Raw genomic sequence first — 56,495 nt, forward strand, 5'->3', positions numbered from 1 at the left:
CCGTCACGGCCACGAGCTGGCCGCGTGGAAGGTCCACATCCACGTTGCGAAGGTTGTGCAGGTGCGCGTCTTTCACGGAAATGGTCATGCCCGCCAGCCTACGCTGCCCTCCGGACATGTACCGTGAGCTGTGTTTTTAAAGGTGCGGCCAGCACTCGCGCACGCGCTCGAACCACCACTCGCGGCGCTCGCCCGGCGCGGCGAGTGTGCTCAGGCGATCCGGGTCGGGGGTGAGGGCTTCGGCGCGCAGGTGACCGTCGACAAGCTCGCGTGGTGCTGTCACATCCTCCAGGAACAGCGACCCGGTGGCCAGGCCCGCAGCGGCCGGGGTGACGTCGATGTCTTCGTCGTCATAGATTTGCGGCAAGGCGGCCACTGCGGCAAGTCCCATGGAGATTCCCACCGAGGTATCCAGGGCAGAGGCCACCGTGATGTCCATGTGGCGCTCGCGCAGGTGGGAGGCTACCTCGAGTACTTTGCGCACCCCGCCCAGCGGCGCGGGCTTAACCACGGCGACATCAGCCGCTTGCAATTCCGCCACCCGATAAGGGTCGCTGGCCTTGCGGATAGATTCATCCGCCGCCACCCGCACGAAAATCCCGGCGCGCATGAGCTGGGTGCGCACCTCCTTGAGTTCCTCAACGGTCTTGCACGGCTGCTCCATGTAATCCAGCGGCATGAGCTCCTTGGCCGCGGTGACGGCTTCCTCAACGCTCCAGCCGCAGTTGGCGTCGACGCGCAAAACCGGCACGCGACCCTGTGCCTCGATGTAGGCGCGGACAGCGTGAACGCGCGCGATATCGTCCTCTAGGGTCTGCCCCTTCTCCGCCACCTTGATTTTGAAGGTGCGGCAGCCGGGATAGCGCTCCATGACCTCCGGCACCTGCTCGGCAGGAACCGCAGGGACGGTGCCGTTGACTTCTACCCACTCGCGCACGGGTTCCGGAAAGCCTTCGTAGGCCGCTTCCAGCCCGGCGGCGAGCCAGCGGGCGGATTCCTCCGCCCCGTACTCCAGGAAGGGGGCGAACTCACCCCAGCCCGCGGGGCCATCGATAAGCAATGCTTCCCGGGTCGTAATGCCACGGAACTTCACGGCGAGTGGAAGGGAGACCACGTGGGCGCGGTCAAGGACGTCATCAATGTGCATGACGTTCATCGTACGTGTGGGGGGTTGAGCGCGACACCTGTCATAGCCGGTGTTACCTTTAAACAGTAAGTGGATATAACCAGAAGAAGGATCTTTACATGCTCTACCTTCTCATCGCGCTACTGGCCATCGCCGCAGTTGTCTACCTCATCTATAAGAAAGTCCACGCCGCGGCCTCCATCTTTGCCGTTGGCGTAATCCTGCTCATGCTCGCCGCTCTCACTGGGCGCGCGGACTTCCGAACCACAGAAATTGAAGCGACCGGCAATGCCTTCTACGACCAGCTGCTCGTCGTGGACGCGCTGTTCAAGTCGCGCTTCTCCGGCATCGGTATGGCGATTATGGTGCTCTTCGGCTTTGTGTCCTATATGCGCCACATCGGCGCGGATGCCAAGACGGTCGTGGTGCTCTCCTCACCGCTCAAGCGCTTCAAAGGCTCCTACTGGCTGGTCCCAGTGGGCTTCATCCTGGGCACGCTGCTCTCACTGGTGATCCCCTCGGCCGCAGCGCTTTCCCTATTGCTCGTGGCCACACTCCTGCCAGCGCTCATCGCTGCGGGCCTGACACCGCTGACTGTGGGCGCCATCGTCGTGACTTCCTCCACCATCGTGCCCACCCCGCTAGAGGCCGGCCTCATCCAGGGCGCTGATCTGACCAACATGACGCCAACGGAATTCGTCTACGGTGCCGTCGCCCACGCCACGGTTCCCACGCTGCTCATCACCGCCTTCGTCCACATGTGGTGGCAGCGCCACTGCGATAAGGTGGATGCCTGCAAGGCCGAAAGCTCCGGTGAGGTCAGCGCCGATTCGATGCACGATGACGCTACCGAGGAAGCCATCGCCCGCGCAGCCTCCCTGCCGGGTTACTACGCCGTGCTCCCGCTCATGCCGTTGCTGCTCATCATTATCTCCGCCATTCTTAACCGTTTGGGTGTCATCCCCTTTGAGGGCGGCATCCTCCCGGTGACCGTGGTCTCCCTGTTCATCGCGATGATCATCGAGTCCATCCGCAAGCGCACCGTCACCGGTGCTGTGGATTCCATCTCCAGCTTCTTCAAAGGCATGGGCGAAGGTGCTGCGGGCGTCGTGGCCCTGCTGGTGGCTGCTGCTGTCCTGGTGGAGGGTATTACGCAGATGGGTGTCATCGACATGCTCATCGACGCCGCCGAGGGCTCCTCCGGCGCCGCCGTCCTCATCGTCCTCGTTTTCGTCGCTGCCACCGCCGCGATGGCCGCACTCACCGGTTCCGGTACCGCGCCCTACTTCGCCTTCTCTGAGGTGGTGCCCAACCTGGCCTCGCAGACCTCCATCCACGCCCCGCAGATGCTCACCGCCATCTGGGGTACCTCCAACCTGATGCGCCAGGTCTCCCCGGTCAACGCCGCGGTGCTCATTGTCTCCGGCGCTATCAAGGTCAACCCCATCCAACTGGTCAAGCGCACCTCTGTACCCATGATCGTGGCGACGGTGCTCAACACGCTGTTTGCGTTCATGTTTATTGGGTAGCGGTTTCCGCGCGGGCTCAACGTTAATCACGGAGCCCGCGGTACGTTTTGGTAAATAAGGTCCCCCAAATCCGAAAATCTGCGGGCATATTTACGAAAACGTACCGACCAAGCGTGCACGACGTATATATCGATCAAATAAGGCCCCAGATCATCGAAGTTTTAGGCCACTATTTGTTAGAACCGTCACGGCTCTAAGGCGGAGCCTACTGACTGCCGTACAATTGCTTAGACAATGAATCCCATCAAGGGTGAAGGAGCAACCATGCTACTGGCTGAAGCCTTGGCCGAGCGTGCCCAGGCGCAGGAGCGCCTCAACTCGCTGAGTGACCGCCTCGCGGCGACGGTCCGCATTCAGGAAGGCGATGAACCGGATGAAAATCCGACCTATCTCCTCCGCGAACTCGAGGGCGTGACCAAGCGCATCGATGAGCTCGTCATCGCCATCAACGCCACGAACACGGCCACCGCGTTCGACGATGAGATCACGCTCATGGAAGCGCTGGCGCTGCGTGATGGTCTGCTACGCAAGCGCCGCATCTACCAGGGACTGGCAGAGCGTGCGGGTGCGCGCCACGACCGTTACTCCCGCTCAGAGATCAAGTTCGTGGCCACGGTGCCCGTGCCGAAGTTGCGCGAGCGCGCCGACGATCTGGCCCGCCAGTACCGCGAGCTGGATACCCGCATCCAGCAGCTGAACTGGAATACGGAACTGATAACTAAATAAGGTCTGCCGCTAGTTGTGCCGCATTCTTGCGGCACGTCATGTCGTTCGACATGTAGTCATGTCGCGCGCCACGCGCGCGACGGTAGCCCACACCCTTCGCAGCGAGCGCAACCCTTACTGGGCAGGGAAAAGTCCAGTGCTTCTCAGGCGCCTTCGTAGCGCAAGAAGGCAGGGAGGTTCGATTCCGTCCCACTGTATGGTGTACCGCGCTGGTACGGAGTACACGTGCACATTGACGGGGATAATCCCGCAGTATTGTTTATTGTTTATCACCGCCGCGCTGGGCGGAGAGTGTGGGTGAGGGTTGGGAATGGGGACTATACTTCCGGCGCACTGCTTTCCAATTAAGCTGGTGTGCCATGAGCGAGCAGAAGAACTACAGCACCGATAACCCTTTCAAGCCGGAGCTCTGGCAGCCCGTCAAGGGCTTTGAGGATCTCACGGATATCACCTATCACCGACTTAACAGTGACGGTCCAAAGCCACAGCGTAAGGATGGCATCGTCCGCATCGCCTTCGACCGCCCTGAGGTGCGCAATGCGTTTCGCCCGCACACGGTAGATGAGCTTTACCGCGCGCTGGACCACGCGCGCCGCACCCCGGATGTAGGAACAGTACTTCTCACCGGCAACGGGCCTTCCCAGAAGGACGGCGGCTGGGCGTTTTGCTCCGGCGGTGACCAGCGCATCCGCGGCCGCTCCGGGTATCGCTATGCCACGGAGCATGCGCATGATGACGCGACTGCCGACGAATCCACTGTCGACACCGCCCGCGAGAAGGTTGAGGGCGGCCGCCTGCATATCTTGGAGGTCCAGCGCCTCATCCGCACCATGCCCAAGGTGGTCATCGCCGTGGTCAACGGTTGGGCCGCCGGCGGCGGGCACTCCCTGCACGTGGTGTGCGATATGACCATCGCCTCCCGCCAGGAAGCACGCTTCAAGCAGACCGACGCCGACGTCGGTTCCTTCGACGCCGGCTATGGCTCGGCCTACTTGGCCAAGATGGTGGGCCAAAAGTACGCCCGCGAGATCTTCTTCTTGGGCCGCACCTATGACGCGCAGCGCATGTACGAGATGGGCGCGGTCAACGAGGTAGTTGACCACGCCGATCTGGAGGACGCCGCCATCAAGATGGGGCGCGAAATCAATATGAAGTCCCCCACCGCCCAGCGCATGCTCAAGTTCGCCTTCAACCTCACCGATGATGGCCTCATGGGTCAGCAGGTCTTCGCCGGCGAGGCCACCCGCCTGGCCTATATGACCGACGAGGCCGTCGAGGGCAAGGAGTCCTTCCTGGAAAAGCGCGAGCCCAACTGGGATGACTTCCCGTACTACTACTAGGCCTCCATCGAGGGCTAGTGCCTTCTCTTCCACCCGAAAGATAAAAAGAGAGTAATATCCGGGACAGTTAACGCCAGTAACTATAGCTCCCACGGAGGCAACCTTGACCACGGAGAAAATCAATCAGATAACCCGCCCAATCGGACTTGTCCTCTGCCTAATCCTTTTGGTTTCCCTGCGACACTTTACCGAATGGTCATGGCTGCTACGGGCGGGCGTCGCCGTTGGCGCAACCATCGCCGCCATGCTGGTGCTGATTTTTATCCTAGGTTGCTTCTCCACGGAAGAAGACACCCCCGAGACACACGAGGCCACTTCTTAAGGCTTAAGCCAGTAGGGAGGGCAGGTAGGGACCTACCAGCTATCCTAATTACCACCAATCACCTTCACCCAGGGAGAGCCTGAAGTGCTGTATTTCGCCATTGCCCTCGCGGCCATCGCGCTCATTGCCGTCATTGCATCGCGAGTGTGGATGTTGCGGCGCATCCAGCAGGCTCAGAGGGACGGTGAGCGCCCCTTCGATCAGGAGGATGAGCTCATCAACCCTTACGAACACCGCGGGCGGTAACCTAACTAACCGTGACTTTCCTCTCTCCTCTGCCCGTCGATCCGCGTGACCCTGCCGCCATCCTCCCTGATCTGGAAGCGGCCATCGCAGGACAAGCCACCTTCCTGCCCATTCCGGCGGAGGACCGCACCCGCGCGCAGCTGCTGCGCAACCACATGCGCGCAGGAGAACCTATTGACTCCTCCATCGCACTCGTCGTGGCCACCTCTGGGTCCACGGGCACACCGAAGGGCGCGCAACTCACGGCCGCCAACTTGGTGTCTAGTGCCGATGCCACGCACCGGACTTTAGGCGGCACCGGTCAGTGGCTACTAGCCATGCCCGCCTCCCATATCGCGGGCATCCAGGTATTGGTGCGCTCCCTCGTCGCGGGCGTGGAGCCGCTCTGCCTTGACCTGTCGGAAGGTTTTTCCATCCCCAGTTTCGCCCGCGCCGCGCACGAGCTGGCCGCCACTGGGGATCGCTCATACACGGGCCTGACCCCGATGCAGCTAGCCAAGGCCATGGATTCGCTAGAAGGAATCGAGGCCCTGCGCACCTTTGATGCCATCCTCGTCGGAGGTGCTGCCACCCACCCGCAACTATTGGACTCTGCGAAAAAGCTGCGCATCAATATCGTCACCACCTACGGTTCCTCAGAAACTTCCGGTGGATGCGTCTACAACGGCCGTCCCCTCGATCGCGCTCTTGTTCGCATCGGCGACGAGGGGCGCATTTACCTTGGCGGGCCCATGATTGCGCAGGGCTATCGAAACGTGGACTCAGATGCCTTCATGGTCGATGAGTCCGGTACCTCGTGGTTTGCTACCTCCGACGCCGGCGCGCTTCACGACGGCCACCTCACCGTCACCGGGCGCCTCGACAACATCCTGAACACCGGCGGGCTCAAGCTCCACCCAGAGCAGCTCGAGCAGCACATCCTTCGCGTGCCGGGAGTGGACGGCGTGTGCGTGGTCGGCATCCCCCACCCACGCTTGGGACAGATGATCGTCGCTGCCTATACCGGATGGGCGGATGTCGGCGATATCCTTGTGGCTCTCGACGATAGTGGCCTTCCCCGGTGGCAAATCCCCAAGGACTTCAAGCGCCTGGCCCAGCTCCCCACCACCGGTCCCGGCAAGGTTGACCGCCTCGCCGTCGCCCGCATGTGGGACAGCTAAGCCTCCGCTTCGCCAAAGCTGCGTACGGCAATGCCGCGCGCAGCGGATTCCCCGAGGGGGAAGTGTGAACCTTCATCGACGGCAACCTCGAGCACACCCGCAACCGAAGGGGCAACGACGGTCAATTCTACTCCCGGCCGCACTCCATATTTATCCAGGTAGCGCAAAAATTCGCCATCAGCGTCAGTGACCTGCTCCACGGTGACGGGGGTCTGCGCGGGGACGTCGATAAGCGTAATGCGCGAGACCGGCTCGGCAGTGCCATCCGGGGCAGGTATGGGATCACCATGCGGATCGCGGGCGGGGTTGCCCAGGAAAGAATCAAGACGTTCAACGAGCCTGTCGGACGTCGCGTGCTCTAGCATTTCTGCCTCATCGTGCACCTCATCCCAGGTATAGCCCAGAGTGCGCACGAGGAAGGTTTCCAGGAGCCGATGCCGGCGCACCATTGCCACAGCCAGCCGCCGGCCTTCCTCAACAAGCCGAACACCGAAGTAGCGTTCGTGTTCCACCAGCCCCTTCGCGGCCAGGCGCTTGACCGCCTCCGACGTGGTGGGCAGCTTCTGCCCCGCCGCTTTAGCTAGGTCCCCCAGCGGCATCGCGGTATTAGCGCCCTCTTTCTCCTCATAGGTCCAGAGGATCTTGAGGTAATCCTGGGTGCGTTCGGGCAGCTCACTGATGTGCATACCCCCATCGTAGTTCAGCCTATTGCTTCCAAAGGTTTCAGGACTTATGCTCTTTCAAGTTCAATCTATTGAACATCGACATTCACTTTTAATAAGAGAGGTTTCCCGTGAAGAAACTTATTGCGCTTCCCCTCGCTTCCCTCGTGGCTGCCACCGCGCTGACTGCCTGCACCAGCAGCGACTCCGCCGAAGCCCAGGACGACAATCTGACGATCTTCGCCACGACTGGTTACTTGGCTGATGCGGCCGCCAATATCGCCCCGGACGCCGACATCACCACCATGGTCGGTCCCGGCGGCGATCCGCACACCTACCAGCCCACCACGCGCGATATTGAAAAGATGCAGGACGCCGACCTCGTCCTCTGGAATGGCCTTCACCTCGAGGCGCAAATGGTGGACCAGCTCTCCTCCCTCGGTGAGAAGCAGCTAGCTGTCGGCGAACAGCTCGATACTGCTGACCTTCTGCCGTGGCCCGAGCAAGGTGACAAGGGCGAAAAACTCTACGACCCGCACATCTGGAATAGCCCCGAGCTGTGGAGCCAGGTCGTCGATCACATCGGCACCAAACTCGGCGAAATCGACTCTGACAATGCCGAAGACTATGCCGCGGCCGCCGATGAATATGAAGACAAGATTGCAGCCGCGCATGACAAAGCGGCTAAGGAACTCGAAAACGCCTCCCCGCGCGTCCTCATCACCGGCCATGACGCCTTCAACTACTTCGGCAAGACCTTCGACTTTGAAGTCCAAGCCACCGACTTCGTGACCACCGAAGCCACCAAGTCCGCCACTGAGATCTCCGAGCTCGCGGATACGATCGCGGAGAAGAAGGTCCCCGTTATCTTCCAAGATAACCAGGCGAACCCACAGGCCATCACTTCTCTCAAGGAAGCCGTAGAAACCCGCAACTGGACAGTCACCATCTCGGATGAAGAGCTCTTTGCCGATACCCTCGGCCCGGAAGCCCCAACCGATACCTACCTCGGAGCCTTCGAACATAACGCTAGCGCCGTGGCGAAAGCACTAAGCTAATGCTCAGCGTAGGAAACCTCACCGCCGGCTATCCCCGCACGCCGGTGCTTCACGACGCCTCCTTCACCCTCACCCCCGCGACTATCACCGGGCTGGTGGGTGCGAACGGGTCGGGAAAGTCTACTCTGGTCCGCACGCTGGTAGGGCTCCTTCCGCCTCTAGCCTGCGGGTCGATGACCTTCGATGGCGTCGATCTGGCACATTTTCGGCAGCGTCTCGGATATATGCCACAACATGCGGATATCGACTGGAATTACCCTGCCACCGCCTTCGACATCGCCCTGATGGGCCGCACCGCCGGGCTGCGCTGGTGGCAGTGGCCCAGCCGCGCTGACAAAGACGCCGCTCACGCCGCGCTTTCCCGCACCGGAATGCAGGCACACGCGCAGCTGCCGATTTCCGCCCTGTCTGGTGGTCAGCGCCAGCGCGTGTTGTTGGCGCGCACGCTCGTTAGCGAGCCGGAATTCATCATCCTCGACGAGCCCTTCGCTGGTGTCGATGCCGCGAGTCAGCGCGCCATCATGGATGTACTCAAGGAACTGCGCGAGAACGGCGTGACCATCCTGCTGGTGCATCACAACCTGGCGGAGGTCGCCGACTTTTGCGATGAGGTCCTCATGGTCGGCCACGGCCGGCTCATTGCTGCTGGCCCCACTGAGCAGGTACTTACCGAGTCCGCCATTGCCGACATGTTTTCCCTGCCATCATGAACCCACTCGAGCTTCTTCAGAACTACACCTATACCCAGGCACTCCTGGGCACCGTGCTCATCGGTGGCTGCGCTGGCGCGCTAGGCCCACTGGTATATGTTCGCCGCACCAGCCTGCTGGCCGATGCCATCTCGCATTCTTCCCTGCCTGGACTGCTCACCGCCTTCCTCGTGGCCACCGCCATTGGCTGGGACGGGCGAAATGTCTGGCTTCTTTCTTGCGGCGCCCTGCTCACCGGAACCCTCGCGGTGGGGTGCATTCACCTCATCCCGCGGTTAACTCCCCTGGGGCAAACCACTGCGATGGCGGCCACGCTAACCACATTTTTCTCGGTGGGAATGCTGCTCATGCAGTATATTTCCCGCCGACCATTGCCTGGCAAGGCCGGAATCCAGGATTATTTGCTGGGAAATGCCTCCACGCTCACTCGCGCGGATGTACGGTCCACACTCATCATCGGTGGCTGCGTGCTGCTTTTTCTTTTCCTCATTCACACCCGGCAGGCCGCAGTCACTTTTGATTCAAGTTTTGCCCAGGTAGCCGGCATCCGCACCTCGTTCCTCAACGCGGCTAGTTTCTTCGCCCTCACCGCCATCACGGTGCTCGGCGTCAAAGTCGTCGGCGTAGTGCTCATGGTCGCCGTGGTCATCAGCCCTGCCGCCGCTGCCCGCCCCTGGACCACGCGCTTGCTACCTTTCATCGCGCTCTCCGGGTTCTTCGGCGCGGCCACCGCTGCTCTCGGCTGCTATGTCTCCATTGCGCACGGCCCGCTGCCCACCGGTCCGGTCATCGTCCTGGCTCAGGCGGCGCTCGTCACTATCAGCCTCACCAGTAGAAAGCTAGCCTCATGACCCTCGCCGCGACCGCTTGTCTCCTTGCCGTTCTGACGGCCTTGGCCTGTGCTATCCCCGGCACCTTTGTTGTCCTCAAAGGCCAGGCCATGCTTATCGACGGCATCGGCCATGCCGTCCTTCCCGGAATTGCCGTCGGCTACCTCTTTACCGCAGATCTAGATTCACCCATCTTGCTCGTTACCGCGGCCGCTGGCGCCTTGGTGGTGGCGTTGGGAACTGACGCACTACAGCGCAGCCCGCTGGTGACTGCTGATTCCGCCCTCGGATTGGTCTTTCCCGCCCTGTTTGCCGCCGGAGTCATCCTGATTTCTACGCACATGAGCCACGTGCACCTTGATGTCCACGCCGTTCTCGTCGGTGATCTCAACCTCGCGGCCTTCTCCAATCCCAACTATTGCTACATCATGGCCGCAGTGCTGGGTATCAATGCTCTCTTCCTCGCCCTTACACTGCCGCGTTTATCCGCCACGACTTTTGACGCCGATTTTTGTGCCGCACGCGGGGTGCCCACGCGCGTTCTTCACATCATATTTATGACCGTGGTTGCCTGCACCGCCACCGCCGCCTTTCACGCTGCCGGTGCCATGCTGGTCATCGCTCTCATGGTATTCCCGACGATGACCGCGCGGCTGCTTACTCAGCGCGTGCCCACGCTGGTGTTGACCGCCTGTGGCGTTGCCGCTATCAGCGCGGTCGTGGGATTTTGGGTTGCCTATGTCCTTGACGCGGCTACCTCTGCCGCAATGACAGTCACCAATGCCGTTATTTTCGTTGCAGTGCTCATCATCTACCGCTTTCGCCAACGCACCAGCTCATTGCCGCAGCACACCACACCAGTGGCACAATAGTGAGCATGTCTGCCTATTCCGCCACTCCTGCCGATTGGCTCCAGGGTGCTCGCCCGCACACCTGGGCCAATGCTTTTGCTCCTGTTATCGCTGGTACCGGTGCCGCCGCCGCGGCCCACGGTCTGCACTGGGGACGCGCATTGCTGGCACTCATCGTGGCCTGGGCTCTTATCATCGGCGTGAACTACGCCAACGACTACTCCGATGGCATCCGCGGCACCGATGATGACCGCACCGGCCCCCAGCGGCTTACCGGCGGCGGGCTGGCCAAACCGCAACACGTCAAGTTCGCCGCCTTCGCCTCCTTCGGCGTGGCGGCTATCGCGGGCATCTCACTCTCCCTAGCTGCCAACGCCGCCTCGTTCATCCTCGTCGGCGCCGTGTGTATCGCCGGTGCCTGGTTCTACACCGGTGGCAAGAACCCCTACGGCTACCGCGGGTTCGGGGAAATCGCCGTTTTCGTGTTCTTCGGACTCGTCGCGGTCCTAGGTACCGAGTACACACAGGCCGGCCGCATCACGTGGACAGGCCTTGCCTTAGCCGTGGGTATCGGCGGTATGAGTGCGGCGGTAAACCTGGCCAATAACATCCGGGACATCCCCTCCGATAAGGCCACCGGCAAGATCACTTTGGCGGTGCGCCTGGGTGATAAAAAGTCCCGCACGCTATTCATGACCCTCTTGCTGCTGCCGGTACTACTCACCATCGGCCTAGCCTTCGATTCCTGGGCCGCGCTCGCTTCGCTGCTCTACTTCCCTCTCGCGCTGGGTGCTATCCGCACCGTCAACCGCGGCGCACGCGGCCCGAAACTCATCCCAGTACTTGGCATGGCCGGCCGCGCGATGCTGGTGTGGGCGGTTATCAACGCTGTAGCGCTGGCTCTGGTTTAACCACCGATTTAGCGGCCAGCCAGCTCCTCTTGGACCCACTTCTTGTGGGCCTTGCGCTGCGCGGAGTACTCCGCCAGCGTCTGAGTGGCTTCCATGCGCCACGTGGAGAAGATCAGCATGGACAGCGGCAGCGCCACAAACAGCGCCAGCAGGGCAGAGACCAGCAGCGGAAAGGTTCCAAGTACCGCCATGGCCAGCAGCTGAATCACCGCGGTGAGCACGATGAACAGCACCACGCGGGCAGCCCCGTACTTCCACAGCGCTTGGCGGGAGCGGCGCTTCAGCGCCGGGTCCGGCTGGGGTGGCTCGGGGTTCTGGGAAGTGTTCGCGGTGTTTTCTGTCTGACTCATAATTCTCACTTTTGCTTTGCGGGCATTCCGTAGAATACAACGCATGGGTCGATTGATACTACTACTCTTGTTTGTCCTCGCGGCAGTCCTCGTATGGAAGGCCTTTGGTCCGTCGAGTTGGAATAAGAAGGTGCAGCAGACACAGCAGCCGCAGCGCCCCGCAATCAAGGGCCCAGACGATGACGAAGAGTTCCTGTGGAACCTAGAGAAGCAGCGCTTCAAAGAGCGCCGCGCCAGGGAGCGGGAGGCAGAGCGCCAAGAAGAAGAGCGCCGCCGTCGCTCACAGGGTTCACAAGGTTCCCAGAAACCCAAGGCCCCCGAGGACAAAGACAATAAAGCCGACGAAGCCTAAGCCTTCGGCTCGAAGGTCATCTCAAGGCCGAGGGCCTCAGCCACCGCAATCACCTTTTCCCAGCGCACGCCAGAGCCGCCGTGCTCGATGGTGTGCAGCGTGGAGCGCGAAATCCCGGCCTTCTCAGCCAGCTCCTGCTGCAAGATACCGAGTTCTCGGCGGCGCTGCGCAAAGCCCTCACCGAGAGCGATGAGCTGCGGGTTATCGCCCGCCGGCTTGCCCTGTTTGTGCCGCGGCTTAGGGGTATCCGCCATTTAGTTCAGCCCCGCATAGGAGTGCAGGCCGGAGACAACCATGTTGATGAAGAACAGGTTGAAGATCATGAGCAGCATCGCCGCGATGTTGATATACGGCGCGGCCTTGCGGAAGGCCGGCGTCGCGCGGGCGTGCAGGTAGGCGGCGTAGAGGATCCAGGTGGCGAAGGATACGGTCTCCTTCGGGTCCCAGCCCCAGTAGCGTCCCCATGTGGACTCGGCCCAAATAGCGCCCAGTACAATACCCAGGCCCAGAGTCGGCAGCGTCACCACGCCCAAGCGGTAGGCCAAGCGGTCCAACTTCTTAGCAGAAGGAAGCGGGCGGGCAAGCGCACCAAAGAAACCGGACTCACTGCCCTTCGGCTGGAACTCACGCAGCACGCTGAGCAAAGAAGCGATACCGGAGACCACGCCGATGGACGCACCCAACGAGACCACAGTGACGTGGATGGGCAGCCAGTGAGACTGGAGTGCCGGAACCACCGGAGCGGATTCCGCATAGAGCTTGGTGGAGCCGTAGAACATCAGCGCCAGAATCGGCGTGAGCAGCCACGGCCACAGAGTGCGCCATTCCTTGCGCTGCATGGCGATGGTCGCCACCACCATGGCGCCGGCGGTCACCATGAGCACGTACTCGTAGAGGTTGCCAAACGGGAAACGCCCCGTGGCCAGGCCGCGCAGCACAATGGCCGCCAAATGTAAGGCGATACCCAACCACAGGAGCATCTGCGTCATGCCGCCGAGCTTGTCGGCGTTCTCCCGCTTCTTCGACAGATCCGCGTCTAGGTCAGCATCGGGGCCAGTGCTGGCTGTCGGGGGGACGTCGCCAAGCGCGGCACTGTCTGCCGAGGCCCCCACGCTAGCGAGTTCGCGCTGCTGCGCCACAGCAGTCGTGCGGGAGCGCATCGCCTCGATGATGCTGTGCATCCGGCCGTAGTAGACCAGGGACAACACCAAGGCGAGAGCATAAACGACGAACGCGGTTTGCACCGCGATGTCGGAAAAGTTGGACAGATTTTGATCAACCTGCATGAGTGGGAAACCTTGCCTTCACAATCGTGCCTACACCGTGCTTCACGCACGAGGCTGCATGAGCGGAGAGATTTATGGTGCTCATCAGAGTACCCCCCTTCAGCGGGAGTATCCAACTTTTGACGGATAGCTTTCTCACCTTTAGTCGGCGGAGTAGAGTTCGTCCTCCTCCACCTCATCGGGATCCGGCAGTTCCAGGAGCTCGCGGTGCAGCTTGTGGAATTCCTCAGACCAGCCCGCGCGGTCGGTGCGGGCAAGACCGCCCATCTCAATATCGGTGCCACCATTGGCCCCCGGCCGGATGCGCACCCACACGCGGCGGCGCTTGATCACCAGCGAGCCAACCAGGGATACCAGCATGACCAGCGCGGACACGAGAACCCAGCTCTGGAAGGGGTCATAGGAAACCTGGTAGTTCGCAAACTCGGAGGCACCGTCGAAGGTGATCTTCGTGCCGTCGTCCAGCGTGACCGATTCACCCTGGTTCAGGTTGACGCGGTCGATCTTCTGCAGCTGGCCCGTGTGGACCAGGTTGGAATCGAGGGAGAAGAGGGACTGCGGGGTACCCGTGTCCAGGCCGGCATCGCCGCGGTAGATATCGATAGCCACGGCCGGATCCAGCATCGCCGGGTAGGAAGACTGCAACAGCTTGCCGCTCTCGCCGGACCACTCGGCGGTCGGGGCAAACAGGCCCTGGATGGCGATCTGGTTCTGGCGGCGCTCAAACAGGTCCGGGTACATGCCCGCCGGCGGGTCGAAGCGCATCACTCCCGACGAGAGGAAGAACGTGGTGTCAGTGGGCTGAAATTGGATGGTCTGCGTGCGCTTCTCACCGTTAGGCCACTCCACCGTCATGGTCGGCGCAAAACCGTGGCCCTGCAGGTAAACGCGGTTTTTGTCAATGCGCAGCGGGTGATTGACCTGCAGCTGGTAGTCCTCCCAGGTCTCCGGGTCCGTGAAGATGTCGTCGCCGGCGGCATAGGACACGTTCGAGGTGAACATCTCCGCCTGGCCATTGGGCAGGTAGTCCGCGGTGAAGTCGTGGGCCAAGAAGCAGAAGGGGTGCAGGCCGGTGCCGTCGAATAGCGGGCCGGCGCGGAAGGAGTCATAGACGGAGGTGGAGGTGTTGCAGAACTCCGTGGATTGCGCCTGCTCTTGGGTCTGCCCCTGGGAGTTCTTCTCCGTGACCACGATGACCTGTCCCTCGTAGTGCACCAGGCGCCCGGCTGCCATGGTGAGCAAGATTGCCACCAACGCGATGTGGAAGATGAGGTTGCACAGCTCGCGGGCATAGCCGCGCTCCGCGGAGAAGGATTGCGCACCCGCGCGGTCCTTCTCGGGCGAGACCTCGGAGACCCGCCACTTCTTCAGCATGGTTGTGGTGGCCGCTGCGATCTCCTCCGGGGACTTTTCCGAATGCCCGGTGGCGTTGAGCGGCATCTTTTCCAGATACTTCGGCGCGCGCGTCGGCGGTGTGCGGTAGGCCTTGTAGTGATCCCAGGAGCGCGGGATGATGCAGCCCACCAGAGAAATCATGAGCAGGACGTAGATGGCCTGGAACCAGACGGAGGAGAAGACGTCGAAAAGCTGCAGCTTGTCGTAGATCTCCGCCACCTTGCCGTTGGTCTCAATGAAGTCGTTGACGTTAGATTCATTGAGCGAGCGCTGCGGCAGGAGCGATCCGGGAATGGCGGCGATGGCCAGCAAGAAGAGCAGCGCCAGCGCGGTGCGCATGCTGGTCAGCCAGTGCCAGGCCTTGCGGATATATCTCACGAAAAATCTCCTTTACAGCAGCGTCGCGCCATAGGACACGGTCCACTGGCGGATGGCGTTGATGAAATCTCCCCACAGCCCGGTCAGCAGCGCCAGGCCGACGAGGATCATGGCGATGCCCCCGAGAATCTGGATGGTCCGGGAGTGCTCCCGCATCCAGGTCACGGTGCGCATGGCCTTAGCGGAGCCCAGTGCCACGAGCAAGAAGGGCAGGCCCAGGCCCAGGCAGTAGCCAATAATGAGGATGGTGCCGCGCAGCGCGGTGGTTCCCTCGGTGCCGGCGGAGACAGACAGGATGGCAGCCAGCGTGGGGCCCAAGCACGGGGTCCAGCCCAGGGCGAAAACCCCGCCGAGCAGCGGCGCGCCCAGCCACGTGGTCCAGCGCCGCGGCGCCATGCGCGTGTCCTTCTGTAGTACCGGCACCACGCCCATGAACACCACACCCATGAGGATGGTGATGACACCGCCGGCGCGCATGAGGGTATCCGCGTTGAGCGTCAGCGCCGAAATGGCGCCGAAGACTGACACGGTGGCTAGGACGAAAACGACGGTAAAGCCCAGCACGAAGAGTGCTGCGGCACCGACGACGGCCCAACGCCGGCGCTTGCCGACGCCCACCCCCAACTCCTCGTCATAGCTCACCTCACCGCCGACCACGGAGGCGAGGTAAGAGATATAGCCAGGAACCAGTGGAACCACACAGGGTGAGGCGAAGGAGACCAATCCGGCCACGGCCGCGGCGAGCACTCCGATCAGGAGCGGGCCGGACACGGCGGCATCGGCAAAGCTTTGCCCCATACCGGCAGCGGCAAGGATCACTGTTCTTTCTCCAGCTCGTCGACGACCTCGAGGACATCCTTCTCCGTGATCTCCGTCAGGAAGACCGCGGCAGGGCGGTGCTGCTTATCCAGCACGATGGTGGTGGGCACCACCGAGGTAGGCACGCCACCGAGGGCCGCAGCCGTCTTGAAGGGCGGGTCGTAGATGGAAGGGTACTCCAGGCCATTATCGGCCATGAAGTCCCGGGAGATCTCCGGGTTGAAGTCCTTGACGTTGATGCCAAGCACGGTGCCTACCTTGCGCTTCTGCAACTCCGCGTGGATGGCCTGGAGGTCATCCGATTCAGAGCGGCACGGCGCGCACCACTGGCCCCAGGAGTTGAGGACAACGATCTGGTCTTTGAAATCCGAAAGCTTGATCGTCGTGGACTCATCCCGCAGGTCCTCACCGGAGAAATCCTTGAGCGGCTTGCGGTCCTCCTCCGCATAGCGGATGGTGGTCTGCCCGCCGGGCGAGATGAACTCGAAGGTGCCGCCGGAAGCCACGGCGTTCTGCGCGTTTTCCTCGCTTTGCGCACAGCCTGCCAAGGCAAACACAGCAAGGACACCGGCCGCGGCGGCGCGGATAGTTCTGCGTCCCATTAGATGTCCTGCGCCGGTTCGGAGTAGAAGATATCGATGATCTCGCGGTCGCGGTAGACCAGCGAGGTCACCGAGGCCAGGTCGCATTCGCGGTCCCACGGCGCGTGGGCCAGGCGCTTGCCCAGCACGGTGCGCTGCACCATGACGATGGGCAGCTGGTGGGAGACCACAATGGCCTCGTGTCCCTCAGCCTTGGAACGGGCACGCTCGGCGGCATCCATCATGCGCGCGGCGATCTCCTCGAAAGGCTCGCCCCACGAGGGCTCAAGCGGGTTGACCATGAGCGGCCAGCGCTGCGGGTTCCACAGCTGCGAGTTCCAGCCCTTGGTGCGCAGGCCCTCGAAGCGGTTACCGGACTCGATGACGCCCTTGTCGACGTCCACCTCCAAGCCCGTCACCTTCGCAATCGGCATCGCGGTTTCTTGCGCGCGCTGCAGCGGCGAGGCCGCCAGGTAGGTCACGTCATGGCCTTCGAAGGCTTTCGCCGTGCGTGCGGCCATGGAATGCCCACGGGAGGACAAGTGATAGCCCGGGATGCGCCCGTAGAGGATCTTATCCGGGTTATAAACCTCGCCGTGGCGGACGAAGTGGACGATGGTGGTGGACATATGCCTGTGTCTATCCCCTCAACATGGTTGGTTTATTGCGGGCGCTGCGCGCTGGCAGCGGCCTGGGCGGCAGGCTTGAGAGCTGCCTCGATTACCTCAAAATCATTGTCCGTGAGCGCATCAGACACAAACCAGGTCTCGAAGGCTGACGGCGGGACGTACACGCCGCCCTCCAGCAGTGCGTGGAAGAAGGGTGCGAAGCGCCAGGTATCGGCGGCCTGCATATCGGCGAAGTTGCGGCCCTGGCCCTCGGCGAAGCGGATGGAGAACATCGTCTCCGCACGCTGGATGTGGTGTGCCACTCCGGCGGCGCTCAGTGCCTCGGTGATGAGGCCGGTCAGGCGATCCGCATTGGAGTGCAGGCGCGGGTACAGCTCTTCGTTGGCCAGCTCCAGGGAAGCCAGACCGGAGGCCATCGCCACCGGGTTACCGGACAGCGTGCCCGCCTGGTAGACGGGACCCGACGGCGCCAGCGAGGCCATGACGTCGGCGCGGCCACCGAAGGCAGCTGCGGGCAGACCACCGGAGACCACCTTGCCGAAGGTCACCAGGTCACCCGCTACCCCATCGACGCCAAACCAACCCTTGTAGGAGGTACGGAAGCCGGTCATGACCTCGTCGAGGATGAGCAGGGCGCCGTCGGCATGCGCGATTTCCTTGAGCGCCGCGTTGAAGCCTTCTTCCGGGGCCACGGTGCCCATGTTGCCCGCTGCGGCCTCGGCGATAATGCAGGCGATCTCTCCCGGGTGCGCGGCGAAGGCCTCGCGGACGGCGTCGAGATCGTTATAGGGAACGACGATGGTATCCGCGGCCGAGGCGCCGGTCACGCCCGGGGAATCCGGGAGCGCGAAGGTGGCCACGCCGGAGCCAGCCGACGCCAACAGCGCATCCACGTGGCCGTGGTAGCAGCCTTCAAACTTCAGGACCTTGGCGCGGCCGGTAAAACCGCGGGCCAGGCGCACGGCGGACATGGTGGCCTCGGTACCGGAGTTGACCAGGCGCACCTGCTCCACGGCGGTGCGCTTGACGATGTGCTCCGCCAACAGCGTCTCGCCCTCGGTCGGGGCACCGAAGGAGAGGCCGTCGGCAGCCGCCTTCTGCACTGCCTCCACGATGGCCGGGTGGGCATTGCCGTGGATCATCGGGCCATAGGAGCTGACCAGGTCGACGTACTCGTTGCCGTCGACGTCCCAGAGGCGGGAGCGCTCGCCACGGGCGATGACGCGGGCTTGGCCGCCCACGGATCCGAAGGCGCGGACCGGGGAATTCACGCCACCCGGGGTGACCTTCGTGGCGCGCTCGAACCACTCGGCGGACTGGGACGTATTCTGCTGATTTCGCTGGCTGGAGTTAGGCATAGCCCACATTGTATCGGTTTTAGCCCTATACAAAAGTTGGAGTCCCCTCGTGTCCTTCCGTCTTCCCACCACTGCCTCCTAAGCGGCAGCAATCGCTCGCGCTGCGAGCCCGCTACTGTGGCGCTATGCTGGCAGCACACTGTTGATTCTGCCTTTCCTTATTTAAGCGCTGGGGTGCGCTGTGGAGAGGCACTAGCTTAAGGGGGATTCCCATGGCATCGCGCCGTTTTCTTGTCGTTCTTGCTTGCCTTCCGCTGTCTGCCTGCGCTGCCACCCAGGCGGAACCCGCTCCGCGCACCGAACCCAGCCCTACCACCTCGGCCCAACCGACGTCCTGGGAGCCGAATGCCCTGCCCCAGCCGGTCAACCGCTTCGGCGACACCACCTCTATCTCGCCCGCCCCGGCCGAACCGGAATCTGAAACCGAGGCGCCCGCGCCCGCACCCACGACCGTCGAGGCCCCCGCGCCACGCATCGAAGTAGAAACCGTCACCCTCCCCGCCCCGGCGCCCGCACCCCGTCCGGCCCCACCGCAGCGGCCCAAGCCCAAGCTGGAACTGCCCGAGCCCCCGCGGGTGCCCACGTCCATCCCCATCCCGCCAGAAGTCCAAGCCGGCCTCGACCGCATACCGACACTTCCCCCGCTGCCGCGCGCGGAGGATATACGCATCGATGTGCCCTTCTAAAAGGCGGATACCAAGTACGTTTCGATCAAATAGTGGCAGAAAAACGCCCATTTTCGGACCCTTAGTTGATCGAAACGTCGCCAATCCTCATGGCCTCACACCATCTAAGGGTAGACCCTGATCTACCTCCTATATTCCCCCGCTGTACATGACAGGAAGCATAGCCGGGAGTTAAGCTGAACCCGATTTTCAATGACGGCGTTTACCTGACAGTAAGGGACTCATGAACAAGAAAGCTCTCGGCATCACCGCCGGCGCTATCGCTGCGGTTCTCCTCGCAGGCGGTGGTGGAATGTACGCACTAACCAGCGGCTCCTCCGACATTCAGCTCACCGCAACCGATGTCACGACAACCACCAAGGAAGACCTCATCAGTTCCGTCTCCGCCACCGGCACCGTCTCCGCCGAGCGCGAGCTCTCGCTGACAACCTCGCTGACCGGCCCCATCCAGTCCCTGGACGCGAAGGTGGGTGACCGCGTCGAGGCCCAGCAGCTCCTCGGCCGCATGGACACCACGGAAACCGAGCGCGAGCTCGAAGCCCAGCGCACCTCTCAAGAGGCAGGCAAGCTCGAGGCCGTCCACCAGATCGAGGACGCCCAGCTTCAGCTGCGCCAGCTTCAAGATTCCCTCGACCAAGGCCTCAACCCCGAGGTCAATAGCGCCCAGTCCGCCGTGAATTCGGCGCAGACCGAGTACGCCGAGGCGCAGCGCAAGCTCGATGATGCCCTCGCCACCAAGGGCGACCGCCCCGAGGTTGCCGAAGCCCGCGCGGCCGTCGAGCAGGCGCGCTCCGGGGTGCGCGATGCCGAGTCCAAGTCCTTCCAGTCCGCGCTGGCCTCCATCGGCACCGCCACCGAGGACCCTTCCGGCATCAACACCGCCAGCGCTTTCTTGAGCTACCTCGATTCCGATGAAGCCGTGCAAGACTCCGAGCGCCAATTGAAGGAATCCGAGGAATCCTATGGCCGCCTCCTCCGCGGCATCGACCGCGAGCTCGGCGAACAGCAGCGCGCCACCGCCGCTTCCTACCAGGCCGTCTCCGATGCCGAGCGTGCACTGCAGGCCAGCAACCTGGCCATCGAACACCAAATCGCCTCCCAGTCCCAAGCAGTAAACCATGCGGTGGAGACGGCGGCGTCGGCAAGCGCCAGCAACGCCAAGGAGAATGGGCCTCTGGAGTACACGCTCTCCCAGGCCGACCTGCGCTCCCCTCTGGCAGGCGTTGTCACCGCCGTCAATGGCCAGGCCGGCGCCCCGGCCGAAGGCCCCATCCTCACCGTGGCGGATGATTCCTCCCTGCTGGTGAAATCCACGGTCAAGGAGGGCGATATCGCCCGCATCAAGGTCGGCGATGAAGTCTCCTTCACCTCGCCATCGAGCCCCGGCAAGGAGTACAAGGGCAAAGTCACCTTCATCTCCCCCACCGCTGAGCAGCCCGATGTCGAGGCTGGTGCAGGGGGCGGCTCCGGCAAGCCAACTGGTTCTACCAAGCCCGAATTCCCCGTGCACATCCGCGTCGATGGCAACCGCGAGGGCCTGCGCCTCGGTTCCACCACGAAGGTGAAAATCATTACGAAGAAGGATAAGAACGCCATCACCGTGCCGCTCTCCGCCATCTTTGAAGACGGCGGAAAGAAGAACGTCCTCGTCATTGACAACGGCACGATCCAGGCGCGCGAGGTCAAAGTGGCCAGCGAATCCGATTTCTCCGCCGCTATTTCCTCTGGTCTCAAGGAGGGCGAGACCGTCATCAGCCAGGCGGATACGCACAAGGACATGGTCGGCATGTCCGCCTCCGTAGAAGGCTCCGATGATGCGGAAGAGAACGCATGAGCCGCCTCATTGAGATGCGGGGAATCGTCAAACGTTTCAACGAGGGTCTCGACAGCGAGCTGACCGTCATCCCGGGCCTCGACTTCAGCGTGGACGAAGGCGAGTTCGTGGCCGTCGTGGGCCAGTCCGGCTCCGGCAAGTCCACGCTCATGAACATCATCGGCCTCCTCGACCGCCCCACCGCCGGCGAGTACCAGCTGGCTGGGGTGGATGCACTGGCGCTTGGCGACGACAAACTAGCCTCCTTCCGCGGCCAAAAAATCGGTTTCATCTTCCAGAATTTCAACCTGATCGGCCGCATGTCCGCGCTAAAGAACGTGGAGATGCCCATGGTCTATGCGGGCGTTTCGGCTCACGAGCGCACCCAGCGCGCGGAAGAACTTTTGGAGATGGTCGGCATGGGTGACCGCATGAACCACCTGCCCAACGAGCTCTCCGGTGGTCAAAAGCAGCGCGTGGCGGTGGCCCGCGCCTTGGCCAACCAGCCGGATATTCTGCTGGCGGACGAGCCCACCGGCGCACTGGATTCGCAGACCGGCCGCATGGTCATGGACCTCTTCCACGAACTGCACCGCACGCATGGAAAGACCATTTTGTTTATTACCCACAACCCGGAATTGGCTGATGAATGCAGCCGCACCGTCACGATGAAGGACGGGGTGTTGTCATGAATTTCGCTGAATCCACCAAGATGGCGCTGACCAGCCTGCGCACCAACAAGATGCGCTCGGCGCTGACTCTCTTGGGCGTCATTATCGGCATCGCCGCGGTCATCGCCATCGTCACGCTCGGCCACTCCTTGCAGTCCTCCGTGCAGAAGGACTTAGACAAGGTCGGCGCGAACAACTTCACCGTCCAGGTCAAGGAGCGTCCTGAGGAGGGCGAAGAAGAAGAGGCTGATGATCCTTTCATGGGCGGTGGCTTCGTCGAAGACGAATCCTCCATGCTCACCCCTGACATGCTGGACCGCGCCAAGGAGGTCTTGGGAGATCAGATCGCCGGCATCAATATCGGCGAATACAGCTCTTATTCCGGCGCCCTCGTGGTCGAGGGCGAATCCGGGGAGGAGACCGCCAACCTCCTGGTCCGCCCGACCAACCCTGACTATGTCTCAGGCTCGTCCTATTCCATCGTGGCCGGGCGCTTCCTCAGCGAGGATGATATCGATTCCAGCCGGGCAGTGACCATGCTGGATAAGGAAACCGCCACCAAGCTTTTCGGCGCTCCTGAAGACGCCATTGGCCAATACGTGAGCTTTGAAAGCCAGGAGGCCTCCCCGATCGAGCTCGCCGTCATCGGTGTTTTTGAGGAACCGCAAACCGGGCCTTTGGTGGGCGGTGGCCCCAGCCAAACCGCCTTCGTTCCCTACCCGCTCGAGGCCGAGTTCTCCGATTCCCCGGGTGCTGGCACCGCCTTCAGCGAGGTCACCGTTCGCGGCAACCCGGACTTGGATAAGGCCGCGGTAGCCAGCAACCTGCAGCGCGTCTTCGATAGCTACTACGAGGACAACCCTGACTACATGGTCAAGGTGTCCGACTTCAGCGATGACCTCGCGTCCCTGAACCAGATCTTCACCACGATGAGCCTTGTGCTCGCGGCCATCGGCGGCATCTCGCTGCTCGTCGGCGGCATCGGCGTGATGAACATTATGCTCATCACGGTCACCGAGCGCACCCGCGAGATTGGCATCCGTAAGGCGCTTGGCGCACGCCGCCGCGATATCCGCATCCAGTTCATCACAGAGGCCATCGTGGTCTGCCTCATCGGTGGACTCATCGGCATCGCCATCGGCACCGCCGCCGGCATGGCGGGCGCGGCCGCCATCGGCTCACTCGTAGCACCGCCGCTGTGGGCGGTCATCCTCTCGCTGCTCTTCTCGCTGGCTATTGGCCTCTTCTTCGGCTACTACCCCGCGGGCAAGGCCGCGAAGCTGGACCCGATTGAGGCGCTGCGCTACGAATAGCGACGCGTTCAACCGAACCGGAACAAAAAGATAGCCCCAGCGATGCTGGGGCCAGAGCCTATTTGCCTTGCGGCTTGATATCCAGAAGCCTACTACGCAAGTACATAGGCATCCACTCACCGAACTATCGATTCTCCTTCGTCGTTTCAAACGACGACGCCTCCTAATGCACCACCTTCAGGCCCACGATCCCACCAATGATCATGGCCAGGAACAGCACCTTCCACACGGTTGCCGCCTCGTGCCCGGCGACGAAGGAGTAAATGACGGTGACCACCGCGCCCACACCGGCCCACACCGCGTAGGCCGTGCCCACGGGGATAGACTTCATGGCCCAGCCCAACCCGCCCATCGAAATGGCGCAGGCCACGAAAAAGATCACCGAGGGCCACAGGCGGCTAAAGCCCTCCGACTTATCCAGCGCCGCTGCCCACACAGCCTCAAAGGCGCCGGAGAAAATCAACACAAACCACGACATGGCCAGCCCTTTCTGGCCGTCTTGTCGCGTCACCGGGTACGGCTCCCTCGTCCGGGGCTCGCATAAATCGCGGCGAGCCTGCCCACAATAATGGCACACTGGGCGGCATGAAGATTGCATTCCTAGGTACTGGCCGCATGGGCACTGAGCTCGCCCGACACCTCCTCAAGAACCATGAGCTCACCGTTTGGAACCGCACCGCCGAGCGCGCGCAGCCGCTGGTCGAGTCCGGCGCTACCCTCGCCGATTCGCCCACCGCCGCCGTAGAGGGCGCAGAGGTCATCATTACCTCGCTCTTTGGCCCCGATGACATCCGTGAGCGAGTCATTGACGCCAACCTCATCCCGGAGGGCGTGACCTGGATCGATACCACGACCGTCTCCCCCGATGCCGCCCGCGAATTCGCTGCCGCGGTCGACTCTTATGTCCACGCGCCCGTCGTCGGCTCGCTAGGCCCAGCACGCGAAGGCAAGCTCGGCGTTTACGTGGGCACGCCTGACGACGACCGCCGCGAGCTCGCCATGACCATCGCCGAGCCGTGGGCCGATGAGAACAAGCTCATCGGCGTGGAGTCCGCCGCCACCGCGGCGATTGGCAAGCTCCTGGCCAACCTAGCACTTGCCGTTACCGCGGAGGGCGTGCTGGAAGCACTCCACCTCGGCGAGTCCGAGGGCCTCGATTCCGAGGTCATCCTCGAGATGCTCGACATCACCGGCCTGGCCTTCATGAAGAACATGAAGGGCCCGTTCATCACCGGCGAGCGCAACACCACTCCGGGTGACTTCACCGTGGATGCCCTGTGCAAGGACGCCAAGCTCATGGAGATGACCGCCAACAAGCCGCTGCCTGCAGTGGCCGCCGCCATCGAGCGCTTTGAGGAGCAGCAGGCCATGGGCCACGGCGACCAGGACTTCTCCTCCATCTTCGTCTTCCGCAACAAAGGCTAGGCCCAAGAGCTAGACGCCCCCGCTTTCCGACGAACTCTCGCTCTACTTCAGCGAAGCACGCCGTACACGAACGATTGCTTCGTCGGCAGATAGTGTCCCTGCGGCTATCTCGCGGCCCAGCTGGCGCACGTACTCATCAGTCACATCGTGGCCTGCTAAACGTAACGCAGCATCACTCAACGCTAACGGATCACGGCCGCTACTACTGCTGCTGCTTTCAATTTGAATAGGCTCCGACATTGCTGCCCTCCCGAGTTTTCAACTACATTTTCTCTCATTTTAGCAGCTCATAACACCAATCCCAAGGGTGTTTCCCATCTCGAGAACAACGTTCGGGGCGTGCATTTTGCTAAACTTCATAAATAAGTTTTAACTATTGTCTAGCCGCCCAATGTAAGGAGCTCGCCGCCCAGCAATGCTTTCCATCGACGCCGATTATGGGCATTCCACGCCCCTTGGACATCTTGAGAAGGACTTCGCCCCAGGCCGCATCTATGGCCTCGCCGGCCCCAACGGTTCAGGTAAATCCACGTTGCTCGCAACGCTCGGCGGTGAGCTTGCGCCTCTCGAAGGCTCAGTGGAGTACGACGGCCATCCCGTCGGCACGAAGGAGCAACCGGGTGCTGTGATCACGGTGGCCGAGCCGGTTTTCCTCCCCGACCTCACCGTGGGCGAGCACCTGGACTTGATAGGAAAGGCGACAGGGGTGGACGTCGCCAAGCTCTGCGAACTCTGGGCGCTTGAGCCTCTCCTCCCTCACCCCGCCTCGCGCCTGTCCTCAGGCCAGCGCCAGCGCGTGTTCCTGGCCGCACAGCTGTACCAGCCGGCGCGCGCAGTGCTTATCGACGAGCCCGAGCGCCACCTCGACGCCACCTGGACTGAGTTCCTCGCAAGCGAATTGCGCTACCTAGCCGACGAGGAGAATCGCTGCGTCGTCGTGGCCACGCATTCCGACACGATCACCCAGGCCTGCGACGAGGTGGTGCAGCTGTGATGCGCACGCTATCCCGGCTAGGTGATGGCATTTGGTATCTCATCCTCGCCGGTATCGTCATCGGCTTCGGCTACACAGGATGGCAAGAAGTCAGCGCCGTCGTGCCTATCATCCCGGCGCGCATCACGCTGACTGGTGTCGCTCCTATTGCCGGCATCGTGGGACTGCTCGCTCTCATCGTGTTCGCCGAGACTCTTTATCCCCTACGGGCGCTCTCCCGGGAACGTTGGGTGTACGTTGATCGCCCACGCGGCAAACTCCGCGGTACCGACTGGATCACATGGACGCAGCTGATCGGGTTCGGGGTATTGGGGCTCGGCATCTGCGTGTCCACCGGGCTATCCCCGTGGTTCGCGCTTGTGGCGCCAGCCCTGCGTTTTGTCGTGGGGTGGCGCTCGTTCACGCTGGCTTCGCTTCTCAGCGCTGGGCATACGCGCCTGGTCGGTGGATCTGGCCTTGGTCTGCTTGATTCGGAGGTCACCTCTGATGCCATTGCGAGCCAGTCCGCCTGGATTCCTCGTCGCGCCCATGCGCCCTTCACGCTGACGGGTCTCTTCTTCCGTCGTCTGGGACGACGGTGGTACATCGGCGTCGGTGCGCTCGCGGCCCTCGGCTTGACGTTAGGGTTCGCCCCACAGCTCGGGGCGCTGGCTATCGTCGGATTCATGTCCGCGTGGAGCATCGTCGGCGCGGCGGTTGGGCGCGCTGCCTCCTTCGGCCGCGTCAGCGACGATGCATGGCCCGACTGGGGCCTTCCCCTTATCGCTTCAGTGGGCACGGCACTCCTTGGTGCTGGTGTCCTCCTCTTGGTGTGGAAGCTCTCCGCCATCGCAGTGGTGCTCATCATCGCCGGTCTTAGCTGGGCGTCGTTTAAGCGTTCCCGCCCGGCACAGGTAGACAGCATGTCCATGCTGGACAGCGGCGGCTTCGGCGTCTCCTTCTCCCCCGAGGTGCTGCACTACATTGCCCGCGGCGCCCTCGGTCTTGGTGTGGCGGCCCTTGCGCTGGGATATTAGCCGGGGTAGCCTTTCGGGCATGAAGATTTTTTCCTAATTCGACGTCACACTTTTTACGCGACTTACTCGAAGGTGGATTTCTTCATGCCTATTTCTTTTTCTCATCTCACCGTCACCTGGCCCGACGGCACCCCCTGTTTCACGGAGCTCACCGGCACGTTTTCCTCGCACTTCACGGGCTTGGTCGGTGCGAATGGCTCCGGAAAATCAACGCTAGCCAAGGTACTTGCAGGCCTCATTGCCCCGACTTCGGGAACGGTATCCGCGGGTTCAGTCCTCTATGTCGACCAGGATTTAGGCCTCCATACGTCTAGCACCATCGCCGATGTCTTTGGCGCGACCGAAGTCCTCAACGCCATTGCCCGCATTGAGGCTGGCGAATACTCGGAAGAGCTCGCCGCCACTGTTGGTGAGCAGTGGGACTTAGCAGAACGTATTGAAGCAGCTCTCGACGCTGCGGGTATCCCCTTCCCCTTAGAGCGCACTATCGGAACACTGTCGGGTGGTGAAGCGGTGACCGTGGCACTGACCGCCGCATTCTTCCGCAAGCCGGATGTCCTCATCCTCGACGAGCCCACCAACAACCTGGACTCCTCATCACGCCAGCGCCTGCTCGAGCTCATTCGCACCGCGCCGATGCCGGTTCTCGTCGTCTCACACGACCGCGAGCTCCTCGCGCACGCGGATAGCATTGCGGAGCTCTACCACGGAACACTTCGCGAGTTCGAGGGAAACTACTCCTCCTACCGCGCAGCGATTGATGCCGAGCAGGATTCCGCGCAGGCCAAGGTCCGAGAGACCAAGGCCGAACACCGCAAACAAATCCGCGAGCGCGCCGCCATGCAGACCCGCATTGCGCGCGATGCCCGCCGCGGCAAGAACTTCGCCGCCTCGAAGCGCAAACCCGGCATGGCCATGGGCTTGGACAAGAACCGTTCTGAGCGCTCGGCCGCTGGGCGTTCTCAACAGGCCAACGATGCAGTGGCTGCCGCCCTGTCGGCTCATGACAAGGCACAGCGCGCGCTTCGCGACGACACCCATGTCCACATCGACCTCCCCGGCACTGAGCTGCCCGTGGGCACCCGCGTGCTGGTCAGCGATCTGCTCAGCATTACTGGCCCTGAGCGTGTTCGCCTCGCCGGGCCCAACGGCAGCGGCAAGACCACCTTCCTCAACCGCATCGCCCGCGGCGACGTCGAGTACGCGCTGCCCTGCGGATACATCCGCCAACGCATCGTCCTGCCTGAGGAGAAGTCGGTGCTCGACATCGTGCGGGAGGCCAACCCCAACGCGGACCCGCAGTTCCTGCGCGACCAGCTGGCCCAAATGCTCTTTATCAACGACAAGATCCACCAGCCAGTGGGCCAGCTTTCTGGTGGCGAGCGCTTCCGCGTCGAAATCGCCCGCGTCTTGCTCAGCGACCCAGCCCCGCGCTTTCTGCTTCTCGACGAACCGACAAACAACCTCGATATCCCCACCACCGATTGGCTGATTGAGGTGCTCACGAGCTACCGCGGGGCATTCATCCTGGTCAGCCACGATGAGCACGTGTGCGAGCAGCTCAACCTCACAACGACCGTTTCCATGGATGACTACAACTCGCTCCGTGAAACGGAATACCTTCTGCGTTCCCCTCGCAATGCAGAGCGACTACGTAACTCCATCGACCAGCTGAAGGCATCTGACAAAAGGCATCAGTCATAAGGCGTTTTCACGGCCCAAAACGCCTTTTGCGCATTGCAGATGGCGTTTTTACACCCAAAGATACCTTTTATCAGACGCCTTTTGCGGGACGCCCCTTGTGAGGCGCCCTTTGTGAGGCGCCACAAGGAGGGACAGCGAGCTAGCTGACGAGCGCCTGCGCGGCAGCGCGGGCGCCGGCGATGACGGCGGGCACGCCGACTCCATCGGCCCAAGCGCCGGCGGTGGCGATACCGGGGACGTCGGCAAGCGCGGCACGCACGGCGGCAACGGTAGCCAGGTGCTTTTCGTCATAGCGGGGGATGCCGCCGAACCAGCGCTGCGTGTAGATCTCCTCCACGCCGGCGGCGCGGCCGTCGAAGCCGGTGATCTTCTGCAGGTCATCAAGGGCATAGTCCACCAGGTCATCCTCCTCCGCGCGCACGAGGGCGTCATCGCCGAAGCGGCCGAAGGAGGCGCGCACGAGGAAGCCTTCGCGCTCGTTCAGGTGCGGCCACTTATTGGATGAGAGCGTGAAAGCCTTGGCGCGCACGCCGGGCTCGTCCGAGGCGACGAGGATGCCGGTGGCCTCCGGAAGGGAGTTGCCCTCCGGGTCTGTGGCGGAGGCAAAGTTGAATCCGACGACCGCAGAGGAGGCCAGCTGGACAGAAGACAACTCCTGGGCGGCCTCCGGGGCCACGACCTTAAGCAGGCGCGCGGTCGTCGGAGCCGGGGTGGCAAAGAGCACGCGGTCGAAGGGACCGATATCCCCCGGCGCGCCCTTGACCTCAAAGGCATCACCCTTACGCGTCACGCCCGAGACGAAGGTGTCCAGGTGGATCTGCGCGCCGGACTTCTCAGCCAGGGCTTCGTAGAGCTCGGCGTAGCCACCCTTGAAGGTGCCGAAGACGGAGCCTTCGGCCGGGCTGCGGCCGGACTCGATCTGCTTAATTGCCGCCGACAGGGTTACCGGGCCCTCCTTAGCCAGCGAGTCCAGCGTGGCCGCCAAGTGCGAGACCGTGGCGCGCAGGCCTAGGTCATCGGCCGTACAGGAGTACACACCGCCGAGCAGCGCGGAGACCACGTGATCCACCACGTCATCGCCATATTGCTGGCGCACGAGCTTGCCCACGGAGACATCCCCGCCGACTTCCCACTCGAAGGGCTGCTCGTTGGTGATGCGCTCATTGGTGGCAGCGGAGAAGAAGTCCTGCGGCGCGGAAGGAATGCCCATGACCCCGCCCTGCGGCAGGAAGTGCAGCTCGCCGCCTGTATACACGCGCGGGCGCAGCTGGCTGTTGGGTTCCACGAAGGAATCCTCCAGGCCCAGCTCCGTGAAGAAATCCACGGCATCCTGGCGGCGGCGGATGAAGGCCTCCGCGCCCATGTCCGTGGGGCCGCCGTTGAAAGCCACGGTGTGCAGCTTGCCGCCGATGCGATCGGCCGCCTCGAAAACGTAGACCTCGTGGGAGCCCTCGGTGTTGTGCTTGAGTTCCCACGCGGCGGTGAGTCCCGCCAGTCCAGCACCAATGATCGCGATTTTCATTTAGCCCTCCTCGTGGATGATGGCGACGGCGCGGGTGATGGCGTCGGCGTCGGTAGTCGGCAGAACCCCGTGGCCGAGGTTCCAGATGTGTCCCTTCACGTCGCCGCGCTCCCTTGCACGGGCGACCTCTGCCTTGATGGTGCGCACGCCCTGTCGCACCGCGTCCTCGCCGGCAAAGAGCAAAGCTGGATCAAGGTTGCCCTGCAGAATGTCTGCATCGACGCGTGCCGCGGCGGCATCCATGCTCACGCGGTAATCCACGCCCATGACCTCCGAACCGGCCTCCGACATCGCGCCGAGCAACTCGCCGGTTCCCACGCCGAAGTGAATGCGCGGCACGCGGCCCTCCGCGGCCTTAAGGATCTGCGTTGAATAGGGCAGAACAAACTCGCGGTAGTCGCGCTCATTGAGGTAGCCCGCCCAGGAATCAAAGAGCTGCATCGCATCGATGCCCGCTTCCAGCTGAAGCTGGAGGAAAGAGATGATCGTCGGGGTCAGGCGCTCCATGAGCTGGTGCCAGGTATCTGGCTCGGAATGCATCAGGGCCTTGGTGCGCTCATGATTCTTCGAGGGGCCACCCTCAATGAGGTAGCTGGCCAAAGTGAAAGGCGCACCGACAAAACCGATGAGTGCCTGCTTGTCGGTGAGCTCGTTCAGAATGATCTCGATGCCCTGACGCACCTCGGGCACGTCGACGTCGAGGATAGGCAGGTTCGCCACATCCTCCTTGCTGCGCACGGGCGCATCCATGACTGGGCCGCGCCCAGGGACGATTTCCACGCCGACGCCCGCGGCCTTGAGCGGGACGACGATATCGCTGAACAGGATGGCGCCATCAACGTCGTGGCGGCGCACCGGCTGCAGGGTAATCTCCGCCAGCAGCTCCGGCATGAAGCAGGAATCCAGCATGCTGATTCCCTCACGGACCTTGCGGTACTCCGGCAAAGAACGCCCCGCCTGGCGCATGAACCAGACGGGCGGACGGGACGGGGTGCGGCCGGAAGCGGCCTCAATAAGCGGCGCGGCAGACAGACGAGACATACCGTCCATTATGAATCAAAAGTTGGAGTGGGCGCCAATCAGGAATTCTGCGCCCGACGGGCCTTAATGAACGCCGTCGAGTCTGGATGAAAGAGGAAGAAGATTCCCACCATGAGCGCCATCGGAATGAGCAACAAGAGCAGCCCGCCCACGCCGGCAATCAGCGCCGCTATGCTGACGAACATGGCATAGGCGGAAACCGCGGTAATGATGCGGCGCGCCCACACCGAACCGTTTGCTAACTGCGCGGAGCACGCCGCAATGATGACAGCGCTCACCACATGAGAAATGGCAGCAAAGCGCGTATTGAAACGGATATAGCCCACCTGCTCTGGGCTGAGTTCGGGGTTGGTCACCGAGCCATAGGAGCCAAAGAGTCCCACCATTCCGGCGGTCAACATCACAACGGCGGCAACCACAAAGACCCAATAGGAGATGCGCAGCTGGGAAGGCCAGGTGGAAAGATCCTGCTCGCCCTGCTTCTTAGGGCGGCGCGGACGGCGATTATAGTCCGCGGGGCCGGGGCGGTCATTCATCGCTTGCCGTCCTTGTCTCTTTCTTTCTCCTTGTCCTTGTTTTTCTTCTCGCGCTCCTCCAGGTTTTCCTGACGGCGCTGCTCTTCCATCTCCTTGCGCATCTGGCGCATCTGTTCCATCTCGCCGGTGTACTCAAGAACTTCTTCCTTGGAGGAGAAGATCAAGCCCATGACGGCGGCCACGCCGACGAGGATCTGCACGCCGCCATCGAGGACGAACAGCCAGTCCGGAACGCTCGCCCCAGCGGGGCTGCTCATGAAGACGATGAGCACGCGGAAGGCGAAGTAGAGGGAGAAGGCGAACCACAGGCGCCGGCCGGTGCCGGCCGCCGAGGAGTTCTTGTGGATCAAGCCCAGCATGATGCCCAGCAGGACGACGATGGCGAGCGATATCAGCGAGCTGAACGCCACCGAGCCATAGCCCACGAGTTGCACGAGGGCATCGCTGGCGTCCTGCCCAGACTTTTCCGCTGCGGACTCCGCGGTGGTGCGGGCCTGGGCAAAGAGCTCGTCCCGGTTCAGAAGGGTCAGCACGATGCTCAGGACTAGGTGCACCACCTCAAGCACCAAGGCAACGGCCCACACCTTGAGCATGAGGGAAACGGCTTCGGTGCGAGTGGCCTTCTCCTTATCCGGCTCCTTGTCCTGCTTCGCCGGCTTCTGCGCCGACGAAGCCGTGTTCGGGCTGAACGTCACGATTCTCCTTTTACTTGAGCAAGCGGGCGGCGTCCGTGGCGAAGTACGTCAGGATCTGGTCCGCGCCCGCGCGCTTGAACGCAGTCAAGGACTCCAGCATAACGGCCTCACCATCGATCCACCCGTTCTGGGCGGCTGCCTGAATCATCGCATACTCGCCGGACACCTGGTACACGGCTACCGGCACGGAGGAGCGCTCCACGGCACCGGCCAGCACATCGAGGTACGGCAGGCCAGGCTTAACCATGACGATGTCCGCGCCTTCCTCGATGTCCAGGTCCACCTCCAGCATGGACTCGCGGAAGTTGCGCGGATCCTGCTGGTAGGTGCGGCGGTCGCCCTCCAGGGAGGAGCCCACCGCATCGCGGAAGGGACCGAAGAAGGCGGAGGCGTACTTGGCGGAATAGGCCATGATGGCCACGTCCTCGTGGCCGGCCTCGTCGAGGGCCTCGCGGATGGCGGCAATCTGGCCGTCCATCATGCCGGAGGGGCTGACCATGTGCGCACCAGCGCGGGCCTGAGAGCGGGCCATGTCCTGGTAGAGCTCCACGGTTTCATCGTTGAGCACGCGGCCCTTGTCATCGATCACACCGCAGTGACCGTGCGAGGTGAACTCATCGAGGCAGGTATCCGCCATCACGATGAGGTCATCGCCGAACTCTTTGCGCAGCTCGGCAATCGCAACGTTGAGGATGCCCTGCGGGTCCCAAGCCACGGAGCCGGTTGCATCCTTGTCTTCCTCACGCGGCACACCGAAAAGGTCAACGCAGGTCACGCCGGCGTCAAGTGCCTCGTGGGCGGCGCGCTTGAGGGAATCCAAGCTGTGCTGCGCCACTCCCGGCATGGAGGGGATCTCGCGGGCTTCATCCAGACCATCGACGACGAACATCGGGAGGATGAGGTCGGAGGGGCGCAGCGACGTTTCCGCAACCAAGTCCCTAAAAGCCGGGTTCTGACGCAGGCGGCGGGGGCGGCGAGCAATGCTCATGAGTAAAAACTCTCCTTTGAGCTACGAGAAAATCAAAAGTACTTTCTCGACTCTAGTCGCCCCTAATCTGCCTTCCCAGCAGTGGTCGACGCCGACTTCTTGCGCGAGCGGCGCTTCTTGCGCGGAGCAGGCAGGTTGCCGGCGGCGCGGAGGGCGGCGACGTGGTCAGCGAGGGCGTCGACAAGCGTCGGCACATCCGCAACCTCCGGGACCACGTCCACGCGCAGCCCCACCTCCTCGGCCGCCGCCTTGGTGGAGGGGCCGATGCACGCGATGATGGTCCGGGCATGGGGCTTGCCGGCGATGCCGACGAGGTTGCGCACCGTCGACGGCGAGGTAAAGGCCACCGCATCGAAGCCACCGGACTTGATCATGTCGCGGATCTCCGCCGCCGGCGGGGCCGCGCGCACGGTACGGTAGGCCACCACGTCATCGACTTCCCAGCCCAAGTCCAACAGGCCGTTCACCAGAGTCTCGCCGGCGATATCAGCGCGCGGCAGCAACACACGGCCCACGGCGTCGATGTCCTCAACGTAGTTGGGGAAGACCTCCACGAGGCCCTCGGCATTCTGCTTCCTCGCCGGCGGCAGAAGCTCCGGGACCATGCCCTTGGCGCGAATCGCATCGGCAGTCTTCTGCCCCACCGCCGCCAGGTGCACACCGGCGAAGTCGCGGGCATCGAGGCCGAGTTCCGCAATCTTCTTCCACACCGCGCTCACCGCATTGACGGAGGTGAACACGACCCACTTGTAGCGGCCTTCGACGATGCCCTTGATGGCGCGGTCCATCTGCGCCGGGTTGCGCGGCGGTTCCACGGAGATAGTGGGCACCGACTGCGGAATGGCACCGTGACCAGCCAGGCGGGCGCTCATCGCCGCGGCCTGCTCCTTCGTGCGCGGCACGAGCACGCGCCAGCCATAGAGCGAACGGTTCTCCCACCAGGAGTACTTCGAGCGATCATCAAAACTGCGGCCCAGGGTGACCACGAGCTCGCCCGGCAGCTCAGCGTCGAGCTTGCCCAGCGTTCCCAGAGTGGTCTCGTGGGTGCGCTGCAGACGGGTGGTGCCGTGGACGGTGACGTAGGCTTCCGTCTCCGCGGGCATCCCGCGCTCCACCAGCTCGGCGGAAATGACCGGCAGGTCATCTGCCGTGGCCTGCAAAACCAGCGGCTGCGTCGCAGAGGCCAGCGCGTCCCAATCCGCACCTTCGGTGATGTCGGCCTCGGTATAGGTCGCACCGAGAGCAATACCTGCAAAAGACGGAACCGTCGAAGGCAGGGACATGCCCGGGACCACCTGGAATTCCATACCCGCATTGGCCACGGCGGTGATTTCCGCCTTGATGGACTCGCGGTTGAGCGGGTTTCCGGTGACCAGGCGGATCACGTCGTGGCCCTCGGCGCGCTCGAGCGCCTCACGCAGTTGCTTGACAACGTCCCCCGCGGCCTCCTCAAACACCGCTGCCGTCGGCGGAGCCGGGCGCGGCGGCTTGCGGCGCGCACCCGCCTCCTTCGCGGCGGCGCAGATGCGCTCGTACTCCTCCTCGGCGGCATCGAGAAGCTCCTGCGGAACCGGCACCTGCTGCGCCACCATGTCGCGCACGCCTTGGGAAACGGCGGCGTCGGTAACAACGTTGGCTGTCGTCTCCAGAACCTCGCGGGCGCGAACGGTCAGCAGGTCGGGGTTGCCTGGGCCGGCACCGACGAAGACGACTTTGCCCAGATCAGACTTACCCAGCTCAGGCTGGGTATCCGGCACGGCTTTGCTCATAAGGTTCTTTTCTAGTTTGTGGATTCCGAGTGCCCCGGCGCCACGCGTGGCGGGCGCGGGAAATGGAGACAAGAAAGCCCCTCACTCGCGAGTTAAGGGGGCCTAAATCATTGCTCTCAATGATTGTGTGCTAGATACACACTAAAGGAAAAGGCCCCAAAGCAAAAATTACGTGCGATTACTCCGCTGCCAGGAGGTCTGCAGCTCCCTGCGCGAAGAGCTCCTTGGAGACCGCGCGCCCCAATTCTTCTGCCTCGCTGGCCTCGCCCTGGGCCTGAGCGATGAGCTGACGAGAACCATCGAGGGCGAAGACTCCGCCGCGCACGACCAGTTGCTCGCCTTCCCAGTGAGAGACCGCGGCAACCGGCGCGGTGCAGCCGGCTTCTAGCCGGGAGAGCACGGTGCGCTCGGCGCGGGTGGCGGCGGTGGCGGGGGCGTCGGCAAGCAGGGCAATGGCCTGTGCAGCCTCCGTTCCCTTCACTGCCTCGATGGCCAGCGCGCCCTGTGCCGGGGCGGGCATGAAAACCTCCGGGTCGAAGACCTCGGTGGCGCGATCGGCATAGCCCGCGCGCACGAGGCCGGCGTAGGCCAGGAGGACGGCGTCGAGCTCGCCACCGGTGACCTTGCCCATGCGGGTATCGATATTGCCTCGAAGTGGGCGAATGTCAAGGTCCGGGCGCAGCGCCCGCAACTGGCTGATGCGGCGCGGCGCGGAGGTACCTACGCGTGCGCCCTCCGGCAGCTCCTTGAGGGTCAGGCCATCGCGGGCGATAAGCGCTTCGCGGATGTCCTGGCGCTGCGGAACCACAAGGTCGAAGCGTTCGTCGGCAGCCGTGGGCAGATCCTTGAAGGAGTGCACCGCGATCTCGCACTCGCCGCGGGCAACGGCCTCACGCAGGGCCTGCGTAAATACGCCCACGCCGATGCGCTCCACGGGCGCCATGTTGACATCCCCCTGCGTGGTGACGATGTGCAGCTCTGCCTCATAGCCTGCCTGCTGCAGCCACTCCTGCACGTGCCCCGACTGCGTGGTGGCCAGGAGGGATCCTCGGGTGCCGATCGTCAACATCTATGCGTCCTTTTCTTCCTTAGTGCTTTCCGCGGCTTCCATCTGCGCGGCATCCGGCAGCTCCGCCACGTCAATGGCCACACCGCTGCCCTCTAGCTGGAGCCCAAAGAGTTCCTGCAGCGCGGTCTCGTGGCTCACCGTTCCGGAGTTGGCTGCGAGCTTCTTCGCACGAACCGTGGGCTCATGGAGCAGCTTATCTGCAACGCGCTTGAGAGCACGGTTGATGTCTCCCATCTGGCGCTCATCCAGCTCTGGGTGCTTCTGCTCCAGCCGCGCTACCTCGCACTGAACCAGGTTCGCTGCCCGCTTGCGCAGCGCCGATACCGCCGGGACGACGTCGCGGACGCGCTGCTCGGAAGCATAGGCTTCCAGCTCTTCATTGACGATGCGCCGCGCCTGCGCGTGGGGGCTGGTGCCGGCGGCAAGGTCAGTATCGGCCGCCTGCAAAGAATTACTCAGCCTCTCGATGTTAACGAGGTCGACCCCCTCGACATCTGCTACCGCATCATCGATATCGCGCGGCAAGGAGAGATCCACGAGCATGAGCTCGCGGTCGGCCACGTGGTAGCGCTCGACGTCGGCCGCTGAAATGGTGAAATCCTGGGCGCCCGTAGCAGAAATCGCCATGTCCACATCGTGCAAAGCCTGGGCGCGGTGCGCGAACTCAACGACGTCCGCATAGACGCCCGCTTCATGGGCATGTTCCGCCACGCGCTGGGCGCGAGCCAGGGTGCGGTTCGCAATAACCAGGTGTGCTCCCAAGCGCCCCGCGTGGGTTGCCGCTAGCGAGGCCATTGCACCCGCCCCCAAGATCAGCACGCGCTTGCCGTCGAGATCGTCCGTGCCCATGCGGCTCAGGGCCTGATCGAAAGCGAAAGAGACCATGGAGGATCCTGCCTCATCGATCTCGGTTTCGGAATGCACCCGCTTGCCGGTGCGCAGCGCGGACTGGGCCAGCGCGTGGATACGCGGCCCGACGGTTCCCTGCTCGACAGCGAACTGATAGGCGGTACGGACTTGACCGATGATTTGCTGCTCACCTACCACCATCGAGTCCAAGCCCGAGGCCACCATCATGAGGTGCTCAGCGGCGGCGTCGGCATAGCGAACATAAAGGTAGGAGCGCAGTTCTTCCTCCCCCACGCCGGAAACCTCAGCGAGGTTGCGCACGACATCCTGCACGCCGGTGTGGAAGGAATTGGTAACGGTGTAGACCTCCAGGCGGTTGCACGTGGAGATAATCATCGCCTCGCTCAGCGAGCCTGCCGACACCATGGCCCGGCACGTATGGTTCTGCACGGTCTCGTCCATGCTCAGCTTTTCCAGCAGCGCCACCGGCGCCGACTGATGCGACATGCCCACGACGAGCACACTCATGCACTACCCTCCAGTTGTTTATCATCCCTTTGGATGACATAGATCATCCAAAAGACTACTAGCCTTCTGCTTGTTTCCGAAACTCGCGGGAACGCCGAAGAAAACTACTGCGCCAGCGCCTGCGCTAGCTCCTCGTTGTCCACTTCCCAACAGGAGAATTCCTCCCCATCAATCACTACAACGGGGACGCGATCACCATATTCCATGGCCAGCTCCGCATCCTCATCCACCGTGCGCACGTTAAGCTCCGCACCAGCCTGCTGGACCACCGGAGTAATCTGCTCGAGCACTCGCGCGCAGGAGCCACACGTAGTACGCACCATCAGCTCGACGACGTGGGACATAGAAACTCCTCGATAGGACGTAGAACGGTTCGCGGTTTACTATGGACACGTTAGTCTGCCCGCCCTATGAAAGCTGAACTCGTGCCCCTCCCCCTGCCTCCCGGTATGCCCGATTCTCCCCGCGAGTTCCTTGCCAACTGGACCGCAAGCAGGGGAAACCTACGTAACTTCTTGGAGCAACAGGCCTTTGCCCCGCTGGGTGAGGAGCACCAGCGGGCGGCAGGTGAGGCATCGGCAGCTGCGGCGGTGGAACATCTCTTTGGCATTGACCTGGATGCGTTTTCCTCTGGCGTGGATTCCGTCCGGGGATCCTTCGAATCGGCGGGTTCACGCTCCATCACTGAGCCCGACCCAGACATCCCCCAGGACGTTGGCGCCGCCGCCTTCTTCGACGTGGATAACACGTTGATCCAAGGCTCCTCGCTCGTAGCCTTCGCGCTGGGGCTTGCGCGCCGCCGCTACTTCAAGCTTTCTGAGATCCTTCCCATCGCGTGGAAGCAGCTCAAATTCCGCGTCTCCGGTTCGGAGAATGCCGCGGACGTAGCCGCCGGGCGCGTGCAGGCGCTCGAGTTCGTCAAGGGCCGCTCGGTGGATGAGATGGTGGCCCTGTGCGAGAGCATCGTGGACCAATCCATGGCACGCAAGGCCTACCCGGGCACGAAACAGCTAGCCCAGATGCACCTCGATGCCGGCCAGCAGGTATGGCTGGTTACCGCAACCCCCGTGCAGCTGGCGCAGATTCTGGCGCAGCGTTTCGGTTTCACGGGTGCGCTCGGCACCGTGGCGGAAGTAAAAGATGGCCGCTTCACCGGCCGCCTCGTGGGCGATATCCTCCACGGCTCGGGCAAGAAGCACGCCGTGGCAGCACTGGCTACCTTGGAGAACCTCGACCTTGAGCGCTGCACCGCCTACTCCGACAGCTCCAACGACGTCCCGATGCTCTCCATGGTGGGAACCCCCGTGGCCATTAACCCGGATTCCAAGCTGCGCGATATCGCGGAGGAAAAAGGCTGGCTCATCCGCGACTACCGCTCCGTGCGCAAGGCCGTGCGCACCTATGGCCTCCCGGCGCTGGCCACCGCGCTCTTTTCCTATGGAAGCTGGCGCATGGTGCGCCGCTAGCTACTGTTCTGCTGCTTGGTGCGCAGCATATCCATGCACATGACCGCACCGATGAGCCCCGCATGCTGCTGTGGGTCGAGTCCCGGCGCGATGCTGAGTTTGTAGGTATTCTTCCCGGCCAGGAACCGCCCCACGCCCGACCACTCGTTGCGCACTTCCGCTAAGGGCTGCCCTTGGCTGTTGATCTGGATATTCCAATCCCAGACATCGCCTTCGATCTCAATCTCTGGGAAGCCTTCCATCTCCAAGGTCAGGCGCGTCTTTAGCAGGGAGAACTTCTTGGTCACCACTGCCATGGGCTTCTCGACGCCCGGCAAATACACCTCATATGTATCCCGCACGAAGTTCGGCGGATCCTTGATCACCATGAGCGGTTGCTGCGGATTGCCCTGCTCATCCGTGAAGGCAACCTCGAGGCTGCGGGAGGCATTGAAGAACATGTCCTTCATGCTCGACGACTGCACGATGGTGCCCACGGGCACGCCTTGTTCATCGGCGATCAGGAACTGATCCTGCATGAAGGACTTTGTCTGTGAGATAACCAGGTTGTCAAGGGTCAAGAGTCTAGGCAACATAGTTCGCCATCATACGTACGCAGCGGACGCCTGTGGGGCCGGAAGACAATACTCCCCACTGATGCAAAGAGGGCGCTTGTATGTCTCAAATACCTCGAGGAAATACCTACATTCCCCAGGTCATAGTAGATGTCCGGGGCGTGTTTTATAGTGCGCGTAGAACATACAAGCGACACCATAAACCTGGGGGACACCGTGAACACCGCCACTCAAACCGCCTACTTTTCCCATATGAACCCTGACTGCGCCCTCGCCGTGGAGCGCAGCGCCGCCCGCCGCGCAGACTATCGCTCTTGGGTAGCTGCCATGCCAGAGCTCGATGAGGATTTTGATGTTGCGTGCCAGAGGCTCGTCGCCAAGCTTGGCGTCGGTGACTACACCGTGAGTGAATGCTGCCTGGCCGTGCACCGCCTCACGGAGCTACCGCAGGTCAAGGCCCTGCAGGACAGTCAGTTTCTGCTGGATATGAAGGCGCTCATCACCATCGACCGCACCCTGACGAAGCTGGGCAAGCTACCTCCGGAAACGCTCGCGCTTATCGACGATTCCCTGGTCACCTTCTTCACCCCCACCTCCCCGAATCAAGTCTTCCCTACACCGGCGCAGATTGGGCGCAAGGTGCGCGATATTTGCAAGAGCATCAATAAAGCTTTTACCTTCCGCGATTCGCCGAAGAAGGACTCCTATACCTTTACCGATACTGGCGAGCGCGGCATCCTTGAGCTCAACACGGACAGTGCCACGGGGATGATTCTGGATGGCTACATCAAACAGGCGGCGAAGGAGAACGGGCTCTCGCAGGCCGATGCCCTAAAGAACCTCATCGCCGGCAGCATCTCTCCACCCGCGACCATCATTCTGCACACCTACCAAGCCAGTGATATCGACAACGCTCCCACCTTCGTCCAAGGGTACGGATGGACCTCTCAAGACATGCCCGCCACACGCACGCGCGACCTGTCCTCGCAGCCGCCGGAATCAGCCAGCTACATAGCTTCAGAGCTCATCCGCAAATATGTGGAAGGCCGCGATGGCACCTGCCGCGCTCCGGGCTGCAACCGGCCGGCCTACCTGTGCCAGATGGACCACCGCATCAACTATGCCGACGGCGGCGCCACGCACCCGCGCAACCTGGCCAGCCTGTGCCAACACCATCACAATATGAAGACTGATGGGCGCGCGCACTACATCATGGACCCGCACACCGGGGATATCGTGTGGCTCTACGAGGACGGGACGTGGGCCACAACGGAGCCGACCGGCCCGCTGGCAAAGAAAGCGAGGCGGTGGGCGCAGACGGTAGCCCAGAAAATCACGGCCACCCGCGAGCGCGCCCAAGAGGAAGCTGCCCAGCAGGAAGCTAAGGAAGCGCAGGTCGCTGCCAAGGAGCCCCACACTCCGAGCGCACCGCAGGAAGACATTCCGTTCTAAGCGGCTCCGTCGTCTGAAACGACGTCGTGTGAAACGACGGAGAGGTCGTCTGAAATGACGGATAGAAAGGAGAATAGATAGCAGAAACTCCCCGCCACGATCCTAAAAAGGACCATGCGGGGAGTTGCAGGCGAAGCTTTACTTGCCCAGCTTACGACGCTGAACGCGGGTGCGGCGCAGCATCTTGCGGTGCTTCTTCTTGGACATGCGCTTGCGGCGCTTCTTGATGACAGAACCCATAGCAGGTTTCCTCACTTTCGGTATCAGTACGTACGTAACCCGGCCGGCAACGCCTGGAACAAAACCACCCACGGTGCACTCGAGGCGGTCCCCGCAAAACAGGGAGACGCAGGCATGCCAGTGCCGAAACGAATGTTCACTATCTTACCTAGCGGCCTGCCCAGCACCAAAACTAAGGGCAGCGCCCACCGCCGTGGACCGCGAGGGGTCCGCAGTGGTGGGCGCTGCCAGAAAGAGGTGAACGCTAGGCTCCGTATACGGAAGCCTCAAGGTATTCCTTGACGGCGGATTCGTGAACGCGGAACGAGCGTCCCACGCGCACGGCCGGCATGTCACCTGCATGAACCAACCTGTAGACCGTCATCTTGGAGACACGCATGATCTCCGCAACTTCGGCGATGGTCAGGAAAGTTCCCTTATCTTCATTCGTCATAGTTTATTTAACCCTTCAGCACGTGACGCGCTGTAGGCTTCCCCTCCCACAGGACTATCACGCACGCGCTCCTGCCAGCTTAGCGTGAAACCTGTGACTAATGCGACCCAAGAGCTAATTTTTTCCTCTTTCGCACCGCTGCTGCCCATCAAGCCCGTGTGGCAACACGTGCCACAGGGCTCCCAGAGCGACGGGAAGTTTTAGGCAAGTTCCTGCGCACGCTGGGTGCAGGCTTCAGCGGCTCGGAAGAACGCGCCTCGCAGGCCAGACTCCTCGAGCTCACGAAGAGCGGCGGCAGTGGTTCCCCCCGGGGAGGTCACCCCTGCGCGCAAAGCAACCGGATCCTTGCCGGATTCAGCCAGCATCGTTCCGGCGCCTTGGGCGGTACGGGTAGCTAGCTTCTCAGCAACATCGCGGGTGAGGCCGAGCTGCACACCGGCGTCGATCAGCGCCTCCGTGACTAGAAAGTAGTAGGCGGGCGCGGAGCCGGCTAGAGCGGTAGCAGCATCGATGTGCTTCTCCTCAATGACAGCAACCTCGCCGACAGCCTCCAGGAGCTTGACCACGCCGTCGAGATGCTCCTCCGTCACGTGGGTGCCGCCCGCGCAGGTGCACATGCCCTTGCCCACCAACATGGGGGTGTTCGGCATGACGCGGACGACCGGCACGCCCTCCCCAGCGGCCTTCTCCAGGGTCTCGAGAGTTAAGCCGGCTGCCATGGACACAACCACGGCCGTCTGTGGGATGTCGAGGCCCTCAAGAAGCTCCACGATGGCATAAGGCTTCACGCAGGCGAAGATGTAGTCGGCGCCGTCGATAGCCGCGGGGTTATCGCTCGTGACGCTGACGCCGTAGGCGCTCTTCAGCTCCTCGCCGCGCTCAGTGCGGCGGTTGGTCACCACGATGTCCGCGGCATCATAGCCCGCATGCACCAGCCCAGAAACGAGGGCTTCGCCGATTTGTCCTCCACCAAGTACTGCAATTTTTGTCATGCTTTCCAGGGTGCCAGAAAGGCCAGGACGCGGCCACCAATCAACAGGGCTGCTCGCACGCTAACCTCGCACATGCAAAAGGCATCTGCCAGAAGGCGTTTTCTGCCCTGAAGATGCCATTTACAGCAGGATAGATGGCGTTTTCAGGGGCAAAGATACCTTCTGGCAGATGCCTTTGAGAAGATGCCCTTTGGGCTGGTGCTTACATCACCACGAGCAGCGGGCCAAAGGTCAGCACGAGACCGGCCACGGCTGCGAGGAACATGGACAAACCGTCGCGGCTGGTGCGGAGTGCGTGGACGATTCCGACGATGACGCCGGTGACAACAACACCGAGTACCACGACGACCAAGCGGTCAAAGCGGTCCCAGAGAATCTCAAAGCCCTTGAACACGATGGCGCCGAGCACGATGCCCACGAGGGCGAGCAGGACGACGGCGAAGGGGTTGAGCTTGCCCTCGTCCTCCTCGTCATAGTCCTCGTCGTACTCTTCAACATCATGGTCGACTGCCTCGAGTTCACCCGTGGTAAAGGTGTCATCCTCGGCCTTGTCATCGACTTTGTCGTTGGCCTTTGGCTCAACCTTTTCCTCGGTCTTCAGCTCAGCCTTTGGCTCGACCTTTGACTGGGCCTTGTCTTCAGCCTTCTTGGGCTCGTCCTTGACCTTCTGGATTACGCGCGTGTCCTCGTCAGAGGGCTGGGAAGGCTTGGACTCAGATTCGGTTGGCTTCTCCGCAGGGGCGGCGGAGTGAGACTTATCAGCGTCCTTCTGCGGGGCCTCCTGCTGAGGTGTCTCTTGCTGAGGCTTCTCCTTCTTCGGCGCAGGAATAACCGGGGCCGGCTCATCGATGGAGACACTCGAGTGCTTAGCCTCCGCCGGAGTTGCCTTGACCTTTTCGAGATTGCCGGTCAGCTCCGCAACCGAGATGCCGCCTTCGTCAAGGCTCCGGCGATGGCGGCGCGAGCTCTTCTCCTCGCCGGATCGGTCCTTCGCGTTACGGGCCAGCAGCTCCGCAACTGTCAACTGTTTCTTGTCAGCCACGTTTCTTTCCTATTCCAGTCCCTTATCGGTACGGCGCAAAATGACACCTTCTCGGAGAGCCCAGGGGCAGATCTCCAACTTTTCGATTCCCAGGGCACGCATGCTCGCCTCCGCCACTAAAGCGCCGGCGACGATCTGATGCGATCGGGTAGAACTTACACCCTCAAGGTCCGCCCTGTCAGCTGCAGTCATACGGGAAATGAAGGAAATCAGCTGACGCAGGCCCGGCGCAGTGAGCGTGCGTTTCACATAGGGGCCCGCCGAAGACGGTGCAGCACCGGTCAATCGGGCCAGCGTGCGGAAGGTTTTCGAGGTACCCACGGCCAACCCGGCAGGGCCCAGCGCGCGCATTTTATCGGCGACGCCGGCCAGTTCCGCATCGATGTAATCCCGCAGCAGGTTCACCTTGGATTTTTCTGGCGGGTCGGTATCGAACCAGTTGTGAGTCAGACGGCCCGCTCCCAAATCGAGGGAGAAAGCCATTTCCGGATGCTCGTCGGTACCGGTGGACAGCTCCAGCGAGCCACCACCGATGTCGAGGTTGGTAATGCGGCCAGCGGACCAGCCATACCAACGGCGAGCGGCCAGGAAGGTCAACCGAGCTTCCTCCTCGCCCGACAAGATCTCGAGGCGGACGCCGGTTTGTTTCTCAACTTCGTCGAGAACCTTGGCCGAATTAGTGGCCGAGCGCACGGCAGAAGTAGCAAAGGCAATGAACTCGTCACAGCCCAGCTTGTTGCCCAACTCAGCGGCTTCCCCCACGGCGGAGATGAGCTTCTTCATGCCCTTCTCATGGATGTTGCCGTCTTTGTCTAGCTGTTCCACCAGACGCAGCGGGGTCTTCCAATCGCTCATCGGCGAAGGCCGCCCACCGGTTGCGGCATCGACCGCAACGAGGTGGACGGTATTACTTCCGACGTCTAATACACCTAATCGCACGCCTCTACAGTAGTAGGTCTACCGTGGGTAGGTGTGAATCGCCCGAAATCAAAAGAAGTTTACCTGGGTTTTCCGGCCTCCTCCCCCGCGGCGGCTTCCATTATCGCCGGCCGCGAAAAGGCCCCCGACTTCCCCAGAGAGTGGTTCGAATTTACGGATCCGCACGATCCACTCCACGTCTTTTCCATCGACCTGACCTGGCTCGAATCGCACTATGCCTGCCAGTTTGGGACGGAGAGGTGCCACGGCATCGATAAGCAACAGCCCGACGTCGGCTGCTGCGTGCACGGCGCATACATGGCCGATGAGACGGATCGAGAGCAGCTTCGCGACGCCGTCGCCCGCATGCCCGCACGTTTCTGGCAGCACCGCCCAGAGGGGGTAGATGGGTTCCTGAAGCACGGTGAACCCGAGGAACTGGAACCGTGGCTGGAGTGGGATGAGCTCGACGGCGATGATGGCGAGCCGGAACCGGCGCTGAAAACGCCGCTTGTCGACGGCGCCTGTATCTTCGCCAACCGCGCCGGCTGGTCCACGGGCGCGGGCTGCGCTATCCATCAGTGGGCGCTCGACGCGGGGGAAGAGCTCACCGTGGTCAAGCCCGAAGTGTGCTGGCAGCTGCCGATTCGCCGGCACGAAGACTATGAGAAGCGCCCCGACGGGGAGGAAATACTGCGCACCACCATCGGTGAGTACGACCGCCGCGGATGGGGCAACGGCGGCGAGGACTTCGATTGGTATTGCTCGGCCGATCCCTCCTGCCACACCGCGGAAGAACCGCTGTGGAAGTCGCAGAAGACCGAGCTGATCGCGCTACTCGGCGAGGAGTGCTACGAAATCCTGGCCAAGCACTGCGAGGCCCGGGCGCGCTCCGGAGTCGAGTTCCCGCGGCACCCAGCGGACCCTGGCGCTTAAGCCTCGAACTTGTAGCCCAGGCCGCGCACCGTCACGAGCTGCTGCGGGTGGGAAGGCTCGGCCTCGATCTTGGAGCGGAGGCGCTTGACGTGGACGTCGAGAGTCTTCGTGTCGCCCACGTAGTCCGCGCCCCAAATACGGTCGATGAGCTGACCGCGGGTCAGCACGCGCCCAGAATTGCGCAACAGGTACTCAAGGAGATCAAACTCCTTGAGCGGCATGGAAACCGGCTCGCCGGCGACAAGCACGGTGTGGCGCTCCACGTCCATGCGCACGCGGCCGCCTTCCAGAATCTGCTCGTCGGGCTCCTCTTCACCGTGATCGGAAGAGGCATCGTTGCCGCGGCGCAGCACCGCGCGGATGCGGGCGATGAGTTCGCGAGAGGAATAGGGCTTGGTCACGTAATCATCTGCGCCCAGCTCGAGCCCCACGACCTTGTCAATTTCAGAGTCACGCGCGGTCACCATGATCACCGGCACGGAGGATGTCGCGCGCAATTGCTTGCACACGTCCGTTCCGGACATGCCCGGCAGCATGAGGTCCAGCAAGACGATGTCCACGTGGTTCGCTGCGAACTGTTCTAGCGCGCTGGGCCCGTCCGGGGCGAGGAGAACGTCGAATCCCTCCTTTCGGAGGAGGAAGGCGAGGGGATCGGCCAGCGACTCTTCATCTTCAACGATGAGGATGGTGGTCATTGCGCTTTATCCTTTCGACGAGCGGCTACGCGCGCCACGGCGCGCTGTAAACCAGGGGCGGCGGAGCTGACGGCCCCGTCTTCTATATTATCCCGATGAATAAGATTATCTGCTGGCTTTTCTTCCGCGTAGATAGGGAGCTCGATTGTGAACGTCGAGCCAGTTCCGGGGCGTGACCACAGTTTGATATTGCCACCGTGATTAGCCACGACATGCTTCACAATGGCCAGACCAAGGCCGGTTCCACCGGTCTGCCGGGACCGCGCCTTATCCACGCGGAAGAAGCGCTCAAAGACCCGCTTCTGGTCTTCCGGGGCAATGCCTATGCCACGGTCGGTGACGCGGATGTGGACGACCTTTCCGCCGACAACCTTCTGCGTGACCGACACCGGCATCTCATCCGGCGAATAGTGGATGGCATTTGAGATGAGGTTGGAAATCGCCGTGACCAAGAGGGACTTGTCCCCCATGACCTGGACCCCCTCGGAATCACCGCGGGTGAGCTGATTGTGGTGGGAATCGGCAGCGAGTTGGTTGCGGGTGATGGCTTCATCAATGACCTCATCGAGGTCGAGCGGCTCCATCTCCGGGAGGGCCTCCGCCCCCTGCAACTTGGACAGGGAGATGAGCTCGCTGACCATGTCCGCCATGCGCGCCGCTTCCTTCTGCACCTTGCTACCGAAGTACTCGACGTGCTCGGGGTCCCCGGTGTCCTGGAGGAGCGCCTCGGCTAGCAGGGCGATGCCGCCCACCGGGGTCTTCAGCTCGTGCGACACGTTGGCCACGAAGTCACGACGAGCGGATTCCATGCGCACCGATTCGGATTCGTCGGTGCCGTAGACGATGACGAAGCGATCATCGTTGAGCGTCAGCGGCTGGACCACTGCGCGCACCTGAATCACGCGGTTGCCGGTGCGCCGTTTGGGGATAGCAAGGTCCAGCGTGCGGGTCTCTTTGTCTTCGAAGACCTCTTCCGCGACCTTCCAAATGTCGGGGTTCACCGCGCGGTCGTGCACCATCGACATTTCATGGGCAGCGGGGTTAGAGAAGATGACCTCTTTCGTGCGCGAAAGCACAGTCATTCCAGATGGGGAACCACCCACGGCTAGGTGCAGAACCTGGCTAACACTGGTGACCTGGTTAGCGTCTGCATCGCGGACGCGGCGGCGCTCCATCCGTTCACGGATCCGGGTGATCACCGGTATGGCCAGGCCGCAGGCCACCACACCGGCGAGGAAAGCGAGTACCAGTTCCACAATCATTCACACCCCTAGAAAGAATCCCCAAGGAGTATAGGCTCCCTGGGGATCGTGCGCAGCACGCAGCTTCCTGGGCGGTTATTTCTTTCCGCCCTGGGCAGCCACGGCAGCGGCGCCGGCAGCAGCAGCTTCCGGATCCAGGTACGTGCCGCCCGGGTTCACAACCGAACCGTCCTCGGTGATCTCGTAAACCAGCGGGATACCGGTCGGAATATTGAGGCCGGCAATCTCCTCATCGGAGATCTGGTCTAGGTGCTTGACCAGCGCACGCAGGGAGTTACCGTGCGCGGCGATGAGAACGGTCTCGCCCTTCTTGGCGCGCGGAAGGATCTCCTCCTCGAAGTACGGGACGAAGCGCTCGACGACATCCTTCAGGCACTCCGTACGCGGAACCTGATCCAGGTTGGCGTAGCGGACGTCGTTGGCCTGGGAGTACTCGGAAGAGTCCTCCAGCTCCGGCGGCGGGGTGCCGTAAGAACGGCGCCATGCCATGAACTGCTCCTCGCCGTACTTATCCTTGGTCTCTGCCTTGTTAAGGCCCTGCAGGGCGCCGTAGTGGCGCTCGTTGAGGCGCCAGTCGCGCACAACCGGGATCCAGTGGCGGTCAGCCGCGTTGAGTGCAATATTGGCGGTGCGGATGGCACGGCGCAGCAGGGAGGTGTAGACGATATTCGGCAAGATGCCCTGTTCCTTGAGCAGCTCGCCGCCACGCTTGGCCTCGCCCTCGCCCTTGGCAGTGAGGTTGACGTCAACCCAACCGGTGAACTGGTTGGACTCGTTCCATTCGGACTGTCCGTGTCGAAGTAGAATCAGCTTTCCGTTACTCATAAACACCAGCATGCCACGTTTTTCGACAGCGCGTCAGGTGGTTTTAATATCCGATTGCCCGGCGCGCGTGGCAATCCGGAATCTCGATACTCATCGCATCGGCGTAGATGTTCTCCAACTGGGCGGCGGCCGCTGCCCAACTAAACTGCTGGGCGTGATCGACGGCGGCTTCTCCCATGGCGATGCGGCGGGGGTCGTCGTCAAGCAGCTGTTCCAATGCGTCCGCCCAGTCCTGCGCTGAGTGTGAGTGGACGAGCAAGCCCGTGTCACCGTCCGCGACGGCGATGGGCAGCCCACCGACGGCCGCCGCCACCACGGGAGTTCCGGAGGCCTGCGCTTCCATGGCCACCAGCCCGAAGGACTCGTTATAGCTGGGCACCGCAACAATGTCCGCAGCCTGGTAGATGGCCACGAGCTCTTGGGGTGGGCGCGGGCTCAGGAAACGCACGACGCGCTCCACCCCCAGCTCGCGGGCAAGGTTGTGGTAGGCATCCGGCGAGGAATTCGCCCCGGAGGCACCGCCACAGATGACCACGCGCAGGCGGCGATCCGGATCGCGCTCCATCAGCTCCGCGGCGGCGCGGATGAGCACGTCGGGGCCCTTGAACTTTTGCAGGCGGCCCACGAACGCCACCACCTTGGTGTGCAGCGGGATGCCCAGCTGGCGGCGCGCGCGTTCCGTCATGCGGTCCGTGCCCGGGGTATACAGCTCGGTGTCCGCCCCCGGGGAGACCACAACGATATTGTCCGGCGATGCATCGTAGTGCTCGATCAGATCGCGGGTCTCCTGGGCTGTATTAACCACCAGGATGTCAGCGTTATCCACCAGCTGCTGCTCACAGATGCGGCGCGCCTCAGTCTCTGGGGTGTCATCGAGCGTGCGGTGCACGTTCTTCACCGCGGCCAGCGTGTGCGCGGTGTGGACGAGGGGAATGTCCCACAGATCACGCAATAACCAGCCCACCTGACCGGAGAGCCAATAGTGAGAGTGGATGACGTCATAGTCCACCTCAAAACAGCGCGCGAAGTTATAGATCCCGCCCGTAAACGCAGCCAACTGGGTGGGCAGCTCTTCCTTGCTCAAGCCCTCATAGGGCCCCGCCACAATGTTGATGACGCGCAGGCGCTCCTCGACGCCCACCACCTCACCCTGGCTGGGGCGCGTGGCGCGGGTAAAAATATCGACCTCCACGCCGCGGCGTGCGAGCTGGCGAGCAGTATTGAGAACGTAGACGTTCATGCCGCCCGCATCCCCGGAACCGGGCTGCTCAAGGGGCGAGGTATGCATGGAAATCATCGCGATGCGCATAATTTCCCAGTGTATCCCGAAACGACCCGCGTTATACTGGCCCGTACCTTAACCTACGCGACCGAAAGGTGAATCGATGTCGGCATACGAGTCCAAGGCGTGGCTCCAGTACTACCCAGAGTGGACACCACACAGCCTGGAATACGGGGACACCACGCTTCTCGACGTTTACGACAACAACCTCGCGCTCCACCCCGACAAGCCGGCAACCTACTTCTTCGGCCGCACACAAACCTACGCCGAGCTGGACAAGCAGGTCCGCCGCGCCGCCGCCGGCCTGCGCGCCTTCGGAGTGCGCCCGGGGGACCGCGTAGCCATCGTCGCCCCCAACTGCCCGCAGTTCATCGCCTCCTTCTGGGCCGTGCTCAAGCTGGGCGCCATCGCGGTTTTACACAACCCTCTCTACACTGCCCACGAGCTGGAGGGCCTGTTCCAGAACCACGGCGCACGCATCGCCATTTCCTGGGATAAGACGGCCTCCACCTTGGAGAAGCTGCGCCCGACGACCTCCCTGGAGACCGTCGTCTCCATCAACATGATCAACGCGATGCCGACTCCGCAGCGCTTGGCCCTGCGCCTGCCTATCCCGCCACTGAAGTCCAAGCGCGATCAGCTCACCGCCCCGGCACCGAACACGGTGCCGTGGGAGTCCCTCGTTGGCAACGCCATTGGCGGCGATGGTTCTGACGTCCTCACCCCGGAGGACGTCACCAAGGACACCACCGCGCTCATCCTGTACACCTCCGGCACCACCGGCAGCCCCAAGGGCGCGGAGCTGACCCACGGCAACCTTTTCTCCAACCTGCTCATGGGCAAGCACTGGGTCCCAGGCCTGGGCGATTCCCCGGAGCGCATGCTCGCTGCGCTCCCTTTCTTCCACGCCTACGGCCTGACCATGAACGCCACCTTGGCGCCGCTCATCGCCAGCGAATTGGTTCTGCTGCCGAGCCCGCAGATGCCGCTCATCATGGATCTCATGAAGAAGCACACCCCGACCTGGGTGCCGGGCGTGCCAACCCTGTACGAGCGCATCGTGGCGAAGGCGGAAGAAGATGACGTCTCCCTGGACGGCGTGCGCGCGGCCTTCTCCGGAGCGTCGACCCTGCCGGTCAATACCGTGGAGAAGTGGGAGAAGTACACCGGCGGCATGCTCGTGGAGGGCTATGGCCTGACGGAGTGTTCGCCCATCATCGTGGGTAACCCGATGAGTGACGCCCGCCGCCCCGGCTACGTGGGCATCCCCTTCCCGGATACCGAGATTCGCATTGCCAACCCGGACAACCTTGATGAGACCATGCCGGATGGCGAAGAAGGTGAGGTGCTGGCCCGCGGCCCGCAGATCTTTAAGGGCTACTTCGGCGATGAGGAAGCCACAGAGAAGGCCTTCCACAATGGCTGGTTCCGCACCGGCGATATGGGCGTGATGGAGGAAGACGGCTTTATCCGCCTGGTCAGCCGCATCAAGGAAATCATCATCACCGGCGGATTCAACGTCTACCCCGGTGAGGTTGAGGAAACACTGCTGGATCACCCAGACGTGGCGGAGGCAGCCGTGGTGGGCCGCCCGCGTTCGGACGGTTCGGAAGACGTCGTGGCCTGCATCGTGCTTAACGACGGCGCCGCGCTCGACCCCGAAGGCCTCAAGGACTACTGCCGTGAGCGCCTGACCCGCTACAAGGTTCCGCGCACCTTCTACCACTTCGAAAAGCTGGCCACCGACCAGCTGGGCAAGATTCGCCGCCGCGAGGTTCAGGCAGATCTGCTCGAGCGCCTCAAAGCGGAGAAGTAACACGCCATAGCCCCGGAACCGATCCCTGCGTGATAAACGCACATCACCGGGGCTATTGATTTATCCCGAAAAGGTTTCGTTACCGTAAGCAACTTTGCAAAGATTTGCGAGACTCCTGTCACAAATTAGTTATACTGTTTCACACATAACAAGTTTGACCACCTAAGGAGTTCGCGAACATGACCGAAGCCCCTGCTCAGGCCTCTTCCGCTTTTGAGACGAAAGCCTGGCTCCAGTACTACCCTGAGTGGACTAAACCTAATCTGGACTACGGCACCGAAACGCTTTTGGACTCCTACCGAGAGACCGTGGAGGAATTCGGCGACAGGCCGGCGACGTGGTTCTTCGGTCACCAGATGACCTACCGCGAACTCGATACCCACGTGCGCGCCGCCGCAGCGGGCCTCAAGGCCTTTGGCATCCGTCCTGGTGATCGCGTCGCCGTAGCACTGCCCAACTGCCCCCAACACGTGGCGGTGTTCTACGCCATCCTGAAACTGGGGGCGACCGTCGTGGAGCACAACCCGCTCTACACCGCGGCTGAGCTCGAGCCCCTCTTCCAGGATCACGCCGCCCGCGTGGCCGTGGTCTGGGATAAGGCGAGCCCCACCTTTGAGAAGCTTCGCGATTCTACGCCACTCGAAACGATTGTTACGGTCAACATGATCGAGGCCATGCCGCGCCGCAAGCAGCTGCTATTACGCTTGCCGCTTCCCTTCATCAAGGACAAGCGCGCGGAGCTCTCAGTTGCCGCTCCCAATACCGTGCCGTGGAACGTGCTCACGGGGCGCGCCATCGGCGGGCAGGGCTACAAGCTGGAGGATGCGAAGGTCGATCTCAATGACACCGCACTCATTCTCTACACATCCGGAACCACCGGCAGGCCCAAAGGCGCGGAGCTGACCCACTCCAACCTGTATTGCAACATGAAGATGGCGGAAGCATGGGTGCCCGAATTGGGCAAGAAGCCCGAGCGCATGCTCGCCGCCCTCCCCCTCTTCCACGTCTATGGACTCACCCTCATCGCCGCCCTCGGCGTGCACATCGGCGGCGAGCTCGTCCTCACCCCAGCTCCCAAGGTGCCGCTTCTCCTCGAGATCATGAAGAAGCGCCTCCCCACCTGGATGCCGGGCGTGCCCACGATCTACGCCAAGGTCATGGAGGCGGCTCAGGAACAGGGCATCGATCTGCACGGTATCGAGCACAGCCTGTCGGGCGCAGCAGCGCTACCGGCGGAGATCGTTGAGGAATGGGAAACGGTCACCGGCGGCCTACTCGTAGAAGGCTACGGGCTCACGGAAACCTCGCCGATCGTGGCCGCGAACCCACTCAACAAGAATCGCCGCCCCGGCTACATCGGCATCCCCTTCCCGGATACCGAGGTGCGCATCGGCAACCCGAACAACCTCGATGAAACCCAGCCGGATGGCACCGCGGGCGAGCTCCTCGTGCGCGGACCGCAGGTATTCAAGGGCTACTTCAACATGCCGGAAGCCACCGAGCAGGCTTTCCACGACGGCTGGTACCGCACGGGTGACATGGCAGTTATGGAGTCCGATGGCTTCATCAAGATCGTCTCCCGCATCAAGGAAATGATCATTACCGGCGGCTTCAACATTTACCCGGCCGAGGTGGAAGACGTGATCCGCCAGCACCCAGACGTCACCAACGTGGCCGTCGTCGGCCGTCCGCGCGCGGATGGATCCGAGGACGTCGTAGCCTGCATCATCCTGGAGGACGGCGCGGTGCTCGACCCGGAGGGACTCAAGGACTACTGCCGCGAGCGCCTGACCCGCTACAAGGTGCCGCGCACCTTCTACCACTTCGAGCACCTGGCCTCCGACCAGCTGGGGAAGGTCCGCCGCCGCGAAGTACAGAAGGACCTTTTGAAGCTGCTCGGAGAACAAGCACCGGCCTAGGCAGCCCGGTCGATATAGCGCATCACGCGCGTGGGATTGAAGGTTCGGTAGAACGCTTCACCCACCCGGACAAGCTGGCTCACCAACGCACTGAGCTGCCAGTCCAGCTGCTCATCGGTATAGCCCCACTTCGTGGGAATACGGGCCGTGGTCACCAGCACGAGGTCCTGCTCATCGCCGCCATCGAGGTTTACCACCTCGATGCGCGCGGAGTAGACATATTGATCATCATTCATGAACTCGGCCCAGCGCACGAGCGCATCAAGGTCGCACGCACAGCGGCCGGAGGGCGTGACGAGGCGGAGTTCAATATCCCCGGAGCCATCACGAGCGGATTCAATAGTGATCGCGTGTTCATTGATAAGGATGCTCACGACCCCATTCCGGTGGTCCACCACGTGAACGGGCGTGCCGATCATTGCCAGGCGCGTGGCGCGCTCGTACACTCGCCACATCCCCACCGCTGAAACCCCATAGGCCTCGCTGAAATAGTGGGGCGATACCGGCTTAAGCCCAGACCCCTTCCGTGGCTTGGAGGGCTCTTCCGGAAACTGCTCATCCAGGCGCGCGAAGACCGCCGACATTTCGGCCGCATAGCCCGCGATAATGCTCTTGAGCTGGGCATTCGTGGCCGTCGACGGCAGATAAGGCGGCGCGAGGACCAGCAGGTGGGTATGCATAGTGGAGCTTCCGCAGGGCTCGGCAACGAGGTTGCCAGAGAGTCCACCGCCGTTGAGATCATTGACCTCCATGCGCAAAGGCTGCCGGTCCGGGTTGAACCGCACTGCACCGCCCCAATACCCGAAGACACAGAGGCCGCCCTTGTCCTCGTTGACGTCGATGCTTAAGAGCCCGCCGGCAATTCTGATGGTGGGCAAGCCGGTGGAGGAATCTTCCTCCAGCTTTCCGGCCAGCTTGGTCATAGTTTTGATTACTCGGCTTTTGCTGAGCCGAGCTGGTGTCTTGTTTGTTTTCTCGGTTGCTGATTGAGACATAGTCCCCCCTTGTTTTTCTTTTCTTTCATGCTGCGCGAACCGATGCTGAGCCACCCCTGCTCCTCCCCGAGCCGCTGCAGTGAGGCCAAGAATACAAAAGGTTGCGCAACTTCGCGCGGCGGAGACGCGGCGAGTACCCCCACAACCCAAACGTGAGAAAAACCTCACATTTTCCGCGCGGGAGACACCTATGCGCAAGGGCTTCGACTACGGTGGCTCATCATGATTGTTCTGTAGGGCTAACTAAGTCTGCCCGCAGCTCTTCATCACACCGTTCCCCATCAGCTCAAAAGAGGAAAGATGCCTGTAACTATGCTGCATTCCATGCCCCGCCCGGCCGTGCTTTTCGCCGGACAAGGCTCCGATTGGCAAGGTTTCATCGCCACCGCCGCGCAGACTGCCGCCACTGCCGAATCCCTACGTGAGGCCCTCGCCCAAGCCCGCAGCCTCACCGGCCCCGCCGCACGCACCATCGCCTCCACCTGCCCCGGCGCGCTGGAGCGCCTCGAGCAGCTCATCGCTGGTTCCACCGAGTCCACTACCCTCGACTCGCTGCCTGCGGTATCCATCCCGGGCATCGTCCTGGGCCAGATTGCCGCCATCGAGCAGCTGCGTGACCTAGGCGTCGACATCGATGAGCGCGCTGGGCATTCGCAGGGAAGCTTGGGCGCGTTGGCCGTCGACAAGCCGGCGCACGCCCTCGCCCTGGCCATCCTGATGGGGACCGCTGCCAGTGCGGTCAATGGCTCCGATCCGCGCTCCCAGATGCTGTCTGTCCGTGGCCTGGAGCGCGGCTTCGTCACTGAGCATCTGCACGGCACCGCCGCCATCGCCGTGGTCAACGGCCGCCGCCACTTCGCACTTTCCGGCAGCCCGGAGGACCTGGCCGCCACCCGCACCGCCATCGAGGAGGCCGTCAAGGGCTTCAACGCCGAGCTGGAGAAGCGCACCATCGGCGGCGATGAGCTCAGCCCTCGTTTCGATGAGCTGCCCGTGGCCCTTCCCTTCCACAACCCGGTGCTGGCCATGGCGGCCGAGCGCACCGTGGCGCTGGCTCAGAAGTGCGGCCTCGACGTGGATGAGGCCCGCGCGCAGGCCGAGGCCATCCTGGTCAACGAACATGATTGGCCGGCCACGCTGGCCGCACTCAACTCCGAGCACCTCATTGTCCTGGACCGCGCCTTGGCGAACATCACCCGCCGCGTGGTGCAGGGAACCGGGGTGACTGTGGTCTCGGCCGCCACCCCGCAGGAGCTCAATGCGCTGGCCACACCAGGCACTGAACTGCCCAAGGCCCTCAACTACGCCGACTTCGCCCCGCGCACCATCGAGCTTCCCAATGGCCGCACCTACACCCAGACCCGCTTCTCCGATCTCACGGGCCTGTCCCCCATCATGCTGGGCGGCATGACGCCGACGTCTGCCGATGGTGAGATCGTCGCCGCGGCGGCCAACGCCGGGCACTGGACGGAGATGGCCGGCGGCGGCATGTACTCCGATGAGGTCTTCCGCTCGCACCTGGCCACCATGGAAAAGCACCTGCGCCCCGGACGCACGGCACAGTTCAACACCATGTTCTTCGACCGCTTCCTGTGGAACCTGCACTTTGGCCAAGCGCGCATCGTGCCCAAGGCCCGCGCGGCCGGTGCGGCTTTCAACGGCGTGTGCATCTCCGCCGGCATTCCGGAGGTAGAGGAAGCCGGCGAACTGATGGACCGCCTCCACACCGACGGTTTCCCCTTCATCTCCTTCAAGCCCGGTACCGCAAAGCAGATCCGGGATGTGCTGGCCATCGCCACGGCCTACCCGGAGGACCGCATCATCATGCAGGTCGAGGACGGCCACGCCGGCGGCCACCACTCCTGGGTCAACCTGGATGACATGCTGCTGGATACCTACGCCGAAATCCGCCAGCACCCCAACGTCTACCTGGCAGTCGGCGGCGGCATCGCCTCTCCGGACCGCGCCACCTCCTACCTCACCGGCGAGTGGGCGATAAAGCACGGCCTGCCCGCTATGCCTGTCGACGCCGTCTTCATCGGCACCGTCGCCATGGCCACCAAGGAAGCTAAGGCCACCGATTCGGTGAAGGACCTGCTGGTCAATACCACCGGCATTTCCCCAGAGGACAATGATGGCTGGGTCGGCCGCGGAACCGGAGCGCATGGCGTGGCGTCCTCCCAGTCCCACCTGCTGGCGGACATCCACGACCTGGATAATTCCTTCGCGGCGGCCTCGCGCCTGATTACTTCCCTGAGCATCGAGGACTACCCGGCGCACCGCCAGGAGATCATCGATGCCCTGGCCAAGACCTGCAAACCCTACTTCGGCGATGTGGAATCCATGACCTACGCCGAGTGGCTGGAGCGTTTCGTGGAGCTGGCCCACCCGTTCGTGGATCCCAGTTGGGATGACCGCTTCCTCGATCTC

General features: G+C 62.6%; 57 protein-coding genes and 1 riboswitch (2 of these 58 only partly in view). Of the genes, 25 read left to right on the forward strand and 32 right to left on the reverse strand.

Annotated elements, in window-relative coordinates:
- On the reverse strand, window positions 1-88 hold the start of the coding sequence (locus QP999_RS01920; protein ID WP_284847545.1) for an ATP-binding cassette domain-containing protein. 2,264 nt of this gene lie to the left of the window's left edge; the window shows 88 of its 2,352 coding nt (coding positions 1-88); its start codon is at window positions 86-88; the stop codon falls past the left edge of the window.
- A 48-nt stretch (window positions 89-136) separates the two neighbouring features.
- Entirely contained in the window at window positions 137-1,156 is a 1,020-nt protein-coding gene (locus QP999_RS01925) for an o-succinylbenzoate synthase (RefSeq protein ID WP_185963243.1), read from the reverse strand.
- A gap of 89 nt (window positions 1,157-1,245) precedes the next feature.
- On the opposite strand from QP999_RS01925, the gene dcuC reads away from it, so the two are divergent.
- The 5 genes from dcuC (at window position 1,246) to menE (ending at window position 6,449) form a co-directional block, all read left to right on the forward strand.
- On the forward strand, window positions 1,246-2,655 hold the full coding sequence (gene dcuC / locus QP999_RS01930) for a C4-dicarboxylate transporter DcuC (RefSeq protein WP_284847546.1): 1,410 nt from the start codon (window positions 1,246-1,248) through the stop codon (window positions 2,653-2,655).
- Window positions 2,656-2,919: 264 nt separating this feature from the next.
- The gene (locus QP999_RS01935; protein ID WP_284847547.1) at window positions 2,920-3,381 is read left to right on the forward strand and encodes a DIP1984 family protein; all 462 of its coding nucleotides are present in this window, start codon (window positions 2,920-2,922) and stop codon (window positions 3,379-3,381) included.
- Between the two features lie 359 nt (window positions 3,382-3,740).
- Window positions 3,741-4,721 (forward strand): 1,4-dihydroxy-2-naphthoyl-CoA synthase, encoded by a 981-nt coding sequence (locus QP999_RS01940; protein ID WP_070521004.1) that lies wholly within the window; start codon window positions 3,741-3,743, stop codon window positions 4,719-4,721.
- A gap of 406 nt (window positions 4,722-5,127) precedes the next feature.
- Window positions 5,128-5,289: a hypothetical protein gene (locus QP999_RS01945; protein ID WP_010189743.1), complete on the forward strand. Its 162-nt coding sequence runs from the start codon at window positions 5,128-5,130 to the stop codon at window positions 5,287-5,289.
- 11 nt (window positions 5,290-5,300) lie between these two features.
- Window positions 5,301-6,449, forward strand: coding sequence for an o-succinylbenzoate--CoA ligase (menE, locus tag QP999_RS01950; RefSeq protein WP_070561621.1), 1,149 nt, complete (start codon window positions 5,301-5,303; stop codon window positions 6,447-6,449).
- Here the strand turns inward: menE and QP999_RS01955 are convergent.
- A complete protein-coding gene (locus QP999_RS01955; RefSeq protein WP_046647781.1) occupies window positions 6,446-7,135 on the reverse strand; it encodes a metal-dependent transcriptional regulator in 690 nt (229 codons plus the stop codon). The genes menE and QP999_RS01955 overlap by 4 nt on opposite strands.
- A 107-nt stretch (window positions 7,136-7,242) precedes the next feature.
- Between QP999_RS01955 and QP999_RS01960 the strand changes: the two genes are divergently transcribed.
- From QP999_RS01960 to QP999_RS01980, 5 genes are read left to right on the forward strand one after another with little or no spacing between them, the layout of a single operon-like run.
- Window positions 7,243-8,169 carry a metal ABC transporter substrate-binding protein gene (locus QP999_RS01960; protein ID WP_070521016.1) on the forward strand — a complete coding sequence of 309 codons (927 nt, stop codon included), beginning with the start codon at window positions 7,243-7,245 and terminating at the stop codon, window positions 8,167-8,169.
- Window positions 8,169-8,879 carry a metal ABC transporter ATP-binding protein gene (locus QP999_RS01965; RefSeq protein ID WP_010189751.1) on the forward strand — a complete coding sequence of 237 codons (711 nt, stop codon included), beginning with the start codon at window positions 8,169-8,171 and terminating at the stop codon, window positions 8,877-8,879. Before QP999_RS01960 ends, QP999_RS01965 begins: the two co-directional genes overlap by 1 nt.
- Window positions 8,876-9,730, forward strand: coding sequence for a metal ABC transporter permease (locus QP999_RS01970; protein ID WP_010189752.1), 855 nt, complete (start codon window positions 8,876-8,878; stop codon window positions 9,728-9,730). Before QP999_RS01965 ends, QP999_RS01970 begins: the two co-directional genes overlap by 4 nt.
- A complete protein-coding gene (locus QP999_RS01975; RefSeq protein ID WP_010189755.1) occupies window positions 9,727-10,581 on the forward strand; it encodes a metal ABC transporter permease in 855 nt (284 codons plus the stop codon). The genes QP999_RS01970 and QP999_RS01975 overlap by 4 nt, the downstream gene beginning before the upstream one ends.
- A 5-nt stretch (window positions 10,582-10,586) precedes the next feature.
- Window positions 10,587-11,471: a 1,4-dihydroxy-2-naphthoate polyprenyltransferase gene (locus QP999_RS01980; RefSeq protein ID WP_046647783.1), complete on the forward strand. Its 885-nt coding sequence runs from the start codon at window positions 10,587-10,589 to the stop codon at window positions 11,469-11,471.
- 8 nt (window positions 11,472-11,479) lie between these two features.
- On the opposite strand, the gene QP999_RS01985 is transcribed toward QP999_RS01980, so the two are convergent.
- The gene (locus tag QP999_RS01985; protein ID WP_284847548.1) at window positions 11,480-11,821 is read right to left on the reverse strand and encodes a DUF4229 domain-containing protein; all 342 of its coding nucleotides are present in this window, start codon (window positions 11,819-11,821) and stop codon (window positions 11,480-11,482) included.
- Between the two features lie 43 nt (window positions 11,822-11,864).
- Here QP999_RS01985 and QP999_RS01990 point away from each other — a divergent pair, with 43 nt between their 5' ends.
- Window positions 11,865-12,173, forward strand: a complete 309-nt coding sequence (locus tag QP999_RS01990; protein ID WP_049154847.1) for a hypothetical protein — start codon at window positions 11,865-11,867, stop codon at window positions 12,171-12,173.
- On the opposite strand, the gene QP999_RS01995 is transcribed toward QP999_RS01990, so the two are convergent.
- From QP999_RS01995 to hemL, 7 genes are all read right to left on the reverse strand, one after another.
- Complete coding sequence (locus QP999_RS01995) at window positions 12,170-12,427, reverse strand: helix-turn-helix domain-containing protein (RefSeq protein WP_046647787.1); 258 nt, start codon at window positions 12,425-12,427, stop codon at window positions 12,170-12,172. The two genes, QP999_RS01990 and QP999_RS01995, sit on opposite strands and share 4 nt — an antisense overlap.
- Entirely contained in the window at window positions 12,428-13,459 is a 1,032-nt protein-coding gene (gene ccsB, locus QP999_RS02000; protein WP_049154848.1) for a c-type cytochrome biogenesis protein CcsB, read from the reverse strand.
- A 141-nt stretch (window positions 13,460-13,600) separates the two neighbouring features.
- Window positions 13,601-15,232 (reverse strand): cytochrome c biogenesis protein ResB, encoded by a 1,632-nt coding sequence (locus tag QP999_RS02005; RefSeq protein WP_070513407.1) that lies wholly within the window; start codon window positions 15,230-15,232, stop codon window positions 13,601-13,603.
- A gap of 12 nt (window positions 15,233-15,244) precedes the next feature.
- Window positions 15,245-16,030 (reverse strand): cytochrome c biogenesis CcdA family protein, encoded by a 786-nt coding sequence (locus tag QP999_RS02010; protein ID WP_046647905.1) that lies wholly within the window; start codon window positions 16,028-16,030, stop codon window positions 15,245-15,247.
- 17 nt (window positions 16,031-16,047) lie between these two features.
- Window positions 16,048-16,653, reverse strand: coding sequence for a TlpA disulfide reductase family protein (locus QP999_RS02015; protein WP_046647790.1), 606 nt, complete (start codon window positions 16,651-16,653; stop codon window positions 16,048-16,050).
- Window positions 16,653-17,261, reverse strand: coding sequence for a histidine phosphatase family protein (locus QP999_RS02020; protein ID WP_070547311.1), 609 nt, complete (start codon window positions 17,259-17,261; stop codon window positions 16,653-16,655). Before QP999_RS02020 ends, QP999_RS02015 begins: the two co-directional genes overlap by 1 nt.
- A gap of 32 nt (window positions 17,262-17,293) precedes the next feature.
- The gene (hemL, locus tag QP999_RS02025) at window positions 17,294-18,628 is read right to left on the reverse strand and encodes a glutamate-1-semialdehyde 2,1-aminomutase (protein WP_284847549.1); all 1,335 of its coding nucleotides are present in this window, start codon (window positions 18,626-18,628) and stop codon (window positions 17,294-17,296) included.
- A gap of 203 nt (window positions 18,629-18,831) precedes the next feature.
- Here hemL and QP999_RS02030 point away from each other — a divergent pair, with 203 nt between their 5' ends.
- From QP999_RS02030 to QP999_RS02045, 4 genes are all read left to right on the forward strand, one after another.
- A complete protein-coding gene (locus tag QP999_RS02030) occupies window positions 18,832-19,305 on the forward strand; it encodes a hypothetical protein (RefSeq protein ID WP_143336301.1) in 474 nt (157 codons plus the stop codon).
- A 223-nt stretch (window positions 19,306-19,528) separates the two neighbouring features.
- Window positions 19,529-21,139, forward strand: a complete 1,611-nt coding sequence (locus QP999_RS02035) for a permuted SH3 domain-containing protein (RefSeq protein WP_284847550.1) — start codon at window positions 19,529-19,531, stop codon at window positions 21,137-21,139.
- Complete coding sequence (locus tag QP999_RS02040) at window positions 21,136-21,810, forward strand: ABC transporter ATP-binding protein (RefSeq protein WP_269948791.1); 675 nt, start codon at window positions 21,136-21,138, stop codon at window positions 21,808-21,810. Before QP999_RS02035 ends, QP999_RS02040 begins: the two co-directional genes overlap by 4 nt.
- Complete coding sequence (locus QP999_RS02045) at window positions 21,807-23,102, forward strand: ABC transporter permease (RefSeq protein WP_284847551.1); 1,296 nt, start codon at window positions 21,807-21,809, stop codon at window positions 23,100-23,102. Before QP999_RS02040 ends, QP999_RS02045 begins: the two co-directional genes overlap by 4 nt.
- Window positions 23,103-23,265: 163 nt before the next feature.
- Here the strand turns inward: QP999_RS02045 and QP999_RS02050 are convergent, their stop codons facing one another.
- Window positions 23,266-23,580, reverse strand: a complete 315-nt coding sequence (locus QP999_RS02050) for a DMT family transporter (RefSeq protein WP_070521062.1) — start codon at window positions 23,578-23,580, stop codon at window positions 23,266-23,268.
- An 11-nt stretch (window positions 23,581-23,591) separates the two neighbouring features.
- A riboswitch (guanidine-III (ykkC-III) riboswitch) is annotated at window positions 23,592-23,662 on the reverse strand.
- A 25-nt stretch (window positions 23,663-23,687) separates the two neighbouring features.
- Between QP999_RS02050 and QP999_RS02055 the strand changes: the two genes are divergently transcribed.
- The 4 genes from QP999_RS02055 (at window position 23,688) to QP999_RS02070 (ending at window position 28,241) form a co-directional block, all read left to right on the forward strand.
- On the forward strand, window positions 23,688-24,527 hold the full coding sequence (locus QP999_RS02055) for an NAD(P)-dependent oxidoreductase (RefSeq protein WP_070533936.1): 840 nt from the start codon (window positions 23,688-23,690) through the stop codon (window positions 24,525-24,527).
- Window positions 24,528-24,942: 415 nt separating this feature from the next.
- Window positions 24,943-25,521, forward strand: coding sequence for an ABC transporter ATP-binding protein (locus QP999_RS02060; protein WP_284847552.1), 579 nt, complete (start codon window positions 24,943-24,945; stop codon window positions 25,519-25,521).
- Entirely contained in the window at window positions 25,521-26,537 is a 1,017-nt protein-coding gene (locus tag QP999_RS02065; RefSeq protein ID WP_284847553.1) for an ABC transporter permease, read from the forward strand. Before QP999_RS02060 ends, QP999_RS02065 begins: the two co-directional genes overlap by 1 nt.
- A gap of 84 nt (window positions 26,538-26,621) precedes the next feature.
- Window positions 26,622-28,241, forward strand: a complete 1,620-nt coding sequence (locus QP999_RS02070; RefSeq protein WP_284847554.1) for an ATP-binding cassette domain-containing protein — start codon at window positions 26,622-26,624, stop codon at window positions 28,239-28,241.
- A gap of 139 nt (window positions 28,242-28,380) precedes the next feature.
- Here QP999_RS02070 and QP999_RS02075 read toward each other — a convergent pair whose 3' ends face one another.
- The 9 genes from QP999_RS02075 to QP999_RS02115 all read right to left on the reverse strand — a co-directional run bounded on the left by QP999_RS02075 (window position 28,381) and on the right by QP999_RS02115 (window position 37,582).
- Window positions 28,381-29,763, reverse strand: a complete 1,383-nt coding sequence (locus QP999_RS02075; protein ID WP_284847555.1) for a protoporphyrinogen oxidase — start codon at window positions 29,761-29,763, stop codon at window positions 28,381-28,383.
- Window positions 29,764-30,804, reverse strand: coding sequence for a uroporphyrinogen decarboxylase (gene hemE, locus QP999_RS02080; protein WP_070561590.1), 1,041 nt, complete (start codon window positions 30,802-30,804; stop codon window positions 29,764-29,766). It abuts the gene before it with no gap.
- 38 nt (window positions 30,805-30,842) lie between these two features.
- Complete coding sequence (locus QP999_RS02085; protein ID WP_070521085.1) at window positions 30,843-31,340, reverse strand: tellurium resistance protein TerC; 498 nt, start codon at window positions 31,338-31,340, stop codon at window positions 30,843-30,845.
- Window positions 31,337-32,035: a hypothetical protein gene (locus QP999_RS02090; RefSeq protein ID WP_070561588.1), complete on the reverse strand. Its 699-nt coding sequence runs from the start codon at window positions 32,033-32,035 to the stop codon at window positions 31,337-31,339. Before QP999_RS02090 ends, QP999_RS02085 begins: the two co-directional genes overlap by 4 nt.
- Before the next feature lie 10 nt (window positions 32,036-32,045).
- Window positions 32,046-33,023 (reverse strand): porphobilinogen synthase, encoded by a 978-nt coding sequence (hemB, locus tag QP999_RS02095; protein ID WP_070521091.1) that lies wholly within the window; start codon window positions 33,021-33,023, stop codon window positions 32,046-32,048.
- 62 nt (window positions 33,024-33,085) lie between these two features.
- The gene (locus QP999_RS02100; protein WP_070561583.1) at window positions 33,086-34,792 is read right to left on the reverse strand and encodes a bifunctional uroporphyrinogen-III C-methyltransferase/uroporphyrinogen-III synthase; all 1,707 of its coding nucleotides are present in this window, start codon (window positions 34,790-34,792) and stop codon (window positions 33,086-33,088) included.
- A gap of 178 nt (window positions 34,793-34,970) precedes the next feature.
- A complete protein-coding gene (gene hemC, locus QP999_RS02105) occupies window positions 34,971-35,861 on the reverse strand; it encodes a hydroxymethylbilane synthase (protein WP_070533958.1) in 891 nt (296 codons plus the stop codon).
- Window positions 35,862-37,238, reverse strand: coding sequence for a glutamyl-tRNA reductase (locus tag QP999_RS02110; RefSeq protein ID WP_154736755.1), 1,377 nt, complete (start codon window positions 37,236-37,238; stop codon window positions 35,862-35,864).
- 104 nt (window positions 37,239-37,342) lie between these two features.
- Entirely contained in the window at window positions 37,343-37,582 is a 240-nt protein-coding gene (locus QP999_RS02115; RefSeq protein ID WP_070533963.1) for a glutaredoxin family protein, read from the reverse strand.
- Window positions 37,583-37,648: 66 nt separating this feature from the next.
- Between QP999_RS02115 and QP999_RS02120 the strand changes: the two genes are divergently transcribed.
- On the forward strand, window positions 37,649-38,704 hold the full coding sequence (locus QP999_RS02120; RefSeq protein ID WP_230310910.1) for an HAD-IB family hydrolase: 1,056 nt from the start codon (window positions 37,649-37,651) through the stop codon (window positions 38,702-38,704).
- Here QP999_RS02120 and QP999_RS02125 read toward each other — a convergent pair.
- Entirely contained in the window at window positions 38,701-39,279 is a 579-nt protein-coding gene (locus QP999_RS02125; protein ID WP_070596787.1) for an LURP-one-related/scramblase family protein, read from the reverse strand. The two genes, QP999_RS02120 and QP999_RS02125, sit on opposite strands and share 4 nt — an antisense overlap.
- A gap of 195 nt (window positions 39,280-39,474) precedes the next feature.
- Between QP999_RS02125 and QP999_RS02130 the strand changes: the two genes are divergently transcribed.
- A complete protein-coding gene (locus QP999_RS02130) occupies window positions 39,475-40,710 on the forward strand; it encodes an HNH endonuclease signature motif containing protein (protein ID WP_284847556.1) in 1,236 nt (411 codons plus the stop codon).
- 138 nt (window positions 40,711-40,848) lie between these two features.
- On the opposite strand, the gene QP999_RS02135 is transcribed toward QP999_RS02130, so the two are convergent.
- The 5 genes from QP999_RS02135 to QP999_RS02155 form a co-directional block, all read right to left on the reverse strand.
- Window positions 40,849-40,950, reverse strand: coding sequence for a 30S ribosomal protein bS22 (locus QP999_RS02135; RefSeq protein WP_003855542.1), 102 nt, complete (start codon window positions 40,948-40,950; stop codon window positions 40,849-40,851).
- A 244-nt stretch (window positions 40,951-41,194) separates the two neighbouring features.
- Entirely contained in the window at window positions 41,195-41,383 is a 189-nt protein-coding gene (locus QP999_RS02140; RefSeq protein WP_010189818.1) for a helix-turn-helix domain-containing protein, read from the reverse strand.
- A 200-nt stretch (window positions 41,384-41,583) separates the two neighbouring features.
- Window positions 41,584-42,375: a pyrroline-5-carboxylate reductase gene (gene proC, locus QP999_RS02145; RefSeq protein WP_284847557.1), complete on the reverse strand. Its 792-nt coding sequence runs from the start codon at window positions 42,373-42,375 to the stop codon at window positions 41,584-41,586.
- A 202-nt stretch (window positions 42,376-42,577) separates the two neighbouring features.
- Window positions 42,578-43,417, reverse strand: coding sequence for an Rv0497 family membrane protein (locus QP999_RS02150; protein ID WP_284847558.1), 840 nt, complete (start codon window positions 43,415-43,417; stop codon window positions 42,578-42,580).
- Window positions 43,418-43,426: 9 nt separating this feature from the next.
- Window positions 43,427-44,356, reverse strand: coding sequence for a Ppx/GppA family phosphatase (locus tag QP999_RS02155; RefSeq protein ID WP_083306442.1), 930 nt, complete (start codon window positions 44,354-44,356; stop codon window positions 43,427-43,429).
- A gap of 33 nt (window positions 44,357-44,389) precedes the next feature.
- Between QP999_RS02155 and QP999_RS02160 the strand changes: the two genes are divergently transcribed.
- Window positions 44,390-45,271 (forward strand): DUF3109 family protein, encoded by an 882-nt coding sequence (locus QP999_RS02160; RefSeq protein ID WP_284847559.1) that lies wholly within the window; start codon window positions 44,390-44,392, stop codon window positions 45,269-45,271.
- Here QP999_RS02160 and QP999_RS02165 read toward each other — a convergent pair.
- From QP999_RS02165 to mshA, 4 genes are all read right to left on the reverse strand, one after another.
- On the reverse strand, window positions 45,268-45,966 hold the full coding sequence (locus QP999_RS02165; RefSeq protein ID WP_070521121.1) for a response regulator transcription factor: 699 nt from the start codon (window positions 45,964-45,966) through the stop codon (window positions 45,268-45,270). The genes QP999_RS02160 and QP999_RS02165 overlap by 4 nt on opposite strands.
- Window positions 45,963-47,228 (reverse strand): sensor histidine kinase, encoded by a 1,266-nt coding sequence (locus tag QP999_RS02170; protein WP_284847560.1) that lies wholly within the window; start codon window positions 47,226-47,228, stop codon window positions 45,963-45,965. The genes QP999_RS02165 and QP999_RS02170 overlap by 4 nt, the downstream gene beginning before the upstream one ends.
- Before the next feature lie 75 nt (window positions 47,229-47,303).
- Entirely contained in the window at window positions 47,304-48,053 is a 750-nt protein-coding gene (locus tag QP999_RS02175) for a phosphoglyceromutase (protein ID WP_144013775.1), read from the reverse strand.
- A 43-nt stretch (window positions 48,054-48,096) separates the two neighbouring features.
- Window positions 48,097-49,362 (reverse strand): D-inositol-3-phosphate glycosyltransferase, encoded by a 1,266-nt coding sequence (mshA, locus tag QP999_RS02180; protein WP_284847561.1) that lies wholly within the window; start codon window positions 49,360-49,362, stop codon window positions 48,097-48,099.
- Between the two features lie 76 nt (window positions 49,363-49,438).
- Between mshA and QP999_RS02185 the strand changes: the two genes are divergently transcribed.
- Together QP999_RS02185 and QP999_RS02190 are read left to right on the forward strand one after the other, a co-directional pair.
- Window positions 49,439-51,151 carry a long-chain-fatty-acid--CoA ligase gene (locus QP999_RS02185; protein ID WP_070533968.1) on the forward strand — a complete coding sequence of 571 codons (1,713 nt, stop codon included), beginning with the start codon at window positions 49,439-49,441 and terminating at the stop codon, window positions 51,149-51,151.
- 179 nt (window positions 51,152-51,330) lie between these two features.
- Window positions 51,331-53,070, forward strand: a complete 1,740-nt coding sequence (locus QP999_RS02190; RefSeq protein WP_070708069.1) for a long-chain-fatty-acid--CoA ligase — start codon at window positions 51,331-51,333, stop codon at window positions 53,068-53,070.
- On the opposite strand, the gene QP999_RS02195 is transcribed toward QP999_RS02190, so the two are convergent.
- A complete protein-coding gene (locus QP999_RS02195) occupies window positions 53,067-53,993 on the reverse strand; it encodes a hypothetical protein (protein ID WP_070561564.1) in 927 nt (308 codons plus the stop codon). The genes QP999_RS02190 and QP999_RS02195 overlap by 4 nt on opposite strands.
- Before the next feature lie 372 nt (window positions 53,994-54,365).
- On the opposite strand from QP999_RS02195, the gene QP999_RS02200 reads away from it, so the two are divergent.
- Window positions 54,366-56,495: the beginning of a type I polyketide synthase gene (locus tag QP999_RS02200; protein WP_284847562.1), read on the forward strand. 6,819 nt of this gene lie beyond the right edge of the window; the window shows 2,130 of its 8,949 coding nt (coding positions 1-2,130); it begins with the start codon at window positions 54,366-54,368; the stop codon falls past the right edge of the window.

Origin of the sequence: Corynebacterium sp. MSK004, assembly GCF_030232515.1 — a bacterium.
Lineage (GTDB): Bacteria > Actinomycetota > Actinomycetes > Mycobacteriales > Mycobacteriaceae > Corynebacterium > Corynebacterium hesseae.

Coding starts and splice junctions, on each gene's coding strand:
- QP999_RS01925 (WP_185963243.1), bottom strand. CDS start 1,156: ATGAACGTCATGCACATTGATGACGTCCTTGACCGCGCCCACGTGGTC.
- dcuC (WP_284847546.1), top strand. CDS start 1,246: ATGCTCTACCTTCTCATCGCGCTACTGGCCATCGCCGCAGTTGTCTAC.
- QP999_RS01935 (WP_284847547.1), top strand. CDS start 2,920: ATGCTACTGGCTGAAGCCTTGGCCGAGCGTGCCCAGGCGCAGGAGCGC.
- QP999_RS01940 (WP_070521004.1), top strand. CDS start 3,741: ATGAGCGAGCAGAAGAACTACAGCACCGATAACCCTTTCAAGCCGGAG.
- QP999_RS01955 (WP_046647781.1), bottom strand. CDS start 7,135: ATGCACATCAGTGAGCTGCCCGAACGCACCCAGGATTACCTCAAGATC.
- QP999_RS01965 (WP_010189751.1), top strand. CDS start 8,169: ATGCTCAGCGTAGGAAACCTCACCGCCGGCTATCCCCGCACGCCGGTG.
- QP999_RS01970 (WP_010189752.1), top strand. CDS start 8,876: ATGAACCCACTCGAGCTTCTTCAGAACTACACCTATACCCAGGCACTC.
- QP999_RS01975 (WP_010189755.1), top strand. CDS start 9,727: ATGACCCTCGCCGCGACCGCTTGTCTCCTTGCCGTTCTGACGGCCTTG.
- QP999_RS01980 (WP_046647783.1), top strand. CDS start 10,587: ATGTCTGCCTATTCCGCCACTCCTGCCGATTGGCTCCAGGGTGCTCGC.
- QP999_RS01985 (WP_284847548.1), bottom strand. CDS start 11,821: ATGAGTCAGACAGAAAACACCGCGAACACTTCCCAGAACCCCGAGCCA.
- QP999_RS01990 (WP_049154847.1), top strand. CDS start 11,865: ATGGGTCGATTGATACTACTACTCTTGTTTGTCCTCGCGGCAGTCCTC.
- QP999_RS01995 (WP_046647787.1), bottom strand. CDS start 12,427: ATGGCGGATACCCCTAAGCCGCGGCACAAACAGGGCAAGCCGGCGGGC.
- ccsB (WP_049154848.1), bottom strand. CDS start 13,459: ATGCAGGTTGATCAAAATCTGTCCAACTTTTCCGACATCGCGGTGCAA.
- QP999_RS02010 (WP_046647905.1), bottom strand. CDS start 16,030: ATGGGGCAAAGCTTTGCCGATGCCGCCGTGTCCGGCCCGCTCCTGATC.
- QP999_RS02015 (WP_046647790.1), bottom strand. CDS start 16,653: ATGGGACGCAGAACTATCCGCGCCGCCGCGGCCGGTGTCCTTGCTGTG.
- QP999_RS02020 (WP_070547311.1), bottom strand. CDS start 17,261: ATGTCCACCACCATCGTCCACTTCGTCCGCCACGGCGAGGTTTATAAC.
- hemL (WP_284847549.1), bottom strand. CDS start 18,628: ATGTGGGCTATGCCTAACTCCAGCCAGCGAAATCAGCAGAATACGTCC.
- QP999_RS02030 (WP_143336301.1), top strand. CDS start 18,832: ATGGCATCGCGCCGTTTTCTTGTCGTTCTTGCTTGCCTTCCGCTGTCT.
- QP999_RS02035 (WP_284847550.1), top strand. CDS start 19,529: ATGAACAAGAAAGCTCTCGGCATCACCGCCGGCGCTATCGCTGCGGTT.
- QP999_RS02040 (WP_269948791.1), top strand. CDS start 21,136: ATGAGCCGCCTCATTGAGATGCGGGGAATCGTCAAACGTTTCAACGAG.
- QP999_RS02045 (WP_284847551.1), top strand. CDS start 21,807: ATGAATTTCGCTGAATCCACCAAGATGGCGCTGACCAGCCTGCGCACC.
- QP999_RS02050 (WP_070521062.1), bottom strand. CDS start 23,580: ATGTCGTGGTTTGTGTTGATTTTCTCCGGCGCCTTTGAGGCTGTGTGG.
- QP999_RS02055 (WP_070533936.1), top strand. CDS start 23,688: ATGAAGATTGCATTCCTAGGTACTGGCCGCATGGGCACTGAGCTCGCC.
- QP999_RS02060 (WP_284847552.1), top strand. CDS start 24,943: ATGCTTTCCATCGACGCCGATTATGGGCATTCCACGCCCCTTGGACAT.
- QP999_RS02065 (WP_284847553.1), top strand. CDS start 25,521: ATGCGCACGCTATCCCGGCTAGGTGATGGCATTTGGTATCTCATCCTC.
- QP999_RS02070 (WP_284847554.1), top strand. CDS start 26,622: ATGCCTATTTCTTTTTCTCATCTCACCGTCACCTGGCCCGACGGCACC.
- QP999_RS02075 (WP_284847555.1), bottom strand. CDS start 29,763: ATGAAAATCGCGATCATTGGTGCTGGACTGGCGGGACTCACCGCCGCG.
- hemE (WP_070561590.1), bottom strand. CDS start 30,804: ATGTCTCGTCTGTCTGCCGCGCCGCTTATTGAGGCCGCTTCCGGCCGC.
- QP999_RS02085 (WP_070521085.1), bottom strand. CDS start 31,340: ATGAATGACCGCCCCGGCCCCGCGGACTATAATCGCCGTCCGCGCCGC.
- hemB (WP_070521091.1), bottom strand. CDS start 33,023: ATGAGCATTGCTCGCCGCCCCCGCCGCCTGCGTCAGAACCCGGCTTTT.
- QP999_RS02100 (WP_070561583.1), bottom strand. CDS start 34,792: ATGAGCAAAGCCGTGCCGGATACCCAGCCTGAGCTGGGTAAGTCTGAT.
- hemC (WP_070533958.1), bottom strand. CDS start 35,861: ATGTTGACGATCGGCACCCGAGGATCCCTCCTGGCCACCACGCAGTCG.
- QP999_RS02110 (WP_154736755.1), bottom strand. CDS start 37,238: ATGAGTGTGCTCGTCGTGGGCATGTCGCATCAGTCGGCGCCGGTGGCG.
- QP999_RS02115 (WP_070533963.1), bottom strand. CDS start 37,582: ATGTCCCACGTCGTCGAGCTGATGGTGCGTACTACGTGTGGCTCCTGC.
- QP999_RS02120 (WP_230310910.1), top strand. CDS start 37,649: ATGAAAGCTGAACTCGTGCCCCTCCCCCTGCCTCCCGGTATGCCCGAT.
- QP999_RS02125 (WP_070596787.1), bottom strand. CDS start 39,279: ATGTTGCCTAGACTCTTGACCCTTGACAACCTGGTTATCTCACAGACA.
- QP999_RS02135 (WP_003855542.1), bottom strand. CDS start 40,950: ATGGGTTCTGTCATCAAGAAGCGCCGCAAGCGCATGTCCAAGAAGAAG.
- QP999_RS02140 (WP_010189818.1), bottom strand. CDS start 41,383: ATGACGAATGAAGATAAGGGAACTTTCCTGACCATCGCCGAAGTTGCG.
- proC (WP_284847557.1), bottom strand. CDS start 42,375: ATGACAAAAATTGCAGTACTTGGTGGAGGACAAATCGGCGAAGCCCTC.
- QP999_RS02165 (WP_070521121.1), bottom strand. CDS start 45,966: ATGACCACCATCCTCATCGTTGAAGATGAAGAGTCGCTGGCCGATCCC.
- QP999_RS02170 (WP_284847560.1), bottom strand. CDS start 47,228: ATGATTGTGGAACTGGTACTCGCTTTCCTCGCCGGTGTGGTGGCCTGC.
- QP999_RS02175 (WP_144013775.1), bottom strand. CDS start 48,053: ATGAGTAACGGAAAGCTGATTCTACTTCGACACGGACAGTCCGAATGG.
- mshA (WP_284847561.1), bottom strand. CDS start 49,362: ATGCGCATCGCGATGATTTCCATGCATACCTCGCCCCTTGAGCAGCCC.
- QP999_RS02185 (WP_070533968.1), top strand. CDS start 49,439: ATGTCGGCATACGAGTCCAAGGCGTGGCTCCAGTACTACCCAGAGTGG.
- QP999_RS02190 (WP_070708069.1), top strand. CDS start 51,331: ATGACCGAAGCCCCTGCTCAGGCCTCTTCCGCTTTTGAGACGAAAGCC.
- QP999_RS02195 (WP_070561564.1), bottom strand. CDS start 53,993: ATGACCAAGCTGGCCGGAAAGCTGGAGGAAGATTCCTCCACCGGCTTG.